Raw genomic sequence first — 55,186 nt, 5'->3', positions numbered from 1 at the left:
GCTCAGCGATATTGGCCAGATCGTTCTCATCCGGCCATTCGTGAACCAGCGTATCGCCCATCAGGACGATCCGGCCCTTGTGCAGCAATGCGGTGACACCAGCAGCGCCATGGGCCGCATCCGCGTCAAAGACGTGATTGATCCGATCCAACACATGCGCTGATTTCCGGGTTGCGCCCGTAACGAGACCATCGCCATGCCCATGAGCCAGCATCAAAGATGAGAACACGTGCCGGTCGCGCGCGGCCAGACGGTGGATATCCTTCCGGTCAAATCCCTTACGCTGCAGACGTTTATAGAGGAACTCCTTATAGGCATCGAGGTGCATGGTGTTGGCGGCGTTCACCACCTCCAGCTCGCGAACAGCATCACCGAGACCTGCAGCCTCAAGCTTGATTTTGACGTCATCGGGACGACCAACAACAAGCGCCTTTCCGAAACCCGAGCGCTGATACATGACCGCTGCACGCAGAACGCGCGGATCATCGCCCTCGGCAAAGATCATGCGGCTTTGCGCTGCGCGGGCACGCGCGTTCAGGCCGCGCAGGATGCTGGCAGTCGGGTCCATGCGGGATTTCAGGCTCAGCTCATAGGCGTCCATGTCGATGATCGGACGACGGGCTGCGCCAGTATCCATACCGGCCTTGGCAACAGCTGGTGGGATACGGTGGATCAGGCGCGGGTCAAATGGCGTCGGAATGATGTAGTCGCGGCCAAAGGTCAGCGATTTTCCATAGGCCATGGCAACTTCATCCGGCACATCTTCGCGCGCCAAACGCGCCAACGCGTGGGCGCAAGCGATCTTCATCTCATCATTGATGGCACGGGCGTGAATGTCCAGCGCACCACGGAATAGGTAAGGGAAACCCAGAACGTTATTCACCTGGTTCGGATAGTCGCTGCGCCCGGTGGCGACGATCGCATCGACCCGCACCTCATGCGCCTCTTCCGGCGTGATCTCGGGATCCGGGTTCGCCATCGCAAAAATCACCGGATTATCCGCCATTGACGCGACCATATCCTGCGTCACAGCGCCCTTAACCGACACGCCAAGGAAGACGTCCGCACCTTTCATGGCCTCTTCCAGAGTGCGTAGATCCGTGGTGATGGCATGCGCCGATTTCCACTGGTTCATACCCTCGGTGCGGCCCTGATAGATTACACCTTTGGTGTCACAGACGATGCAGTTCTCATGCCGTGCGCCCATCGACTTGAGCAGCTCGATACAGGCGATACCTGCCGCACCCGCGCCATTCAGGACTATCTTTACATCTTCGATCTTTTTGCCTGAAATGTGCAGCGCATTCAGCAGACCCGCCGCACAGATCACCGCCGTGCCGTGCTGATCATCGTGGAAGACAGGGATATCCATCTCTTCCTTCAGGCGCTGTTCAATGATGAAACACTCGGGCGCTTTGATATCTTCAAGATTAATGCCACCAAAGGTCGGCCCCATCAGGCGCACGGCACGACAAAACTCATCCGGGTCTTCGGTATCCAGTTCGATATCGATCGAGTTCACATCGGCGAACCGTTTGAACAGGACTGACTTGCCCTCCATCACCGGTTTCGAGCCCAGCGCACCCAGATTGCCAAGACCTAAAACCGCTGTGCCGTTTGAAATCACAGCAACCAGATTGCCCTTGTTGGTATAGTCGTAGGCTGTTTCCGGGGATTCCGCGATTGCTTCACATGGAACAGCCACGCCGGGGCTGTAGGCCAACGACAGATCACGCTGAGTGGTCATCGGGACGGTGGCTTGAACCTCCCACTTGCCGGGGGTTGGTTCAAGGTGAAAGGCCAGCGCCTCCTCTTTAGTGATCTTCGCTTTGGGCATGAGATAGGTCGTTTCCTTACATCTGTTGGGCTTTCGCCTCATAGCGCAGCAAGAGGCGCGCCTCAACGAGAATACTTTTCACCTTTCGTCGCGGGTGGGGGATTTGTAAGGTCGCGACCGGAATACGCCAGAAGGGGTCAGCCTTGTCCACAGTCACGCCGATGATGGCGCAATATCTCGAGATCAAAGAGGCCCACGCCGACGCCCTGCTGTTTTACCGCATGGGTGACTTTTACGAGATGTTTTTTGAGGACGCCGTTAATGCCGCCGAGGCGCTGGACATCGCCCTGACCAAACGTGGAAAGCACAATGGAACTGACATTCCGATGTGTGGCGTCCCGGTGCACGCGGCCGAAGGCTATTTGCTGACACTGATCCGCAAAGGGTTTCGTGTCGCCGTCTGCGAGCAAATGGAAAGCCCGGCTGAGGCGAAGAAAAGAGGCTCTAAATCGGTGGTAAAGCGCGATGTCGTGCGTCTGGTGACGCCCGGCACACTGACAGAAGACGCGCTGTTGGAAGCCCGCCGCCACAACTTCCTTGCCGCATATGCCGAGGTCCGGGATGAGGCTGCACTGGCCTGGGCCGATATCTCGACCGGGGCGTTTCACGTGATGCCATTGACGTCCGTGCGTCTTAGCCCCGAGCTGGCACGGCTGGCGCCGTCCGAACTGATCGTCGCCGACGGAGCACAGGAAAAGCTGAATGAGCCTGTTCGCGATCTTGGTATCTCTCTGACGCCCATCGGGCGTGCCAGTTTCGACAGCACTGCGGCGGAAAAACGCATCTGCGGCTTGTTCCATGTGGGCGCTCTGGACGCGTTCGGCAGCTTTGGACGCGCCGAAATCTCGGCCATGGGTGCGTTGATCGACTATCTGGAGATCACTCAAAAGGGCAAACTACCGCTGCTGCAGACCCCGCTCAAGGAATCCGAAGACCGCGTTGTTCAGATCGACGCTGCAACTCGACGCAATCTGGAACTGACTCGCTCCCTGTCCGGCGGCCGCGTTGGCTCACTGCTGTCCGTGGTGGATCGCACAGTGACACCTGGTGGCGCTCGACTGTTGGAGCAACGCCTTTCCAGCCCCTCCCGCAATCTGGACGTCGTCCATGGACGGTTGGATGCGGTGAGTTTTGCGGTCGAAGACAGTTTGATTGCATCGGACTTGCGCGAGGCGTTGCGCAAAACCCCTGATCTGGACCGCGCCCTGTCCCGCCTGTCTCTGGATCGCGGCGGGCCCCGTGATCTGGCCGCCATTCGAAACGGCCTGACACAGGCATCAGCGATTGCCGGGCTTTGTGCGGATCAGGACTTACCCGTCCTTCTGGCGACCGCGTTGCAAAATCTGGTTGGTTTTGATGACCTACTGAACCTGCTCGATGACGCCCTTGTAGCAGAACCCCCGCTGCTGGCCCGGGACGGAGGGTTCATCGCACCGGGGTATGACACAGAGCTGGACGAAGCCCGCACCCTGCGCGACGAAGGCCGCTCGGTCATCGCAGGGTTTCAGCAGAAATATGCGGAACATACCGGTATCACGTCTCTGAAGATCAAGCACAACAACGTGCTGGGTTATTTCATTGAAACTACGGCCACCCATGCCGAGAAAATGCTGAACCCACCGTTCAGCGAAACCTACATCCACCGCCAGACCACAGCCAATCAGGTGCGGTTCACTACTGTCGAGCTTTCGGAAATCGAAACCCGCATTCTGAACGCCGGAAATCTGGCGCTGGAGATCGAAAAGCGGCTCTATCAAAGGCTTTCTGATGAAATTCTGGGAAAAGCCGCCCGCCTGAACCAAGCCGCACGCGGGCTGGCCGAACTGGATCTGACCACTGCTCTGGCCGATCTGTCGCGTGGAGAAAACTGGTGCCGCCCACGAGTCGACGCCTCGCGCGCATTCGATGTTCAGGGTGGCAGACATCCGGTCGTCGAACACGCCCTGCGCCAGCAAAGCGGCGACGCCTTCATCGCCAATGACTGCGATCTCAGCGCCAACGATGGCGCGGCGATCTGGCTGCTGACCGGTCCCAACATGGCCGGTAAATCGACGTTCCTACGTCAGAATGCGCTGATCGCCCTGCTGGCCCAGATGGGCAGCTACGTCCCGGCCGAGCGGGCGCATATCGGCCTTGTCAGCCAGTTGTTCAGCCGCGTCGGAGCGTCGGATGATCTGGCGCGCGGGCGCTCGACCTTTATGGTCGAAATGGTTGAGACCGCTGCCATCCTCAATCAGGCGGATGATCGTGCCCTCGTCATTCTGGATGAGATCGGCCGTGGCACCGCCACCTATGACGGATTGTCCATCGCCTGGGCCACGCTGGAACATCTTCACGCCTCAAACAAATGCCGGGCTCTGTTTGCCACGCATTATCACGAACTGACCGCGTTGGCCGGAAAACTGGAAGGTGTCGAAAACGCCACTGTCGCAGTGAAAGAATGGGAAGGTGAGGTCATTTTTCTGCACGAGGTCCACAAGGGCGCGGCAGACAGATCCTATGGTGTACAGGTTGCCCAATTGGCCGGACTGCCGGCATCTGTGGTCGAACGCGCCCGTATCGTCCTGGATCAGCTGGAAAAAACCGAACGCGAAGGCGGTAAGCAAAAAGCCCTGATCGACGACCTGCCTTTGTTTTCGGCTGCGCCCCCTCCGCCACCACCTGCGCCCAAGGCATCACCTGTCACCGACATGCTCGATGAAATCCTTCCGGACGAGTTGACCCCACGTGAGGCATTGGATCTGATCTACAAACTGAAAGAGGCGGCCAGAACCTGACCGCCTCAATATTCGTTTGAACTGAAATCGTTCAGCTTGCCGGGGTCGAAGATACCCCAACCTGCGCCGGGCGCAGCAGGCGGTCGTGCAGCATGAAGCCTTCGGCCGAAACCTGAATGATGTCACCAGCACGGGTGCCGGGCACTGGAGCTTCAAACATCGCCTCATGCACATTCGGATCGAACCGGTCACCAACTTCGGGCGTGATCACTTCGATCCCGTGCTTTTGGAATACGTCCTTCAACGCGCGCATGGTCAGCTCGACGCCTTCCAGAAGCGGGCCTGCCACTTCTTTCTGCTCGTCGGTTGCCGCCTCGAGCGCACGTTTCATGTTGTCGTAAACCGGCAGCATGTCGCGGGCCAGTTTCGATCCGCCGTACTGTTCAGCATCCCGACGGGCCTTGTCGCCACGCTTGCGCGCGTTTTCGGCATCCGCCAGTGCACGCATGAACTTGTCCTTGAAATCGTCCCGCTCAGCACGCAGCGCATCAATTTCCAGCGCCTCTTCGCTGATCTCGGCAAATTCCTCGGCCAGCTCTTCCGCCTCGGCGGTTGCGATATCGTCCAGAAAATCTTCGTTCTTGGGCTCTGCCATCTCTTACCCTCTAGCTCCGGTCGGAAATCAGTTTGCCGACCAGTTGCGCCGTATAATCCACGATCGGCACGATCCGTCCATAATTCAGACGCGTGGGCCCGATGACCCCGACCGCACCGATTATCTTTCGATCAGCGTTCATATATGGAGACACCACCAAAGAGGAACCCGAAAGTGAGAAAAGTTTGTTCTCAGACCCGATAAAAATGCGCACACCCTCGCCTTCTTCGGTCAATTCGAGGAATTCAGCGATGTCCTGCTTGCGCTCGAGGTCATCAAACAGCGTTCGGATTCGGTCCAACTCTTCGGCTTCGCCGGGTTCTCCCAGCAGATTCGCCCGTCCGCGCACGATCAAACGGGCTGAGTCGGTGCCGTCCCCATCCCAAGCGGCCATGCCACTTTCCACCATTTCGCGCGCAAGCACGTCGATTTCTTGCCGGCGCGCTGTGATCTGGGACTGCATCTGACGCCGCACTTCACTGAGCGTGCGTCCTTCGATCAGCGCGTTCAGGAAGTTCGCCGCTTCGCGCATCGAACTGGGCGTCTGTCCCGGAGGAGGCGTGAACAGGCGATTTTCAACATGCCCATCGGCAAAGACCAAAACCACCAAAGCGCGGTCGTGGGCCAATGAAACGAATTCGATATGCTTGATCTCGGATTCATGTTTGGGCGTCAGAACCAGCGATGCGCCGTGTGTCACGTGTGACAAAGCCGAACCGACACGATCCAGCATTCCGCCCACATCGCCAGCATTAGAGCCTAATGTTTCGTCCAGCTTCTGCCGATCATCTGCGCCCAGATCACCCACTTCCAGCAAGCCATCCACGAACATCCGCAACCCTTGTTGTGTCGGAATCCGCCCTGCACTGACATGAGGGCTGTCAAGCAAACCAAGAAACTCCAGATCCTGCATCACGTTGCGCACGGTCGCGGCGCTGACCTTCTCCGACAAGGTGCGGGTCAGCGTACGGCTGCCAACCGGTTCTCCACTGTCCAGATAGCTCTCGACGATCAGCCGGAACACCTCGCGTGACCGGTCATTCATCTCGTCCAGAATTTTGCGCGCTTCGCTCATGCGTCTTCCCCTGCTGGACCGGCATTAAATCGCAGGCAAATGAAAGGTCAATCGGGGTTGCATCCTAAGGCACGGGGACGTTATCCCCAACCCAGCAAACAAAGGATTTTCCATGCGACCCTCTGGACGAGATTTAAGCGAAATGCGCCCGGTTTCAATCGAAACAGGGTTCACCAAACACGCCGAAGGTTCCTGCCTGATCAAAATGGGCGACACCCACGTACTGTGCACCGCCACGATCGAGGATCGCGTGCCACCGTTCATCAAAGGCTCAGGCCTGGGCTGGGTCACTGCCGAATACGGCATGCTGCCCCGTGCAACCAACACCCGCATGCGGCGCGAGGCGGCCTCGGGCAAGCAAGGTGGTCGCACCGTGGAAATCCAGCGCTTGATCGGCCGTTCCCTCCGCGCCGGTGTGGATCGTGTAGCCTTGGGTGAGCGTCAGATCACTGTGGACTGCGATGTGATCCAGGCCGATGGCGGCACCCGTTGCGCTTCGATCACCGGCGGTTGGGTTGCGCTGCGTCTGGCCGTGAACAAGCTGATGAAAGCTGGCGACGTGATCTCTGACCCGCTGGTCGATCCGGTTGCAGCGGTGTCCTGCGGTATCTATGCAGGCCAACCGGTGCTGGATCTGGACTACCCAGAAGACAGCGAAGCCGGCGTCGATGGCAATTTCATCATGACCGGTTCGGGCAAACTGATCGAAGTTCAGATGAGCGCCGAAGGTTCCGTCTTCAGCCGCGCACAGATGGATCAGCTGATGGATCTGGCTGAAAAAGGCGTTGCCGAGCTGGCCGCTGCCCAAAAGGCAGCCACCGCATGACCCGCAAGTTCGACGGGGACAGGCTGCTGGTTGCCACGCATAACAAAGGCAAACTTGAGGAGATGACTCATCTCCTCGAACCTTTTGGTGTGTCGGTTGTTGGCGCAGGTGAGATGAACCTGCCGGAACCCGAGGAAACCGAAGATACATTCGTTGGCAATGCCCGGATCAAAGCGCATGCCGCTGCCAAGGCCACCGGCCTGCCTGCCCTGTCGGATGATTCCGGGATTACCATCGACGCGCTGGACGGCGCGCCGGGTGTTTACACTGCCGACTGGGCAGAAACCGGCAATGGCCGTGATTTCCTGATGGCGATGACCCGCGCGCATAACGAATTGGAGGCCAAAGACGCCCCGCACCCGCGCACCGCTCAATTCCGCAGCACGCTGGTTCTGGCCTGGCCCGATGGTCATGATGAAGTGTTCGAAGGCGTCGCGCCAGGCCACCTTGTCTGGCCGATCCGCGGTTCCGAAGGGTTCGGCTATGACCCAATGTTTGTCCCTGACGGATACGACATTACCTTTGCCGAGATGGATCGCTGGGAAAAGAACAAGATCAGCCATCGCGGTCGCGCGGTGGAGATGTTCGTGAAGGGCTGCTTTGGCGGATGATTGGCGCAACGGGGGCTTTGGCCTGTATGTGCATTGGCCTTTTTGCGAGGCCAAGTGCCCCTATTGTGACTTCAACAGTCATGTATCAAAGAAAATTGATCAAAAACAATGGCTTGATGCATATCTGAGTGAGCTGAAACGCTCGGCATATGAAACGCCAGACCGGGTCTTGAATACGATCTTCTTTGGCGGCGGCACTCCGTCTCTGATGAACCCTGAAACTGTCGCAGCAGTGATTGATGAAGCGCGGGCCTTGTGGCGCCCTGCCAACGACATGGAAATCACGCTTGAGGCCAATCCCGGATCAGTCGAAGCTGGTCGCTTTGCCGCCTACCGTGATGCCGGGGTAAATCGCATATCCATGGGTGTTCAGGCTTTGAACGACGAAGACCTGAGGCGGCTGGGCCGCATTCACACAGTGGCTGAAGCGCGCGCAGCATTTGACATCGCGCGGAATTGCTTTGATCGCGTCAGCTTTGACATGATCTATGCGCGCCAACATCAAACTGTAGAGGCGTGGCGCGCAGAATTGAACGAAGCACTATCGATGGCGGTCGACCACCTGTCCCTTTATCAGTTGACGATCGAAGACGGCACCGCGTTCGGTGACCGCTATGCAATCGGAAAACTACGCGGTCTGCCCGAGGATGACAGCGCGGCCGACATGTACCTTGCGACTCAGGAAATCTGCGAAAACCACGGCATGCCTGCCTACGAAGTCTCGAACCATGCTCGGCCCGGAGCGGAATCTCAGCACAATCTGATCTACTGGCGCTATGGTGATTATGTTGGAATTGGCCCCGGAGCCCATGGCCGCATCACATCACAAGGGCGCAAGCTCGCAACTGAAACGCAGCTGTCCCCGAATACATGGATAAATGCCGTCTCAGTAGGTTCCGGTGAATCCCATAGAGAAGAGCTCAGTCGCTCGGATCAGGCCAATGAATACCTCATGATGGGTTTGAGAATTGCAGAAGGTCTAGATGTTGATCGATTCAAACTACTGTCTGGTACCTCTCTCGATCAGGACAAGTTAGATAATCTTTGCGAGATTGGCATGTTGCGCCAGGAAGATAACCGTATAAAGGCGACAAAAGATGGTCGCGCAGTTCTGAATGCCGTTATACGGGAACTATTGGGGTAAAGCATGCAGTTTCTTTGGGCAGGATTGGGATTGCTTTGCGTTGCGCTGGCGGCAATCGGTGTAGTGCTGCCCTTGTTACCAACGGTTCCCTTTCTCCTTCTGGCAGCTTTCTTTTTTGCGCGCTCATCGTCCCGCCTGCACAACTGGCTTTTGAGCCACAGAACATTTGGTCCCATGATCATAGATTGGCAGCAATCCGGGGCAATTCGACCAGCCGCAAAAAAAGCGGCCACCATATCGGTCGCCGCTGTCTTTGGGTTGTCTCTGATTTTCTCAGTTCCGTCACATGTTCTGATCATTCAAGCTGTCGTACTGAGCGGCGTGATGATCTTTATCTGGACCCGGCCTAACGGCTGAGTTTCGCGCAAAGATCGTCCAGCTGATCAAGGTTTTCGTAGGTGAGAACCACCTGCCCTGTCTCGGTACCCGCCTTGTGATTAATCGCAACCTTCATGGCCAGGATCGCAGAAAGGTCCTTTTCCAATGCCCGTGTATCCGCATCCTTGCCCGCATTCAGGTTCCGCGACTTTGGCGTAGGACGATCTGCATCACCTTGCTGTTGCTTCTTCACCAAAGCCTCGGTTGCACGCACTGACAAACCGTCACGGACAACAATTTTTGCCAGTTCCGACGGATCTTCGGCCGTAATTAACGCCCGAGCATGACCGGCAGACAGTTTCCCTTCGATTACAAAGGTTTGCACATCAATCGGCAATGATAGCAAACGCAGCAAATTGGCAATATGGCTTCGGCTTTTTCCCAAGGCCTCGGCCAGCTTTTCCTGCGTATGGCCAAATCGATCCATCAGCTGCTTATAGCCTGCCGCTTCTTCAACAGCGTTGAGATCCGCACGCTGGATGTTCTCGATAATCGCGACTTCCAGTACTTCGGTATCGTCAAACTCGCGTATAATTACCGGGATATCGTGCAACTGCGCCATCTGCGCAGCGCGCCAGCGACGTTCGCCGGCAACAATCTCGTATTCGCTGTCGTTCACGGCGCGCACGATCAGTGGCTGAATGATCCCCTTTTCCTTAACCGATGCCGCTAGCTCATCCAGTTGTTCAGGGGCAAAAGTGCGACGCGGCTGATTTGGGTTGGCGCGAAGTTTTTCGATCGGAACTTTCATGTCCGGGCGGCGCGGTTCAGCAGAAACGCGGCCTTCAACATCCTGTGTGACATCCGCCATCAATGCGGACAGCCCCCGCCCCAAACCTCTGGGTTTTCCTTTCTTGGCGCTCAACTCGCCCTCCTGACAGCCGCTCAGGCGGCCACTTTGTTATTTTTATGCATGATCTCGCGCGCCAGATGCCGGTAAGCCATAGCGCCCAAGGACCCGGAATCGTATTGCAAAACCGGAAGCGCATATGATGGCGCCTCGCTGACCCGCACATTTCTGGGTATTTTGGTTTTAAATACCATCTCACCCAGATTGTCACGTGCGTCCTTTTCAACCTGACGGGACAAGTTGTTGCGGTTGTCATACATGGTCAACACAACACCTTCGATTCTGAGATCCGGATTTGCGGTCTGCCGAACCTCACGAATTGTCAGCATCAGTTGTGACAACCCCTCCAGAGCAAAGAACTCACTTTGCAGTGGCACAAGGACGGAATGCGCCGCAACCATTGCGTTTACAGTGAGAAGATTCAGCGAAGGCGGACAATCGATCAGAACAAAGTCGAACGAGAACTCATCTATTGCAGTCTGTCTGAGCGCATCGTGCAAAAGATAGCTGCGCTTTTCATTGGAAATAAGCTCAATATCAGCTGAGCTGAGATCGACGGTTGCAGGAACCACATAAAGACCACCGATCTCGGTTTCCTGAACAACCGCTTTCAACGGGGCGTCGTCCAGAATCAGATCATAGGTCGTCCAATCCCGGTCTTCGACACCTAAACCTGTCGAGGCATTTCCCTGTGGATCCAGGTCAACCACCAGAACCTTGCACCCTGCCTCGGCCAATCCCGCTGCCAGGTTTATCGCCGTCGTTGTCTTTCCCACCCCACCCTTTTGATTGGCAACCGCGATAATCCGGGGCCCTGAAGGGCGAGACAGATCAACCACGTGAGACTCCTTTGATCTTCAGGATAACGGCCTGGGGTTCAGTTAAACTTGTAATAGGCTCCGCTTCGAAATTCCATTCCTCGCGTGCGTCTGACAGCTCTTTTTTCCAGATTGCGCCCTTTGGGAACAAGGCTGTGCCATTTTCACCTAAATGCCTGTCACAAAAGGACATTAACTGGCGTAGATCCGCCAACGCACGTGCAGACAGTATGTCGGCATTCAATGGCTCAACAACTTCGATTCGTTTGGAGATCACTTTGCAATTAGCTCCGCATTCTCGAGACACAGTTCTCAGAAAAGCGGATTTTCTTTGATCGCTTTCAACAAATGTGAACCGTGTTTCAGGTGAAGTCTCAATTGCCATGATTGCGCAGACCATTCCCGGGAAACCCCCACCACTTCCCAGATCAACCCAGTGGCCAACTTTGTCTGCAAGACGAAAGACCTGAACAGAATCCAGAATATGCCGATCCCAGATGTCTTCCAGGCTTTTGCGCGATACCAAGTTGATCTTTGGGTTCCAACGAGCGACCAGATCAACGTAAATCGACAGACGATCGAATGTTTCACGTGAAACATCTAAGCGCTTAAGAACCGCATTGGTTTCAGGGATCATGCCTTGAGCGCTTTCTGTTCACGCCGCAATTTAGCAAGAACCAACGTCAAAGCTGCGGGTGTTACACCTTCAACCCGCCCTGCCTGCGCTATGTTTGCGGGCTTCGCATTGGACAGCTTCTGCTTCATTTCAGTGGAAAGACCGTCCAGAGCAAAGAAGTCAAAATCACGTGGAATTACATACGATTCATCCCGCTTCATTGCTTCCACATCGCGCTTCTGCCGTGCAATGTAGTTTGCGTATAAGGCATCCCGCTCTACTTGCAGACGAATTTCATCTTCGGTTTCACCCAATCCCTCAACGAGAGGAAGCAGATCATCGAAGGTTACGTTCGGAAACGCCAAGATCGCCATCCCATCGCGTCGGTTCCCGTCCTGATTAACCTCAATTCCGGCTGTGCGAATTTCTTTAGGCGTATAGGTTTGATCTGTGAGCTTTCCCTTAGCTTTATCAAGCTTATCCATCTTATCGTTGAATGAGGTCTGCCGTTCACTTCCAATGCAACCAATCTGATTCCCGATTGGCGTCAAACGTTGATCTGCATTGTCAGCGCGCAACGACAATCGAAACTCGGCGCGCGAGGTGAACATACGGTAAGGTTCCGCCACTCCACGGGTGGTCAGATCGTCCACCATCACTCCAATATAGCTATCGGCACGCGTGAAATGAACAGGATCTTTCCCTTGAACCTCCAACGCGGCGTTAAGACCAGCAACAAGCCCTTGGGCTGCTGCTTCCTCATATCCTGTGGTTCCATTGATCTGACCCGCAAGATATAGCCCAGGAATCTCCGGAAGAGACAACGAAGCAGTTAACACACGGGGATCGATGTAGTCATATTCGATGGCATAACCCGGCTGAAGAATCTCGGCCTTCTCCAATCCCTTTATCGATTGGACATATTCCACCTGCACATCTTGGGGGAGCGATGTTGAGATCCCATTGGGATATATGGTGTGATCATTGACCCCTTCTGGCTCAAGGAAGATCTGATGCGAATCCTTATCCGCAAATCGCACGATCTTGTCTTCGATCGAAGGACAATATCTCGGCCCCACCCCATCAATATGACCACCGTACATCGCCGAACGCGAGAGGTTCTTTTCGATTATTTCATGTGTCTTGGCGTTCGTATGTGTGATGCCACAAGCAATCTGTGGAGCAACAACGGTTTTGGAAAGGAACGAAAACAAGGTAGGTTCTTCGTCACCATCCTGCCTTTCCAAATCTGACCAATCGATTGTCCGACCATCCAGACGTGGAGGCGTGCCTGTCTTTAAGCGCGCCATGGGCAGTGAATAAGTATCAAGCCGCTCTGCCAGCTTTACAGATGGTCGATCGCCCATTCTACCACCGGGGCGAGATACATCTCCGATATGAATAACACCGCGCAGAAAGGTACCCGAGGTGAGAATTACTGTTTTTCCCGGGATTTCCGAACCATCTGCAAGCTTCACACCTGAAACACGGTTCCCATTCATCAGGAAATCAACAACTTCACCGGTAATCACCGAAAGATTTTCTCGATTGCGCGTTTCTCTTTGCATCGCCGCACGATACAGGGCTCGGTCTGCCTGTGCCCGTGGCCCCTGAACAGCAGGGCCCTTTCGACGATTCAATAGACGAAACTGTATACCCGCCTGATCCGCAATACGCCCCATGACGCCATCCAGCGCATCAATCTCGCGCACCAGATGCCCCTTACCTAATCCGCCAATCGCCGGATTGCAGGACATCACACCGATATCTGTTTCCGACAAAGTTACCAAAGCAGTAACAGTTCCCATACGGGCCGAAGCATGCGCGGCCTCTGCACCGGCGTGACCTGCACCAATAACAATGACGTCGAATTGTGAATGTTTCACGTGAAACACTCCTTACTTACCAAGGCAGAAGCTGGAGAATATCTCATCCAGAAGATTCTCGACATCTATTCTGCCAACCAAAGATTCAAGTGCCCGAATGGCTGTGCGCAACTCTTCGGCAGCAATATCATACAGGTCAGGTCCTGATTCCAGAACCGTCATAACCTGGTTAAGCGCGTCCAGCGCTTTTGTCATTGCAACGCGGTGGCGTTCCCGGGTTGCAATACCAGAGCTTGTGGTTCGGTCAGACAAAACACGCGAAATCTGGGAAATCAGTTGATCAATCCCTTGCCCTGTCTTTCCCGAGATCCCGTTTTCACCACTGCCCCTGAGATCTGATTTAGGTAATACCTGCACATCTCCTGGCTGCATCTCGACCCCAAGCTCAGTTGGATCATCTGTCAGAAACACACGCAGGTCCGCTGTTTCAGCGCGTTTCCGGGCCAGCGCTATCCCTAATCCTTCGACATGATCTTCGGTTTCCCGCAATCCGGCAGTATCCAGAAGGGTAACTGGGAGCCCGGCTAAATCCATTCGCACTTCAATCACATCTCGGGTGGTCCCGGCGTATTCAGACGTAATAGCTGCTTCCCGTCCTGCAAGAGCGTTCAGAAGCGTGGATTTTCCAGCGTTCGGCAGCCCAACAATCGCGACTTCGAAGCCCGTACGAATACGCTCCGCAATCTTTACCCCGCGTGCTTCACGCTCCAGATCGCCCATTACCCCTGTAATCAATTCGCGAACTTCGGGTGATACATCCGTTGGCACTTCTTCATCGGCAAAATCAATCACTGCTTCCAACAGTGAGGCAGCCCGGATCAGATCCCGCCGCCAGCGTTCGGCCAGATCCCCAAGCTCACCTGCCAGAATGGTCTGAGCCTGCTTTCTCTGCGCTTCGGTTTCGGCATCGATCAGATCGGCAAGGCCTTCGACCTGAGCCAGATCCATCTTGCCGTTTTCCAATGCCCGGCGGGTGAATTCACCGGGCTCTGCCATTCGCAAGTCTTTCATATCGGACAGGCAGCGCAACACTGCATTGACCGAAGCGGTGCTTCCGTGAATTTGCAGTTCGGTGACATCCTCGCCGGTAAAGCTTGCCGGTGCTGCAAAAGTCAAAACCAGCCCATCGTCCAACCGTGATCCATCACTTGCGTGCAACTCACGCAACCGCATTCCCCTGGGTGGTAAATCGGAACCAGTCAGCGCGCCCGCGGCTGCATGAGCCTGCGGGCCAGAGAGGCGGATGACCGCCACCCCTGCTTTGCCTTGTGCGCTGGCCAAGGCGAATATCGTATCCATTCGAAGGCCTCGCGTCGTTTAAGACCTGTGTTAGGTGTTCATCGAATCGAAGAACTCACCGTTCGTCTTCGTCTGTTTCAACTTGGACAGCAGGAACTCGATCGCGTCGGTGGTGCCCATCGGGTTGAGGATGCGGCGCAGAACGAAGGTCTTGGCCAGATCACCCTTGTCGACCAGCAGGTCCTCTTTCCGGGTACCGGACTTGAGAATGTCGATCGCCGGGAACACGCGCTTGTCTGCAATCTTGCGATCCAGAACGATTTCCGAGTTACCGGTGCCCTTGAATTCTTCGAAGATCACTTCGTCCATCCGGCTGCCGGTGTCGATCAGGGCGGTGGCGATGATGGTCAGCGAACCACCCTCTTCGATGTTCCGCGCCGCACCAAAGAAACGCTTGGGTCGCTGCAGGGCATTTGCGTCCACACCACCGGTCAGAACTTTACCTGAGGATGGCACCACAGTGTTGAACGCCCTACCAAGTCTTGTGATCGAATCGAGGAGAATAACAACATCTCGTTTATGTTCGACCAGACGCTTGGCTTTTTCGATCACCATTTCCGACACGGCCACGTGACGCGTTGCAGGCTCATCGAAGGTCGAGGACACAACCTCACCCTTCACCGAGCGTTGCATATCGGTTACCTCTTCCGGGCGTTCGTCGATCAGCAGGACGATCAGATAGCACTCAGGATGGTTCTGTTCGATCGAGTGCGCGATGTTCTGCAGGATCACCGTCTTACCAGTCCGCGGAGGCGCCACGATCAGCGAACGCTGACCTTTACCGATGGGCGCCACTAGGTCGATCACACGGGCCGACTTGTCCTTAATGGTGGGATCTTCGATTTCCATCTTCAGACGCTCATCCGGATACAGAGGCGTCAGGTTGTCGAACAGGATCTTGTGCTTGGCCTTCTCAGGATCTTCAAAGTTGATCTTGGTGACCTTGGTCAGCGCAAAGTAGCGTTCGTTATCGTCAGGGGCCTTGATCTCACCTTCCACTGTATCACCAGTCCGCAGCGAATGCTGGCGGATCATTTCAGGTGAGACATAGATGTCGTCCGGACCCGGCAGATAGTTCGCCTCAGGCGAGCGCAGAAAGCCGAAGCCGTCCTGTAGGACTTCCAGCACACCGTCGCCACCAACGGTCCAGCCCTCATCCGCGCGTTCGCGCAGGATCTGGAACATCATCTCGCCTTTACGCATAGTCGAGGCGTTTTCGATCTCCAGCTCTTCGGCCATCGCCAGAAGGTCTTTGGGGCTTTTGGCCTTCAGATCGGCCAGATTCAGGGATTCAGTTGTCATGATGATACGAACCTTGTCCGCATAGGTCGCGGCACAGAGTGGAAATTCAAAACGGAAGATACGCCGCCCGGACGGGCGTGTTGTTCTCTACATAAGCGTGACGGCAGTCGGAGTCAAACAGGCCCTCAGAACTTCAGAACGACCGCCAGAACGATGATAACCATCAAAACGGTCGGTACCTCGTTCATCATGCGGTACTGGCGCCCAGTGAGCTTATTTTGCCCCTCTAAGAAGTCTTTGCGTCGCGCCATCAGCCAGTGATGGAACCAGGTCATTCCAATCACGGCTGCACCTTTGACCCAGGGCCACGACCAGTCCCATCCGACAATCCCCGGCGTGAAGACCATGATCAAACCACAGACCCACGCTACGATCATTGCAGGGCGCATGATGACACGAAGCAGCTTATCCTCCATTTCAAAGAAGATTTCCTGCGCTCCGTCGACCGATTGTGCCTTTTCTACGTGATAGACGAACAGTCTGGGTAAATAGAACAAGCCGGCCATCCATGAGATCACGGCCATGATGTGTAAAGACTTCACCCACGGGTACAGCGTGAAAAGAAGATCAGTCATTCTGGCTCCGGACGTTGCTCGGAACTCTCCCTAATAAAAAAATAAGAAAAGAAAAAGGAAGATGGTTTTGTAGGGTGAGTAAAATCCGTGGATTACTTTTTTACCCATGTGTTTTCCCCAGGTGGATAGAATAGCCTTTCAGAAGGCATGTTTTGTTGATACTAAAAATTACACATTAAAAACAATAAGTTAAGATTGTTAAGATATTTAGATTCTGGGGATATCTCTTTGGGTAACTGTGGAAACCTCTCTTATCCAAGTTTACAAAGTTATCCTTGTCCCGATTGGACAGCGTTCGAGCGACTCATGGAAGTTTTGCGCGAAAATCCCGGGGTTGCGTGTCAACAGGAAAACCATACAAACCGTTCGAGAACACTCAACGTTTTTCCCACGGGGTTTTCCACATGTCTGTCCCCTTAGTTCTGGCCTCTGGTTCAGCAATCCGAGCGCAACTGCTGGAAAATGCCGGCGTCCCGTTTTCCGTCCAGGTGGCGCGCGTCGATGAAGAGACTGCCAAGCGCGCCCTATTGGCTGAAGAGGCTTCACCACGGGATATTGCTGATGCGCTAGCAGAACTGAAAGCGCGCAAAGTCGGTGACAAAACACCGGGCGCAATGGTTTTGGGTTGCGATCAGGTACTGGATTTTGATGGTCAGTTGCTTTCCAAACCCAGCTCACCCGAGGATGCATTGGCGCAGCTCAAGGCGATGCGGGGTAAGCGACATATGCTGCTTTCCGCTGCTGTCATATACATGGATGGTGAACCGATCTGGCGCCATGTCGGTCAGGTTCGCTTGCGTATGCGCGCCAGTTCGGATGCGTATCTAAAGTCATATGTTGCGCGAAACTGGGACAGCATTCGCCACGCTGTGGGCGCATACAAGCTTGAGGAAGAAGGTGTGCGTCTGTTTGCTACCATTGACGGCGACTATTTTAATGTTTTGGGTATGCCCTTATTGGAACTGCTCAATTTCCTGGCGTTGCGAGGGGTTATCGAACAATGACAGAGAACCGCATTCCACTGGCCGGGGTTATCGGACATCCCATAGCGCATTCCAGATCACCCAAGTTGCACGGTCACTGGCTCAGAACTTATGGGCTGCCGGGGCACTATATCCCGATGAATGTTGCGTCATCAGATCTTGAATCAGTTCTGCGTACCTTGCCGAAGGCTGGGTTTGTTGGTGCAAACGTTACGGTCCCACACAAAGAAGCTGCCCTGCGACTGGCGGACCATGTTTCTGACCGGGCTTCGGTGATTGGTGCAGCCAACACGCTGGTTTTCCGTGATGATGGATCGATCCATGCAGATAATACCGATGGCTACGGTTTCATGGAAAACCTGCGAAGCGGGGCGCCTGACTGGAATCCAAAGGATGGGCCAGCCGTGGTTCTGGGTGCCGGGGGTGCTGCACGCGCTGTCCTGTGCGCTTTGGCTGATGCCGGAGTGCCGGAGATCCTGCTGACAAACCGGACACGCACCCGTGCAGATCATTTGAAAGAGGAATTTGGCCAGCGGATAACCGTGGTAGACTGGGTACAGGCCGGAAATGTGATCGAAAACGCCGAACTTGTGGTCAATACGACCTCATTGGGAATGCAAGGCCAACCCGAGCTACGGGTGCCCATGGACGGGCTGCAACCGGGGACGGTTGTTACCGATCTGGTCTACGCGCCGCTGAAAACCCGGCTGCTGCAAATGGCGGAAGAGGCCGGGTGCACGACGGTCGATGGTTTGGGCATGTTGCTCTATCAGGCGGTTCCCGGCTTTGAACGCTGGTTCGGAACACGGCCCGAAGTTGATGCGGCAACCCGTGCGGCGGCCTTGGCATGAGTTTTGCTCTTGGCCTGACGGGCTCGATCGGGATGGGCAAAAGCACCACGGCGCAGATGTTTGTGGATGAAGGATGTGCTCTGTGGGATGCAGACGCCGCTGTTCATCGCCTTTATGCAGCAGGTGGTGCGGCCGTTGTCCCAATGTCGAAGGCATATCCAGACGCAATCGAAGACGAAGCGGTCAGTCGCAATGCTTTGAAAAAGATCATTTCAAACGATCCTGAAGCGCTGAAAATGATCGAGAGTATTGTTCACCCGTTGGTTGCCTCGGATCGCGCAGCGTTCCGGCAATCTACAACGGCTGATATTGTAGTATTCGACATCCCTTTGTTGTTTGAAACAGGCGGTGACGCCACCATGGATGCCGTAGCCTGTGTATCTGTTTCCGCCGACGAACAGAAACGTCGGGTTATGGAACGTGGAACCATGTCTGAGGCTCAGTTCGAACAAATTCGTTCCAAACAGATGCCGAATGACGAAAAATGCGCGCGATCGGATTTCGTGATCGTGACAGATACGCTGGACCACGCCCGTGCACAGGTGCAGGATATAGTCAGGCAAATACGGGCGGGAATGTCAGATGCGTGAGATTGTACTCGATACCGAAACCACGGGATTTGACCCAGAAGGCGGCGACCGGATTGTCGAGATCGGTGCGGTAGAGCTGTGGAACCACGTCGCCACGGGTGAGACCTATCACGTCTATATCAACCCGGAACGCTCAATGCCCGAAGAGGCATTTGGTGTGCATGGGATCGGACCCGACCTGCTAGAAAGCCCCCGCCCTCCAGAAAAGGGTGAGGTCACGCTGAAGGACAAACCGGTCTTTGCAAAGATTGGTCAGGGATTCCGCGACTTCATCAAAGATTCGAAGCTGGTCATCCACAACGCCTCGTTCGATATGAAGTTCCTGAACGCGGAACTCAAATGGATGGGACTTCCGCCTATTCCGATGGATCAGGCGCTGGATACACTGGCGATTGCGCGCAAGCGATTTCCGGGCTCGCCTGCGTCACTGGATGCGTTGTGCCGCCGGTTCAACATCGACAACACCAACCGCGTTCTGCACGGGGCCTTGCTCGACTCGGAAATTCTGGCTGAGGTGTATCTGGAGCTTATTGGTGGACGACAGCCGGATTTTGGCCTGTCCACCAGCGCGGCTTCTGCTGCCGGCGGCGACGACGACTGGCGCCCGACACCGCGTCCAACGGCACTGCCGTCGAAGATCACCGCAGAAGAGCGCGCGGCGCATGATGCTTTTGTCGAGAAATTGGGCGAGAACGCCCTGTGGACCCGCGCCTGAGGTTTTCAGGCGCGGCTCAATTGATCAAGCTTCGGTCTTTTGTGCCTGCTCGGCCTGACGGCGCATCAGTTCATTGCGGTAGAGACCCACAAAGTCGATGTTGTCCAGGTTCACTGGCGGGTAACCACCATCGCGCGTTACGTCGCTGACGATCCGGCGCAGGAACGGGAACAGCATCCGCGGGCATTCGATCATCAGGAACGGGTGCATCTGATCTTCTGGCACGCCTTCGATGTGGAACAGACCGCAATAGTCGATTTCGAACACGAACAGGACATCTTCCATGCCCTTGGCTTTGGAGTTCAGGTTCAGTTTGATCGAGACTTCAAATTGGTGATCTGCCGCACGTTTCTTGGCATCCAGGTTCACCTGAACCGAAATTTCAGGCTGAACGTCACCTGAGACACCCTTTTGTGCCATTACGTTTTCAAACGACATGTCGCGGACAAACTGCCCCAGAACACGCATTTGAACCTGAGGGGCGGCTTGGGCCGCGGTGTTTTCTGTGGCGTTTTCTTCGGCCATGGATCTACTCCAAAAATAAAATTCGCCACTGCTTATCAACTTGGGCGTGGCACCTCAATGCTACTGCGGCCCTTCGACCCATTTTGATGGCTTTGCGGGGTCACGCCGGGGCCGAACTTCGGTGAATTCACCGTCAATCACGTCATCCTGAGCAAAAGGATTGTTGTCTGTGCGGAACTGTGTTCCGGACCCCATCTGAAAAGAGGCAACAGTTACTTTGGACCGCAGATATCGGAACACAGCCAGCCGAACGGCAGGAATTAGCAGTGCGAACCCAATGGCATCCGTGAAAAATCCCGGTGTCAGCAGCAATGCGCCTGACAAGAGGATCATCGCGCCATGGGCCAGCGGCTCGGTTGGATCATCCAGTTCGGCAAAAGATTTCTGCAACTGACCCAATGCCATGCGACCTTGTGTCCTTACCAAAACGGTCCCCAAAACAGCGGTCAGAACCACGATGGCAAGCGTTGGCCACAATCCAATCAGACCGCCGACCTGAATGAACAGGGCAATCTCGATGATAGGCACCAACAAAAATGCCAAGAACAGATACATTTGCGTTATCCTTTACCATATGTCGGGCTGTGGACTTGCCACCCAGTGTCACCTACATAGTGGCATGAGGCCGTGTACACAAAGTCCCGGCGCTGAAAAGAGAATGAAATGAGCGACAACCCTATGATCCAGTTGCTGGTCTTGGCCGGAATTGCCGTTTTCCTGATCCTGCGCCTGAAAAGCGTATTGGGCACGCGTGAGGGTTTTGAGAAACCACCGCTGCAACAACAGCCCGATGCAAGCAAATCGCGCCCCGATTTCGAAGTGATCGAGGGTGGCCCGGATCATGACATTACCGACCATGTGCCCGAAGACAGCGAACAGGCGCAAACCCTGGCCGCGATGAAGCGGGTTGAACCCGGATTTTCGGTCAACGAGTTTGTTCAGGGCGCGCGCGGTGCCTACGAGATGATCGTGATGGGGTTCGAAAAGGGAAATCTGGATGAAATCCAGCCGTTCCTTTCTGAAGAGGTATTTGACACCTTCGTTTCTGTTGTTGCTGACCGCGAAGACAAGGGGCTGACTATCGAAGCTGAGTTTATCGGTGTTCGTGAAACGACTCTGACCGATGCTCGCTTTGACAAGGATACCAACGAAGCCGAGATCACCATGTACTTCGTAGGTGAACTGACCTCGGTCGTACGTGATCGAGGTGGCGATATCATCGAGGGCAACCCCAACACCGTTAAACGCCAAAAGGACAGCTGGACCTTTGCCCGTGTCATGGGCAAGGACGATCCGAACTGGCTGCTTGTTGCCACGGACGCATGATTGCCGCGCTCCGGTCGCTATTTCTGGTGGGCGTAATGACCACCGCAAGCGCTGCCGGAGCCGAGGCAACGCGCGCGATTCTGTCATTTGATGATCTGGATGGCTGGGCTGCGGACGATCATGGCGCAGCCCTTTCAGTTTTTCTGAACACGTGTGGTGATCTGCGCGACCCAGACTGGCAAGCGCTGTGTGCGGTAGCCAAGACCTATGAACAGGATGCGGCGCGCGCGTTCTTTGAGCTGTTTTTCCGACCTGTACTGGTCGAAGATGGCAAGGATGCGTTATTCACGGGTTATTTTGAACCCGAGTTGGATGGTTCGCGAACCCGGTCGGATAAATATCGATATCCGATTTATAAGATGCCGCCCGAAGCGCGAGAAGCCGGACAATGGCTCAGCCGTCGTGAGTTGCTGACCACCGATGTGATGAAAAATCGCGGTCTGGAAATCGCCTGGGTCGATGACCCGGTTGAGCTGTTCTTTCTGCAGATCCAGGGGTCCGGTCGTGTTCGATTGCCGGATGGATCAGCGCTGCGGGTTGGTTATGGTGGCGCGAATGGCCACCCCTATCGCTCGATCGGTGTTGAACTGATGCGTCGCGGGGCGCTGGGCGCGCATGAGGTCAGCGCACAGAGGATACGATCCTGGGTGCGCAAGAACCCCGAGGCAGGCACCGAACTGCTGTTTCACAATCCCTCTTACGTGTTCTTTCGTGAAGTTTCGCGTGTTGCTCCAGAACGCGGCCCTTTGGGGGCCATGAACCGCTCGGTTACAACAATGCGCAGCATTGCAGCTGATCCGGCTTATACCCCGCTGGGCTCGCCCGTATGGGTCGAAAAGGACGGCAAGGATCCGATCAGGCGATTGATGATCGCACAGGATACGGGCTCTGCCATCAAAGGGGCGCAACGCGCCGATATATTCTTTGGTACGGGCGACGATGCCGGACAGGCAGCGGGCAGACTTAAGGATCCGGGTCGGATGGTTGTGTTGTTGCCAATTCAGCGCGCCTACGCCTTGTTGCCGGATGAGTTCTGATGACACGGCGCAAACTGACGGCAGAAGAAATCGAGCTTTGGCGCAAAGTTGCGAAGCAGGCTGAGAGGCTGCATCCGGAAATTCCGCAATCGGTGCACCCGGCCACCCTGCCGAAACCAAAACCAACGAAGACCCCGAAAGCACGGATTGATGCGTTTGAATTGGGACAGAAAGTACCGGCCAAATCATCACGGAACACACTAAAACCTTCGGTAACAGAACAATTGCGTGGTGCGCCGGTCCAGATGGACAACAAGGCTTTCGGACGCATGAAGCGTGGAAAGCTGAAACCAGAGGGCCGCATTGACCTGCACGGCATGCGCGTTGATACGGCCCATCCGGCTTTGGTTCGCTTTGTTCTGTCGGCGCAGGCTTCAGGCAAGCGGCTGGTTCTGGTCATCACTGGCAAAGGCAAAGATCGTGATGAACCGGGGCCAATTCCGACGCCACGCGGGGTATTGCGCAATCAGGTGCCGCATTGGTTGTCGATACCACCTTTGGCACAGGCCGTAATGCAGGTAACACCCGCCCATATCAGCCATGGCGGTGATGGCGCTTATTACGTGTATCTGCGACGGGTTCGCTAAAGGCTGCGGGCAGCCCGGCTGATCCCGGCCCATGCCGTCAGACAAACCAGAACGAAAAAGACAGCGATCCACAGAAATTGTGTGCTGAGCGGTATGCCCAGATCAATCAGAACTCCGGTCAGGCCCGGGCCAATGGCTGAACCCAGAACCATCACTGCGGTTGCCATTGCCTTGATGGAACCGATGTGACGGGTGCCATAGAACTCGGCCCAGAACGCGCTGGGCAAAGTGTTGTTCGCACCGACCGTTAAGGCAAGAAAAGACATTCCTATAAGCGCCCCGCTGATCGAGTTGGTCACCCCGATGATGGCAAATCCGACTGCCATAGGTAGTTGGTAGAACGGCATCATCCGGGCCGTTCCCCACTTGTCCAATGCCCAGCCCGAGGCGAACATCGCAAGAAGTGAAACCCCGGTAAAAACCGGGAACAATGCTACCAGTTCAATATGCTGCCAGCCCTTCACCTCAGCCAGATGGACCTGATGAAAGAAAAAGGCGGTGATAAACGCGGATGGTCCCAATATCGCAGGTGTCATCAGCCAGAACAGTGGATGAAACAGGGTTTCCTTGCGGGTCCAGTGATGGCCCTGCATCCCGGTTGAAGAATAGGCATCCGACAGGCTTTGCGGGGTCCTCTCTTGCCGCAACAACCGGATCAGAACCGGAATGCCCAATGCGGTGATCCCGGACGACACAATCCAGAGCCAGTGCCAGTCTACAAATGCCATGGCGGCAACGAAGCTCAGCGGTAGCAATGCCTCACCCAGCGCAATACCAATTGTCGCAATCGACAACGCCTTGCCTCGTGTGACCGTAAACCAGCGGGCCATGGCGACCATGGCGATGTGGATGCTCATACCCTGGCCGAACAGGCGTAGTAGAAAGATTACTGCGGGCAGCAACATGAGCCACGAGTTCAACGCCATCGATATCGCCGCCAGCGCAAGACCAGCCAATACCACCGGGCCAAGAACCCGGACCCGAAAAACATCGGTCAGACTGCCGGCCCAGATCATCACGATGGCGGATATGGTTGTACCCAGAGAATAGAGACCTCCCCAGGCACCATGGCTCAGGCCGAATTCAGCGCGGATTTCCCCGGCAAAAATGGAAATGAAGAAGGTCTGACCGAAGCTGGACAGAAAGGTCAGCAGAACACCGGCACTCAACCAGGTAGCGTTGTCGTACAGATACTGGCGCAGCCTGAACTGCGTCACGGAGAGCTGACCTGCGCCTGCCCTGTTTCTGTCAGAACAATTTCGGTCGCACCGTCTGGATTGCGTTGGCTGGGTGGAACCAGAATGTCGATGCCCGGTCGATCTTCGCGGCCAAAGGTATTGTTTACGCGTCGCAGCGAATTGAGGATCGACAAGAGTGCCGGAGAGGTGGCCGCAACGAAATGTGAGGACTCTGCGTCTTTGTTAAACGCAGTTGTATCGATTACGTTGATCGGGAATTCTTCAAGCGTTTTAACCGAGCTTATATTACCCAATCTCTCGCTCTCGTCTGTTCCGCGGAGGCGGCCTGAAATGTTCAGGATCTTGTCCTTTTGTGACACCATAACCAGGAAAGGGTCGGGCGGATTCTTGATGCGTCTCATCTGCGAACGGAACAGGTCAACATCCAGATCCGGCGAAATCAAGACGACCCCTTCGATGTTTCTGTTGGCCCAGCCCGGTTCTTGCAGTTCAGCTTGTCGCATCATTTCCATTGCCAGAGCGCCGCCCATGGAATGTGCGACCAGAATGACGCGCTTGACGCCCATGGCTTTCAATTCACGGATCGTCTGCTCTAACCCGTCGCGGGCGAATAACATGCTGTCCAGATCATAGGCATACCCATACCCGGTTGCGCGGCTGGGCCAGGAGTAGACCAAGGTGGAGCCCGGAAGACCAATGTCGTGTGTTAGCTGAGCCGCGCGGAAAATCGTCTCGGTTTGGGTCGAATTATAGCCGTGCACAAATATAGTGACGTCGTCCTCGCCACGTAGATGTTCGCGCAGTCCCTTTGGCCCGCCCAGCTCGGTCACATCTGTCAGAACGAATTCTTTTTTTGGATTTGGGTTTGCGTAGGAAAATTTCAGCGTTCCGGGTGTGTGCGTTGGCGGGATCGATACTGTTGTTTCCAGAAACTTCAGCGAATCCCCGCGCCGGAAACCGTAGGTACCATCTGCTTCACGCGCTCGGGTGGTGCTTGCGAATATCTTTTCAGGCGTCCCAACGTTTACTGCCGAAGGCACGATCTCGGTTACCGTTCGGTCGACGCAGGCGCTTAGCGACAGAGATACAATCAGAACTAAAAAATATCGCAGCACGGGCCAACCCTCAGGATGAATTGCGCCTACGCTATCGCATTCTCGCCCTGCGTCCAGCGGCGCAGGGCGGAATTAACGGCAAAAACCGGCTGGCAGTGTTACAAAACGTAACGGCTCAGGTCGGTTGATTTGGTCAGCTCACCCAGATTGTCGTTCACAAACTGCGCGTCGACTGTGATTTGCGTTCCGGCTTGGTCGGGTGCGGTAAAGGACAACTCTTCGAACACGCGTTCCATCACTGTGTATAAACGACGCGCCCCTATGTTCTCGACGCTTTGGTTTACGTCTGCCGCGATACGTGCCAGTGCGGCAATGCCATCCTCACTGAAGCTGACGGTCACCTCTTCAGTACCCATCAGGGCGGTGTATTGCAGGGTCAGTGCGTTGTCGGTTTCGGTCAGAATACGAACGAAATCCTCTTCGGTCAGAGCGCGCAACTCAACGCGGATCGGCAGACGGCCCTGAAGTTCGGGCAACAGATCCGAAGGCTTGGCGATGTGGAACGCGCCGCTTGCGATGAACAGGATGTGGTCAGTCTTGACCGGACCGTGCTTGGTCGAGACGGTTGTCCCTTCGATCAGAGGCAGCAGGTCGCGCTGAACGCCTTCGCGGCTGACATCACCGCCACGTGCATCCGTGCGGGCGCAGACCTTGTCGATTTCGTCCAGAAATACGATGCCGTTCTGTTCAACGGATTCCAGTGCGATACGAGTGACGGTTTCATCGTCCAGAAGCTTGTCGGCTTCTTCACCGATCAATATGTCGTAGCTCTCGGCAACGGTCAGGCGCTTCTTGACGGTGCGACCACCAAAGGCCTTTCCGAAGATATCACCCAGATTCATCATGCCCATCTGGCTGCCGGGCTGGCCGGGAATGTCGAACATCGGCATCGGGTTTGATGTGTCAGACAGTTCCAGCTCGATTACGGTGTCGTCCAGCTCGCCTGCCTTCAGCTTTTTGCGAAACATCTCACGTGTGGATTCACGCGCATCCGTCCCTGCGATGGCTTCGATCACACGATCTTCGGCTGCCTGATACGCCTTGGCTTTGACATCCTCGCGCATGTATTCGCGGGTCTGCAGGATGGCGGCATCTGCCAGATCACGAACGATCTGTTCGACGTCGCGGCCGACATAGCCCACTTCGGTAAACTTGGTCGCCTCGACCTTTATGAATGGCGCCCGCGCCAGTTTTGCCAGACGGCGGCTGATCTCGGTCTTGCCAACACCGGTGGGGCCGATCATCAGGATGTTCTTGGGATAAACCTCGTCCCGAATGTCATCAGGCAATTGCTTGCGCCGCCACCGGTTCCGCAGTGCCACTGCCACCGCACGCTTTGCGTCCTTCTGTCCGATGATAAAGCGGTCCAGTTCCGAGACAATCTCGCGCGGGGTCAGGTCGGTCATGTGTTTTCTATCCGTTTGTTTCGCACGGGAACCTAATCATAAGGCGCGAAAACACAAGCCGATCACAGAAAGATCACAGCAATACACGGTAAGCACACGCAAATTCTAGGTGATGTGAATCGCCAGACAGTGAATACCTGCGCATAGTTTGCGACGACGGGCAAACCCGCCTGCACTTACTAATGGAGACACACATCATGATGACTCGTCGTTCGCTCTTTCTGAACGCGGCTGCCACTGGTGCAGCTCTGACTCTGGCCAGCGCCGGTGTTGCAGTTGCTGGCGGTGCTAAGAAAAAGGGCACATTCGAGGGCCGTTCGAAACACGTGACCACGGGTTCGGTCAAGGTGGTCAAGGATGGCGATCGTTACATTGTGGAGCTGGGTGACGACTTTTCTCTGGACAATGGTCCTGACCCGCGCGTGGCCTTCGGTAAGAGCGGCACCTATGATCCCAACTCAAAGCTGGGCGCGCTGCTGAACCTGACAGGCAAGCAGCAATATGCTGTCCCGCCCACCATGGATATCTCGGGCTATGACGAAGTCTACATCTGGTGCGAAGTAGCAGGCGTTCCGCTGGGCGTTGCGGCGCTTAAGTAATCATTTACGAAACATCAATTCAGCGGCCGGAGCAATTCGGCCGCTGATCTGCGGTTAGGTGACGCGCTGCCAATCTGCTACAGTGATCCCGGGTATTGGAACCAGGGACATGTTGCATGAGTAAAATTGCCAAGATCACATTGCTGTTCGTTGTATTTGTGGATCTGATTGGGCAAGGGCTGGTCTTTCCCATCATCAACTCTCTGATTATGGAGACGAAATCCGGGTTCCTGCCTGACAACACCCCGGATGGCCGCCGGCATTTCTACTACGGGTTGGTGATCGGATGCTTCTTTCTGTCCTGGTTTCTGGGGGTCGTATATGTATCCAAGGTCTCGGACTCGATCGGGCGTAAGAATGCCTTGCTGGTTTGTCTTGGTGGTGCGCTTGCCGGGTATGCGATCACCATTGCCGCCCTTTATCTAAACAGCTTGCTTTTGCTAATTCTGGGCCGGTCGATTACCGGCTTTACCGCAGGCAACCAGCCGATCGCGCAGGCAGCGATGATTGATGGCAGCACGGATGCTGCTGATCGCGATCGCAACATGGGGTACATCGTAACCGGTGTCAGCTTTGGCCTTGTAGGGGGACCGATCATCGGCGCGGTTCTCTCCGATGCGGCACTGCTGGGCAGCGCGGCGACATTGAAGACACCGTTTTATGGTGCCTTTGTTCTGGTGCTGATCGCGATATTCCTTGTGTCAGTCTTCTTTAAGGACACAAGAACCGAGCGCGAGCCTTTTGTTTTCAGGCCTCGTGATATCACCGACAGCCTGATCGCGGTGCGCGGACATCCGATGGTTCTGAAGATCCTGCCGGTCTATTCATTCTTCATGATCGCAAATGTCACGTTTTACGTCTTCGTGGATAACTTCCTGACCAGTGCGTTTGGCTATGGCGTGATCGGTGGCAGTGTTGCGATGGTCGTCATCGGCGTCGCGCTGGCGTTTTCGAGCACGTTCCTTGTGAAACCTGCACAAGAGCGATTCAGTAAACACAGCATCATCCATACTTCTCTGATCGTCATGATCGTCTGTGGCGCTGCTTTTGCCTTCAGTCCGAGCGGTGTTTTCAGCTACGTCCCGGTCTTCTTCTTCTACTTCCTGTTCGGAGTCGCCTACCCGACTATGCTGGGGCTGTTTTCATCCAGCGTCAGCGAAACGGATCAGGGCTGGGTCATGGGCGTCACAACCGCCGTGTTCTGCCTTGCCGGGGGGGTCATGTCGCTGATCGGAGGCGGATTGATGAGCATCGACATCCGTGTGCCGTACTACATCGTTATCATAGCGGCGATACTGGGCCTCATTGGCATGCATCGCCGCTGGAAAGGTAAAGAGATTTCAACGCTCCTGGCCTGAACTTCAGGCCGAGATCGTTTCGACCGTCAGCTTACCATTGGTATAAACGCAGATGTCGGCAGCGATCGCCATGGATTGACGTGCGACGTCCTCGGCCGATTTGTCGCTGTCCATCATCGCGCGGGCCGCGGCCAGTGCAAAGTTACCGCCGGATCCGATGGCCGCTACATTGTGTTCGGGCTCAAGCACATCCCCTGCCCCGGTGATCACAAACAGGTCTTTGCCGTCGGTTACGATCAGCATTGCCTCAAGCTTTTGCAGGTATTTGTCAGTACGCCAGTCCTTTGCCAGCTCGACAGATGCGCGGGCCAGTTGACCGGGTGTTGCCTCAAGCTTGGCTTCCAGCCTTTCCAGCAAGGTAAAGGCATCCGCAGTTGACCCAGCGAAACCAGCCACGATCTCGAACCCGCCAGGCGACAGGCGACGCACCTTTCGCGCGGTTCCCTTAATCACGGTCTGACCCAGGCTAACCTGCCCGTCACCCGCGATGACGATCTGCCCGTCTTTTTTGACGCCAATGATCGTGGTCCCGTGCCATCCGGGGAAATCGCTGTCTGCCATGAAAGCCTCCGTTATCACCGGCGACATATATGGGCCGGGGACGGGATCGGCGCAACCCGTTCCGAAACTGCCCAAAAGATATGCAAAAAATGCATTCCGGGGTTACCAGACTATCAATTGTGAGTCCGCCCTGCTGGTACTACATGGGGCTCACAACCGACAACGGGTCGGCTGTTTCAGATCAAAGGACTGGGCAAATGGCAACTACCGCAAATATCCACGCGCCGCTCGGAGCAGCTACCATTCTGCATGTAGTGGACGCGTTCATCAATGTCTTCAACAACGTTGTCGCGTGGAACGAATCCCGCAAGACGCGCAATATCCTGAACCACCTGACAGACGCTCAGCTGGAAGATATCGGCCTGACACGCGCCGAAATCGCAAAAATCTGATCTTTCGATAAGGATCAGCAGAGGAAGAGGCCGTCCGATACTGGGCGGCTTTTTTCATTTCAGCTCTGTACGTATTGGCCTGTAAGATCGGGAAGAAATGCCTCGATCGCAGCTGTGGCAACGACGTGACGCGTTCCGGCCTCTGTGTCCTCAACATCCAGCCCACCTTTGACGGCGCGAACCTCGGCCCGGCCACGTGGCAGATCGGACGCAACCAGATCACAATCCACATCCTCGGGATGTTGCACACCGATTGTTACGCAAACCCGCATTTCCGAATGATCAATGCCCAGTTTGGAAAACAATGTGATCGAGGAATGGTGCAGCGCGTCCTGCACTGCCCGGCGAGCCGCTTTGGTATAATCCTGACCATAAAGGTCGTTGCCGGTACCCATTTCCAGAATGATACGCTTTTCGGTCATTGGGCCGGCTCCATGTCGAAAGATACAACAACTGCTGCGTTTGCGATGACTGTGTTCCCTTCGGTATGAGGCTTGTCGACATCCAGCCCACCCTGCGTGACTTTGATGTTGGGCTGGCCATATGGGAACACGGCCTTCAGCGCCTCGACGTCGACCTTCTCTGGCTGCTGAACGCCAATTTCCGCATCAATGATCATCGCTTCTTTTGGAAAACCAAATAACTCCGCCATGTTGACCGAGTTGTGCCAAAGCGCATCCTTGATTGCTCGAAGTGCAGCTTCGGTATAGTCCTCGCGCCTTAGCGAAGTACCCATACCGAATTCCACCAATACTCTTGTTTTGGCCATGTCATTCCTTCGTCTCTGTCCGCGCAATATTCGCCCTGGATCAACGCTCAGGCAAAATCCAGTTGGCAGGCTTTGATCGGACCAAAAAAAGGCGCCCGATTGGACGCCTTTGATGATCAGATATCGTTACCGATCAGATCGACTCGTCGATCCAGCTTTGCAGAGCGGCTTTGGGTGCGGCGCCTGCGCGGTTTGAAATGACCTGACCGTCTTTGAAGATGAACAGCGCCGGAATACCACGAACGCCCATTGCAGCGGCAGAGTTCGGGTTGCTGTCAACGTCAACTTTGGCGATTTTCACCTTGCCGCCATACTCGGCTGCCAGCTCTTCCAGTGCGGGACCGATCTGTTTGCAGGGGCCGCACCATTCGGCCCAGAAATCTACTACTACGGGGACGTCCGAGTTTTTGACTTCGGCGTCAAATGTGTCGTCAGTTACGGCTACGGTCGACATATTCTGTCTCCTGAATGGGATGCGCTTGGGAATCGAAAGTAGGTGTCGTGTTGGGGGAGGTCAAGATATCCGGTAGCGGGCCAGTGCATCTGTCACAAGATCGTGTGGCAACCACATCAGGCTGGCCGTCCGGGTCCACAGAATGGCCGTTTGGATTTTCCGGTCGGGATAGATCTGTGCCATCGCCTGCGCATATGCACCCATTTGACGCAATAGACCTTCGGGACAGGATTCCGCACTCGTCGGAACGGTCGCATTTGATTTGAAATCAATCACATGAACCTCCGCTTCGGTGACGATCAGCCGGTCGATCACCCCGTGCATCCGGCGATCGCCAAGGGTCGCTGTCACGGGCACTTCAGCAAGCGAGTCAGCGGCAAAGACGGATTGCAGATCGGTTGCGGTCAGAACCCGGGTAGCTTCGGCCAAAAGCTCTCCCCTATCCGCCTCATGCATATCGGGCAGAAGCCGCGCGCAAAGCTGGGGCCACGCGGGTTGATCGGTGGCCGGAAGGTGTTCAAGCAGCATGTGCAGCTGCGTTCCACGCAGCTTGGCAGCCTCTTCATCCTGCCCGGTGTCACCCGGCAATGCTTTTGCCCCGCCCAGATCAGACGGGCTGACGGTTTCTGCAGGTGTTTCGGGTTCCTGCGCAGGCTTGTTGAAGTAAACCGGCAATTCGACAACAGGTGACGCGTGCTCGGCGTGTTGCTCAAGGGGCGGCGCGTCCCAGTTACCATGGGAAAGCCTGCGGATATCGGACCCCGGCAGCTGTGTGGCCCCTGCCCGCTCCATCGCGGCCTCGACCATTTGATACCAACTGGTGCCATCCTTTCCGACATCTCCGGCGGCGGCAACAATCAACCACTTTTCCGCCCGTGTCAGAGCCACATACAGCAAGCGAAGCCGTTCATTTTCTTCTCGAGAACGGGCCTCTTCTCGTGCGCGGGAAATGAGTGCGGGGGAAACATCTGCAGGAACTTTCCACAAAGGCGTGCCATCGGCGACCATGATTTCGGCATCGCGCGGCGGCTGCCTCTTGCCGGTATCCGGTAAGATTACAATCGGAGCCTCGAGACCCTTTGAACCATGAACCGTCATCACCCGGATCATGTTTCCAACGCCGCTCATCTGACGTTTGATCTCAAGATCATCGGTCTGCATCCAGACCAGAAAACCGGTCAGGCTGGGAATGTCCGTGCGTTCATAAGCCAAAGCCTGCGACAGTAGCGCGTTGATGCCGTCTTCGGCCTCTGCCCCCAATCGGCCCAGCAGTTTGCGACGTCCATCATGGCGGGTCAGTATGCGTTCGATCAGATCATAGGGGCGCAGGAAATCGATCTGCCCTCTCAGATCGTTCAGCACCGCAAGCGTTTCGGGGAATTCTTCGCCGCGGTTGCGTAGAGCCGCCCACAGAAAGGTTTCTTTGCGGCGATGCGCCAGATCGAAAAGCTGCTGCTCGGTCCAGCCGAACAGCGGGGATTTGAGAACTGTCGCAAGCGAGAGGCTGTCTTCCGGTGTTGCCAGGAAGTTAAGCAAGGCGGCAAGGTCCTTAACCGCCAACTCTGCCCCGACCTTCAGCCGGTCCGCTCCGGCAATCGGTAGTCCTGCTGCTTTGCAGGCTCGAATGATCTCGGCAAACAGATCTGATCGTCGCTGAACAAGGATCAGGAAATCACCTGGCTGAACCCGGCGGCGAACAAAGGTGCCCGGCTTCTCTCCGTCCTCGGGGATTGTTTCACCGCGCTCGATCATTGATTTGATCGAGCTGGCTACCTGTTCGGCCAGAATGACCGTGTGATGCCTGGCACCGGGTCGGTCGACAGGATCGGTCCAGTCACCCTCTTCTTCTTCGTCGACCTTTTCAACCACGGGCCACAGGTCCACCCGGCCCGGCAAGTCTGCTTTGAAGGCGCGGTGCAACGAGTCCTTGTGAAACCCTGCCTCAGATTGATTTTCGAACAGAATGTCGACCAGACCAAGGATCGCGCTGGAGGAGCGGAATGAATACTCCAATGTAGAATCCCACAGTTTAGAGCCTGATTCTTCCAGTTTCCGACCAAACTCGGCCTGCATCCTGTCAAACGCCTGTGGGTCAGCACCTTGAAAGGAATAGATCGACTGTTTCTTGTCTCCGACCACAAAAATAGTGCGTTCGATGCCGGATCGCGCGCCCTCACCGCTGGTGAATTCCTGTGCCAGTTTTTCGACCACATCCCACTGATCGGGGCTGGTATCCTGAGCTTCGTCCACAAGGATATGATCGATGCCGCCATCCAGACGATAGAGCACCCATTCAGCCACTGCCGGATCGTTCAGAACCTGTCGCGCCCGCAAGATCAGATCGTCGAAATCCAACCACCCTCGCAGCTGCTTGCGTCGTTCATACTCCGGCAAGAACGCGGTTGCGAAGCGGTGCAGCACAGCGGTTTTCCGGGCCGCGACAAGCGCGAGGCGATGTTCGCGCGCGGCCTCGATCCGTAGCATCAAGGCCTCTAGCTGGGGCATCCGGTCCGCCAACACGCCTTCGCGCACTGCCTTGGTTGGGAAACTGTTAAGTTTGGCTGTGAAAGGTTCTTTGGCGGACTTTCCGGTCAGAAAGACACCCTCAAGTATCGGAAGGTAGCTCAGCCGTGGCTCGTCAAAACCAGTCAGTTTGGCAGCAGCCTTAGCGTTATTGCCGCCGCTTTCGATCAGTGCGGGTAGTATGGAACGGATCAGTTCGACCTCGCCTCCAAGGTAAACCTGCCGCAGCAAGGTCTCTTCGTCGAAACCTTCAGGCAAGCCAAACCGTTGCTGCAGGCCGGACCAGTCCAACAGCTGAGCAAACTGACTACGTCTTTGCGTGATCGCCGCTGTCAGCTTGTCAAAACCGGTATCGGTGACATATCGCGCAATATCTTCGACCAGACCGGCCTGCGGGCCGTCGGCGAAATCCTCAACGATTTCTTCGCGCAACAGGGATGCAGCGCGATCTTCCATCTCGGCGAATTGAGGGCTGACGCCAGCCTCCAGAGGAAACCGCCGAAGCAGTGATGCGCAGAATGAGTGAATGGTTTGAATTTTCAGACCGCCCGGGGTCTCGATCGCGCGTGCAAACAAGGTTCGCGCCTGCCCCAATCGTTCGGGCGTGATAACTCCGTTTACGCCCAAATCAGTCAGCTGTTTCAGAAGGCGTTCGTCGCCCAGCATTGCCCATTCGCCAAGGCGCTTGAACAGGCGGTTCTGCATCTCGCTGGCAGCGGCCTTGGTGTAGGTCAGACACAGGATGTGCTGTGGTTGAACCCCGTCCAGCAAAAGGCGGGCGACGCGGTCTGTCAGAACGCGCGTTTTTCCCGATCCGGCATTGGCAGCCAACCAGGTCGAGGCATCAGGTCGCGCCGCTTGCACCTGCCGCTCGGTTGCGTCGTTGCGCGGGCTCATTTCACGTCCTCGGGATGTGTTTCCGCCGTACGATCCCACTCACCAAACCGGGCAAGATGATCATAGTCGCCAACATCAGTATCCTTGTGCAGCATCCGCCGGGATGAGAAACCCTGATCAGGCTCTAAATAAGAGGAAATCAGCACTTTCAACTCTGCAAGAACCTTTTCAGGCGGTTCTTTTGTCAGTGGTGCGCGAACCTCTTTGTAGGTTCCGCCCATGCCGATAAACACCGCCTCAGCGACGGGTAAGGGATCAAACCCTTCAATACCGCCCTGCTCTGCCATGGCGGCTTCGATCAGCAGCTGTTTGTCGAATTTCGCCTGCTGACTTTCAGTTGGTGGCGTGCCGGTTTTGTAGTCGACGATCCGCAACGCGCCGCGGCCATTGCGATCGATCCGGTCAGCACGCCCCGCGATGGTGAAATCAAGCGGTGACAAGACCAGCTTCATTGTGGCCTCAAAGGCGACGGGACCACCATCCCCATGACGTCCGATTTCGGCCTGCAGAAAGTCATCGGCAATTCGTTCCAGACGCGCCAGCCACAACTTGCGTGCCGTGGGCCAGGCCACGTGTTTATCCAGTAGAACCTCGGCGCGTTTCATGAAGTTCTCACGTGACAACAACGCACTATCCAGAACGCTGTCCTGAATGAAATGTTCAAGTATCTCGTGGATCACGATACCACGCAGCAACGCATCGGGTGCCTGCACCAGAGGATCCAGAGGCTTCAGTCGCAGTACATGCTTGGCATAAATCGCGTAAGGATCGCGGATCAGGCGCTTGATCTCGGTCACCGTCAGCCGTTTTGGGCGCGCCGCAACCGGCGGACGGGGTGATGGGCGTTGCGCAGCTACAATCTCGGGCGCATCTTCAAGGGTTTCTGACCAGTCCAGCCATTGCTGGCCCCGCGCTTTCATGCCGGCCAAGGCTTCTGGGCCGCCCTGCCCCGATAACCCTTGCAGAAGGTTGGTCATGCGGTTCAGCCAACGGGACGGAACAGTTTCGGCGTCATCAGAGCGGGTCGCCCGTGTCAGCCAAACTTCGGGCGCACCAACAGCTTGCTGGAAATCATGCGCAGATAGCCCAATGCGCCGTTCCGGCAGCAAAAGACCCGCCTTGTCCCGCATTTGCCGGTTAAGCCACGGATCCGGAGATGGCGCTTCGGGCCAGCTGCCTTCGTTCAAACCGCCTAGGATCAGAAGATCGGCGCCCTGAACGCGCGCCTCAAGCGTGCCCCAGATCATGATGCGCGGGTGCGGTGCATCCCGGTCGCGCACTTCTTCACCAGCAAGTAATGCGCCCAGAAGATCGGCAAAATCATGAGCGGTCATCGCGCCGCCATGTTTGGCTTCGTCTTCCAATGAGGTCAGAACTGCCAGCGCCTTTTGCCCTGCATTCTTATCCCATAGAGTGCCGGTTTCATCCGAACTTCCTGCCGAAATCGCTTCGGCCAGTTTGCGCAGATGTTTGACCCAGTCCACCAGCGGGCGTTCGCCCGAAAACTGCTGATCACAGAAGTGAGTGGAAACCCAGTTTACCCAGTCCTCAGGGATTTCCTTGCGAATGGCGGCGTTGGCCAGGCTGTCACTGTCAGGGAATGGTGGTCCGTGGCGGCGCAAATCCAGTTCCAGATCGCGCGTGTTTAACAGATGCGCTCCGCGCCCCGCGCCGTCATGGCACAAGGGGTGCTTAAGCAGTGTAAGCAATGCCTCGCCATCCAGACGGCGCGCAAACAGTCCGACAACATGGCGTAGGAACCGGCCGGGAGGTGACAGTTGCAGTGGCAAGCCAGCACTGTCATCCGGCAGGATGTTCCAACGGTCGAGTGCTGCACTGACCTGACGGGTCAGCATACGGTCAGGCGTGATCAGGGCAGCGGTTTGGCCAGTCTCAGCCGCTTGTCGCAGGCGCAGCGCAATGGCCAAGGCTTCAGCCCGTGGCGACTGGGCTTCGACCAAAGTCAGATCTGCGGTTGCTTTGTCCAGATTGGCCAGCTGGGGACCTTCGGTCATCCAGGCATCGGTTATTGGCGCTGGTCGTAACGCAAGAGATATCAACTGGTTACGAGAAGATGAGGGGGCCTGTTCATCCGTCCAGTGTTGAATTTGATCCGGCTCTAGATCCAACTCGCGCATCAGCTTACGGAATCTGTATTGCGGATGATCTTCTGATGTCAGCGCATCATCCAGCCGGCGCCAGACGTGATCCGGCTGGTCAAAATCATACCCAGGCAGAACCAGCGCGCCCTGAGGCAATCGCGCGACGGCCTGCATCAGCATCAAAGTCGTCCCGCGCGAACCGGTCGAGCCTGCCAGAATGACCGGGTGCTGAGGCGGCGCTACCTGCCAGCGTGCGATCAGATTCTCCACCACCCGACGTTGTCGCGCGTTTACGTCGAGCGCGTCCTCATCTGAATCGATGAAGTGATCCGCGATACCGATAAAGGCCTGAGCCCGCGCCCAGTGACCTGACATATCGCTTACATCCAGTTGGCGGATAGCGTCCGGAGATACGCCTTCGCCCTGCATCTCGTCAATCAGGGCGGCCAGACTGTCGGACAGGTCAAACAATGAAGACCGCGCAGCCAGATCAGGCTGTTGTTCAAGAAGTCTGGCAATAAGCTGGGTCAATTCCAACCTGCGGCGCAAAGGTAGAATTGCAGGCGGTATTTTAGCCAGATCGACGTTTTCACCCAGATCGGTGACCAGCGAGAGTTTCGGTAACAGACAAGCCGGTCCCTGATCGAACAGATCACGCACCTGTCGTGCCATGCGTCTTGTGTTCACGACCAGCTGCGCGCGCGCCAGTGCTTCCGGAGGAAAATGCGCGGACCGCAATTGCAGACCACGAACCAATGCCTTGGGAAAGTCTGCGCCGGGTGGCACTGCAAAGACACGGGGCAGGGTGCTGGCCTCAAACATCCGCCAGAAGACCTTCGGCCATTGCGATACCTTCGGGCCGGCCAACATCGCACCACCGCCCGGGATACTGAACGGCAAACAACCGCTTTTGGTTATGCATCTGGTCCCAGAGCAGGTTTAGCGAAAACGCCTTTTTCTGAAACGCGTGCAGCCCGTCGGTTTTCAGGATTTGAGCACCGCCATAGATCAGACCGGGCCCCCGGGTGATCCGGCCATCCTCATCGATCGTGAAATCACCCTGACCAGAATGTCCAATAGTCTGACTGACAGGGATGCACATGAGCAACGCATCCATCCGATCAGGATCCCAAGTTTCCTGCAACAGTTTTAGAGGGTTCGGACCGGCCCAGATGGCATCGGTGTTCAGGGTAAAAACAGGTTTGGTGCCCAATAGAGGAAGCGCGGCACGCAATCCGCCACCGGTTTCCAGAATGTCCGGTTCTTCACGTGACAGTACAACGTCTTTTGGCGCCAGATGTGCCTCAAGTTGATCAGCGCGATAATGGGTGTTTGCGACCACCTTGATCGGGCGTAGATCGTCCACAAGATCAAGCGCGTGGTCGATCAGGGGTTTGCCTGCAACCTCGATCAGGGGCTTCGGCTTGTCGCGGGTCAACGCACCCATGCGGGTGCCAAACCCGGCAGCAAACATCATTATGGATTGGGGGCTTTGGGTCATTGCGGCCTCAGCCTGTCCAGATTTTCCGGTGTGGGTTCTGGTAGTGCGCTACGCACCAGATCTGCGATCGCAATCAGCGCCGGATGTTCAAGATCGCGCATCAGATGTGCCCATACAGCAGGAATCAGGTCGATGTATTGCGGTTTCCCGTAGTCCGTTGCCAGACGTGCAAAGCCACCGAGAATGCGTAGGTTTCGCTGCGCTCCAAGAACACTGTATGCGGTGCGGAAATCGTGCCCATCTACACCGCTTGCGGCGATGTAGCGGTCGATCATGCGCATTTCTATCCCAGCCGGAACAGTGCGGCGCACATCCTGAAGCAATGACATCAGATCATAGGCCGGATGACACAGCATTGCGCTTTGAAAATCCAGCAGGCCGACGCGCTGGACGCCGTCCCGATCCGGCAACCAGATCAGGTTCTCGGCATGGTAGTCGCGCAGAACCACGACGCGTGTTCCGGAGGTTTCCTGATGCAGGATGTCGGCAAAGCGGTGCTCAAACCGGCTGCGCGCGTCACCATCATGCGTCCCAAGGATGCCTTGTGCGTATTTGGTGAAGGCAAGCGATGAATACTCTGTCATCAGGGATGGGTCATAACTGTCCAAAGACAGTACCGGAGCCTCGTGCAGGTGTACCAGAACATCTGTAGCTGCCTCATACAGTGTACGTTCCAGTTTTGGCTCTGTTTGCAGAACCCGCGCAAACAGATCATCCCCCAAATCTTCGAGCAACAGAAAGCCGTAATGCGCATCTTCAGCGTAGATTTCAGGTGCGTTGAGGCCAATGGAGCGCAGATATTCTGCAACTCGTACAAAGGCTTTGACGTCCTCGCCCTTTTCAGGTGGCGCATCCATCAACACAGCGGTGCGGCCCGTCTCAGGGTCGGTCAGCCGCTCATACCGACGGTTCGACGCATCACCGGCCAACGGTGCGTGGGTAGAGCCCACCCAAGGCGTTTGCGCGATCAGGGCTTCGGCCAGAACTGCCCGGTTTGTCATGTAAGGCTCTCCAGCTTTGAAGCCCATTTTGGGTCAGACCATGTGATTGTCATGGCGCGCAATTCTTCCTCGTCATCATCTGTTTTGAAGCTCAGCATCAGGGCAGAGGCTGGCGTCAGCGATCCCAGCTTGTCAGGCCATTCGATCAGGCAGATTGCGGTGTCGAAGGCCTCGGTCAGGCCAAGCTCTTCAATTTCTTCAACGTCGGACAGCCGGTAGAGATCTGAATGCCAGATTTCACCTTTATCCGTGTCATAGACCTGTACCAGAGTGAAGGTCGGCGAGGGGACATCTTCGGGTTCCTGCATCACCGACTGGATCAGGCTGCGGGCGAAATGTGTTTTGCCGCTGCCAATTGTGCCGTCCAGCAACAGAATGTCACCGGGCAGCAGCCCGACACCCAAACGTGTGGCCAGTTCAGCGGTTTCTTCGGGTGAATGAAGATCAATTGAGAGCGGCGAATTCATGGCGCCACAATGGACCCGCGACTTGGCCGCTGCAACCCGGTTCAGGCCGAGATTTGCCGCAATTCGGAAGCCTTGGTCACTTTGGGATCAACGGCAAAGCGCACGATGGTTGCACCGTTTTGCATCGGGCTGATGGTACAGGCAATCATAGTGCCATTGCGCATACGCATATCAGCAGACCATTCAGCCCGATTTTCACGCATTTCGACGAAATCGCGAATTTCGCCAAGGACCGGAGTCGCAGCGCACTGTTCCTGCCACTGTCGGGTGACCTCGAGCACGCTCGCGGGCTCAAAACCCGCCTCATGATCATCGCCCCACATTAGCTGATAGGCGTAATTGGTGCAGGCGAGCGTTCCGTCATCGGCAAAAACTGCAATGGCGTCCGCCAGCTTGTCCAGAATGGACTGCATCAGGTCCATTTCTGAACGAAACCGGCGTGTCAGGGTTATTTCGGCCGTAATATCCTCAAATAGAAATGCCACGGCACCATCGGGATGCGGACGTCCGCTGACCGAGTAAACAGAACCGGAAGGCAACGACCAGGTTTCCTGATAGTTTCCATCTTCGGCAGCCTCGAGCAGATCGTTCATCTGGCTGCGCCAGCTGCGGTAGTTCTTGGGTTCCGGCATCATATGTTGATCTCGCAGACGGTCAAAAAAACTCGACAGGCTGGGGCGGCAACTCAGGAAATCCGGGGGCAGGGTGGTCAGATCGATCAGTGCCGGATTGAACAGTGCAAGCTGCCGATTGCGATCGAAAATCGCCAGACCGATGGATAGTTGCGCAAAGGTCTTGGTCATCGTCTGGACGAATTTACGCTGAGTCGTTTCAGCTTCGACAATCGCATTGATGTCGACTGCATAGCCCAGTTGACCTTCTTCGCGATCCGTTCGCGTCAGATCAAACCAAAGCTTGTTGTTGCTACCCTCAACGTCAATCGCTGCACGGGTTTTTTTGCCAAAATGAGCTTCATCCTTTTGTGCGGGAAACAGTGGATCTGTCAGGTCCGCGTCCTGACCACGAGCCTTTCGCACCAGAGAAACATAAGCTGCATTGCACCACCTGACCTTGTCAGAGTGATCCAAAAGCCAGACAGGATAGGGCGCTTTGTCCATCGCCAGACGTACAGGGTCATTGGGATCGCGGCGTGCCTGATTGGGGCTACCTGTCAGATCTCGCAACTGGACCCGGATGATACCATCAATCCACTCACACAGAACTTCTCGTTCGACTGTGCAGTCGATGGCCGTGACAACAAGATTGCCCTGATCACGAACGACTTCTGGCGTCTCGGGAAAGGCTGGAAAATCGCGCTGCAGCAATCGCCTCAGATCATTCCAGACGTTGACGGTTTCATACCCCGACAATGCGATGTCCGAGTGACTGATCAGCCGGTTTCCGTCGAAAAGGAACACCGCATCGTACAGGGATTGTGGAGATGAAAGGCCAAAATTATCCCCGTGCCGTGGTCGGCGCGGTAATAGCCACTGAACCGCAAGGCTGGACGAGACCAGGCTAATCGCAGCCAGAATGATCCAATCCGCCATATATCGTCCCGCCCTGAAAAACTGGACGTGACTATGATTTACAATGGTTAACGGTGTCTTAATTCAGATCTTGATCTGCTGGTTTACACCGGACGGGACCGGGGTATCACCAGTTTGGGCGTCGATCAGGTTTCGCGGCCAGAATACTTTGACGATTGCCCCTCTGCGATCGGGTTGATCCGTCAAGGTTTGATAGGGGTCGGAACCATTTGCGAATTTGAGCTCGGCACCACTCCGCTCCAACAGAGTTTTTGCGATAAACAGCCCCAGACCCATACCCTCGTATTCAGGCCGTGTGCGTTGATCGTTCTCGGCGCGTCGACGTCGCATGAACGGATCACCGATCCGTCCAATCATTTGCGAAGGGTATCCGCGTCCGTCATCCATGATGCTGACGGTGATCCAGCTATCGGTCCATTCCGCATCGACCCAGACATTGGCGCGGGCGAAATCCACACCGTTCTGGATCAGGTTGCGCAGGCCGTGAATGATCTCGGGTTTGCGCAGGATCGAAGGTTGCTGCACATCGCCACCCTGACCCGGGCCCTCTTCGAAATGCACATGTTTGCCACGATGGATATGTGGCTCGGCGGCTTCGTGGATCACCGCCGATAGCGGAGCCTGACGCAGATGCAGGTCATCTTTACCCGCGCGCCCCATATCCCTCAGGATATCCCTGCAGCGATTAGCCTGTTCCCGAATAAGCGCTGCATCTTCCTTAAGATCGGGGCGGTCATCCAATTCTTCGATCAGTTCGGAACTGGTCAGTTTGATCGTCGCAAGCGGCGTTCCCAGCTCGTGGGCAGCGGCGGCAACAACGCCACCCAGATCGGTCAGCTTCTGTTCACGTGCCAGGGCCATATGAGTCGCAGCCAATGCCTCGGACATGGACTGAACTTCGGAGCTGACACGATGCGAATAAGCGCCCAGGAACACGATAGCGATGACGATAGCGGCCCAGTTTCCGAACAGAAGGATATCAGGAATATCCAGAACAAGACCCAAATCCGTGTGCAACGGCAGATGAAACTGCGCCAGCAATGTGGTCAGTACAACGGCAACGCCACCAACAATCATGGTAGAGCGCGTGCTCATGACGTTTGCGGAAATTGTGACCGGACCGACAAGAAGCAGGGCAAAGGGGTTGTTCAAACCACCGGTGAGATACAACAGGAATGCTAATTGCAGCAGGTCGAACAAAACCATCAGAAAGTTCTCGAACTCTGACAGACGCTTGTTCTGTGGAAACAGCAAAATGGCGGTCAGATTCCCCAGAACCGAAACCCCAATGGCCATATAACACAGGCCCAGTTCCAACTGAACGTGATAGGTCTGCTGGGCGACCGTGATCGCCGTAATCTGACCGATGATCGCCACCCAGCGCAGCAGAATAAGGGTCCGCAGCCTGATCCAGCTGCTTCTCTCCTGTCCGCGCCAAAGGCTGATATTGGAATTCTTCATCGGTCAATTATGTCCTATTGCGTCGGCTGATCATCTTGATAGGTGTCCCGGTCGAAACGATCAACAACACCCTGTGTCAGGATTTTAATCATGGTCCGCATATACGCCATACTCGCAACTGTTGTTCTGGCCGTCGGTCTGGGTGCCATGTGGCTGCTCACGCGTGGAGCGGGTTCTGATGACAAGTTCGCGCAGTGCCGGTCAAGTCAGATCGCAGGCGGTACCGCAGCGATTGGCGGACCTTTCGAGTTGATCAACGCCAAGGGCGAAACCGTTACCGACAAGGATGTGATCACCGAGCCGACCCTTGTCTACTTTGGCTACACCTTCTGCCCCGATGTCTGCCCGTTTGACATGTCGCGAAACGCGGATGCCATCGATATCCTCGCCGAGCGCGGGCAATCCGTCACGCCACTGTTCATCTCGATCGACCCGGAACGCGACACGCCCGAGGTCGTCGGGGATTATGCCTTCAACCTTGGCGGCAAGACCATCGCCCTGACCGGGTCGCCTGAGCAAGTCAAAGCTGCCAGCCGGGCCTACAAGACCTACTATAAGGCGCAGGACAAGAGCGACGAGTATTATCTGGTCGATCACTCGACCTTTACCTATCTGGTCACGCCCGAGGACGGCTTCATCGAGTTCTTCAATCGTGACGATACCGCTGAACAGATGGCGGACAAGGTCGGTTGCTTCCTGGATAAGATGTAACAGAAACAGGTAATTTGACCTTTGTTGCGGCGCTGCTAATACTTCTTAGCAAGCCAACGGCAAGACAGAATGGAAAGACCCACATATGGCAGACACTTCTCAGCTGGAAATCGGCCCCGACAAATCCCTGCTTCTGGTGGACGATGACGAGCCGTTTCTGAGACGTCTGGCAAAGGCCATGGAAAAGCGCGGGTTCGAGATTGAGACCGCCGGTTCTGTCGCTGCAGGCCGCGCAATCGCAACCGCGCGCCCGCCTGCCTATGCGGTGGTTGATCTTCGGCTTGAAGATGGCAACGGACTGGATGTCGTCGAGGTGCTGCGGGAAAAGCGCCCTGACAGTCGTGTGGTGGTTCTGACCGGCTACGGTGCGATTGCCACCGCTGTTGCAGCGGTAAAGATCGGGGCGACCGATTACCTGTCGAAACCCGCCGACGCCACCGACATCACCAACGCGTTGCTGGCCAAGGGTGACGAACTGCCCCCACCGCCGGAAAACCCCATGAGCGCGGACCGCGTGCGCTGGGAACATATCCAGCGGGTTTATGAGCTGTGTGATCGGAATGTCTCCGAGACGGCGCGCCGCCTGAACATGCACCGCCGAACGTTGCAGCGGATTTTGGCGAAGCGCAGTCCGCGTTGATTGTCTCGATTGGAGTATAGTATTTGGAATGAAGCGCTCGTTCACTTTTCTGTTCATTTTCTTGTGCTTAACGACTAATAAAGCTCTAGCAAACTGTGTGGATTTAACGAAAGGCAACTCCTTTTCATTGACTAGGAATATCCCGCTTTTCGAGATCACAAATATCGTTGCCGAGGACGGTACTGTCGTAGAACAGCGCAGGATGCAGCGTGATGGCTCAATTGAAAGAGTGGAGACGACTTATTGGAACGGCGTAATTGCTGTTGATAGGAGATCAAACTCAAGTCGTGTGCAAATCAAAATCAGTGAAGAAGCCAAGCTAGCGGATTTGAATAAGACGCGAAAAACATACAAATTTCCAATCTCGATCTTTGTGAATGGAAGAGAAATTGATCAGGGTTGGTATGTTGTAAAGCCAATGAAGAAAGTCCGAGTTTCCATCGACGGCTGCAAGTATCGTGCAATGGTTGTTCGAACCAGCATTGAACGGAACAGTGGGAATCCGATTAATGAGGAAGCGCTACTTAGCCTTGATGCAGGCATGCTTCTAGGAAATGTGGCGATGACGCCAGACTGGAAACCTCGCAGTTCTGTGCTTTTTGACAAAATCACAGCGGATTAAGTCGTGGTTGGATAGTTGAGAATTAGAGTAGCGACAGCAACAGTTCATGCCGCTCGGTATACGCCTGCCGCACTTCAACCGCTGGCCTCAGCCTGATCTCCAACCCCTCCATCACCACCTTGTCCGGTCGACCAAAAAACTTTGTCGCCTCAGCCTCCGAAAAACCAGCGATCTGGGTGGCTTCCATCCAGGCGCTGATCTTGTCGGCCTTCTTGATCTGCCGCTTGACGGTTTTTGGCACCGCAGCGGGCAGGCCGAACCGGATATGGATCGCTGCAGCCAGACGATCATCCAGCGCACCGTAATCGGGGCCGACGGCAGATTTGACGGGTGAAATCATGTCCCCGATCACATATTCCGGCGCATCATGTAACAGGGCCGCCAGCCGCCATTTTATCGGTGCTTTGGGGGCTATGCGGCCAAAAAGCTCTTCCACCAGAAGGGAATGCTCGGCCACGGAATAGGCGAAATCACCCGCAGTTTGCCCGTTCCAACGTGCGACAAAGGCCAGACCGTGGGCGATATCTTCTATCTCGATATCCACCGGCGTCGGGTCCAGCAGATCCAGCCTGCGGCCCGACAGCATTCTCTGCCATGCTCTGGGTTGTGTTGCCATTATGCCATGCCTTGTGAAGTGGGACACATTGAATTCGGATTTTTGTGCTAAGATGTATCTGTCAGGATCACCGGCTGCCAACGTTTTCTTGAGCATTCGTGCTTTGAAATGGTGTGTAGCGATCCCGACATTAAGGACTGAGGGGGGTGCATACTCCTCCCAGTGTGCCCCTCTCGAAACGAAACGGAACTCGTATCGAAAGGAGCTTGTCATGTTCAAGCGTTTGTTCGCAATATCCCTGACCTTTGGAATGGCTGCCACTGCACCGCCCGCTTTTGCCCAAAGCTGTGCGCAACGTGATGATGTCATTGCCAAATTGCAGAATAGCTACTCTGAAGAATTGACCTTTGGAGGCCTGCAAAAGTCGCGCGGAGCGCAATCGGTCATGGAGGTCTGGTCCTCGAAGGAAACGGGAACCTATACCGTTCTGCTGACCCAAGCCAACGGCATTAGCTGTATTGTTGCCGCCGGCACGGATTTTTTTGAAGCGATACCTAAAGTGAAAATAGACGGCACGCCGAGCTGATTTTGAAGGCGTCAGACCTGTTTCCGCCTATCTCCGTTGCCACTTGCATAAAGTGATGCTAGTGGCACCCCGGATCGAAATTTACCGGAATGGAGCATCTGATGGCCGGGGACTATATCGTTAAGGACATTTCGTTGGCCGGATTCGGCCGCAAAGAACTGGATATTGCCGAAACAGAAATGCCGGGACTGATGTCGCTGCGCGCCGAGTACGGGGAAAGCAAGCCCCTCAAGGGTGCGCGCATTGTCGGCTCGCTGCACATGACTATCCAGACAGCTGTTCTGATCGAAACGCTGGTTGCGCTGGGCGCTGACGTGCGCTGGGCGTCGTGCAACATCTTCTCGACCCAGGATCACGCCGCCGCCGCGATTGCCGAAGCAGGTATCCCTGTCTTCGCTATCAAGGGCCAAACACTGGAAGAGCACTGGGATTATCTGGACAAATCGTTCCTGTTCGATGAAGGCCCGAACATGATCCTGGACGATGGCGGCGACGCAACGCTGTACATCCTGCTGGGCGCACGTGCCGAAGCGGGCGAAGATATCATCCCTGTTCCGGGTTCGGAAGAGGAAGAGGTGATCAAGAAGCAGATCGCCAAGCGTATGGCGGCAAGCCCTGGCTGGTTCACCAAGATGCGTGATCAGATCAAAGGCGTGTCCGAGGAAACAACCACTGGCGTGAACCGTCTGTATCAGCTGGTGAAAGAAGGTCACCTGCCGTTCCCGGCGATCAACGTGAACGACAGCGTCACCAAGTCGAAATTCGACAACAAATACGGCTGTAAGGAATCGCTGGTCGACGGTATCCGCCGCGCGACCGACACCATGCTGGCCGGTAAGGTTGCCGTGGTCTGCGGTTATGGCGACGTAGGTAAAGGCTCGGCTGCTTCGCTGGCAGGCGCAGGCGCCCGTGTGAAAGTGACCGAAGTTGACCCGATCTGCGCCCTGCAGGCTGCGATGGACGGCTTTGAAGTCACTCTGCTGGAAGACGAGGTTGCCACCGCTGACGTGTTCATCACCACCACCGGCAACAAGGACGTGATCCGCATCGAGCATATGCGCGAGATGAAGGACATGGCCATCGTCGGTAACATTGGTCACTTCGACAACGAAATTCAGGTGGCCAGCCTGAAGAACCACAAGTGGACCAACATCAAGGAACAGGTGGACATGATCGAGATGCCCTCGGGCAACCGCATCATCCTGCTGTCCGAAGGCCGTCTGCTCAACCTTGGCAACGCGACCGGTCACCCATCCTTCGTGATGTCGGCTTCGTTCACCAACCAGGTTCTGGCTCAGATCGAGCTGTTCACCAAGGGTGACGAGTACAAAAATGACGTCTACATCCTGCCTAAGCATCTGGATGAAAAGGTTGCGCGTCTGCACCTGGATCGCATCGGCGTCAAACTGACCAAGATGGACAACGAGCAAGCGGCCTATATCGGCGTGAAGCCGGAAGGTCCGTACAAGCCGGAACACTACCGCTACTAAGTGCGAAAGACGCATGAGCAAGCAATCCGGACGCCGCCGATTTCTGTTATCGGCGGCGTCCTTTGTTTTCAGGGTCGCCGTTGTGGTCATCTTGTTCGGAGGCGGCGGCTGGTTTCTGCTGGCACATCCTGAAACACCCGTACCGTCGCATTGGAATCCGTTGCGTGAATTGAAAGTGACCGCACCAGTCACGCCGATCACCCGGTTTCAGCTTAATCGCGCCTTGGCCGATGAGTCGCAGTGCCGCGCAACGCTGGCTGAGGCAGGTGTTTCCTTTGCGGCGATGGATGATCTGATAGAAAGCGAAAATTGCGGCATTCCGGGTCGGGGTCTGCTGTCTAGGCTGACTTCAGCAGGTGTGAACGCCGTTGAAACGAGTTGCACGACGGCTCTGCGATTGACGATGTGGGAATATCATGTGGTCCAGCCTGCCGCGCAAGAACATCTGGAAACGGGGGTCAATCAGCTGCGGCACGTCGGCAGCTATAACTGCCGCCAGATGCGCACCGCGCAAGGCGAAACCAGCGCCTGGAGCAGCCATGCAAAGGCCGATGCCATAGACATCGTTGGTGTGCGACTTGACGACGGGCGCAGCCTGACATTGCTGTCAGACTGGCAGACAGTAGGGCCTGAGGGTGTGTTTTTGCATCAGATCTGGCGCGGCGCATGTGACTGGTTTCGGGTGGTTCTGGGCCCGGATTTCAATCACTTGCACGCCGACCACTTTCACCTGCAGGGTCCAGGCTGGGGCTATTGCCGCTAAGTATGCTTGGCAGGCCGTCAGCGTAGAGATGGAAAGAAATCTCCCCGGCCCTGTGGAGTAAAATCCAGGATATTCCACAAAGGCCATGCTGCATCCACATGCCGCGGATGCCAGTCGCTGGGTTCAAAGAACAGTTCGGAACTCCAGAAATGGCTGATACCGTCCTGATTGCGCTGAAAGACGTTCAGGATCGGCAGTTGGCTTCCGTCCTCGGCTTCGGCCAGATAGTCGCGCTGATAGTCCGTGCCCAGCGCGGAATAAAGCGGCAGATCGTTCCACCCCATAGTCGCCTTCAGCTCAGCCAGCTTTTCACAGGTGTTTTGAGCCATGACAGCAAACGCAATTTTCTGGGAAATGTGCGGGACCTGTCCATTCAACCCGTCCAGAAAGGCCGAACACATCGGGCAGGGTGCCTGCGCGTTCGGTCCATACATAAGCGAGTAGATGGCCAAGGTGTCATGTGATCCGAACAAGGTTGACAAAGGTGCTGGTGCTCCACGATCTGACCGGAAGGCATAATCCTGCGGAACCGCCCCGCCATTGGGTAGCCCACGTCGCAGGCTGGCTACTTCTTCCACTTTGGCGCGCAGTTCGGCTTCGGCGGATAGCAACCTGTTGCGTGCGGTTCTGTACTCGGGGCTTTCATTGGGCAGCGAAACGGGCATGGTAATCTCCTTATCCTATAATTTAACATATAAGTTAAATAAAGGGGGAGGCGAAATCAAGCCTGCTGTAGGGTCGGGAACCGCTTAGGGGGAATGCCGCTGATTTTTCCCTTTGTGCAAATTCTTGTGGCCGTTACCGTATTGGCGGTGCTGGAATGGCCATAAATAAACCTGAACCAGGAGACGACTATGGGAAAACGCGACGAACTGATCGCCAAATATGCCGAAGACCTGAAAAACAAGTGCGGTATGGAACCTGATATGGACCTGTTGACCAAGGTCACCATCGGGTGCGGTCCTGCAATCTATGACGCGGATGCCGAAACCGTCGCAGCCAGCCAGGATAGCGAGTTGGAAACGGTCAAGAACAACTTCTTGATCAAAAAACTGGGCCTGTCCGATGGTCCCGAGCTGATGGAAGCGATCAACAAAGCCATGGAAACCTATGGCATGTCCGAGCGGAACAAATACCGTGCCGTCGTCTACTACATGCTGACCAAGCATTTCGGCAAAGAGGCTGTCTACAGCTAACGTTGCCTTTGACCTTTTCTAACGCCCGTTGGGAAACCAGCGGGCGTTTTGCATTTGAGTCATAATTTAAGAACTCGGTGTTTGATCCGACTGACGGATACCGGGTAATGTCACCTTACGACCAGGACGGTCAGAACCAGAATATTCCATACGCGTGTGGTGAGTAGGGAGCACGCGGGGTAGGGAGGGTTCTGTATCGTTCAGGCCCTCCCGAAGTTTCAAAAAGCTCATTTGATATCAAGACTGTCGCCCGATAGGCTGGGTTCATCTTCTTCACTGTTCGCGAGGCATTGATGCCATCCATGAACTGCTCTTCCGAAGAAAATCCCGGCGTGCGGATCAAAGAGATCGGCAGTTTCTTTGCGGGTGGCCGCCGGGTGACCCTGACGGACCAGCCGGTACAGCAAGTACAAGTGGCCCGAAATGCCCCCGCTCGAACGGTTGACATGAACGGCGACTACATTACCGGGCAATGTTATGTTCAGTATCTGCGGCAAGTTGCACCCGCTTTTGATGCCCCCCTGATGTTTTGGCACGGGGGCGGCATGACAGGCGCAATGTGGGAAACGACGCCCGATGGACGGCCTGGTTGGCATAGCTATTTCCTGAACGCCGGGTTCGATACCTTAGTCTGTGATGCTGTCGAGCGTGGTCGGGCGAGCTGGTCACCCTATCCCCAGATCTACAAGGAAGCGCCTGTCTTTCGCACTCTGAACGACGTCTGGAACATGTTTCGGTTTGGACCTGCCGATACCTATACGCCTGAAGTTTCTGAACAGCAACCATTCGACGGGGTCAGGTTTCCGATGAGTGATTTGGATACGTTTGGGGCGCAGTTCGTGCCGCGCTGGGTCACTCATGCGGACATCACGCTCAACGCCTATTATCAGGCCTTGCAGCAGGTTGGTCCGGTTTGGTTGATCGCGCATAGCCAGGGTGGAAATCTCGCGCTCGAGGCCGCCGCAACCCATCCGGAGCTCTTCAGAGGCGTTGTGATTATTGAACCGGCTTCTGTGCCACCTGCAACAGGTCGGGCAGCGCGGGTGCCGCATCTGTTCATCTGGGGTGACAATGTCGAGAGGTTTGCGATCTGGAAGGCCTATCGCAGTGCAACCAATGGGTATGTCGATCAACTGCAATCTGAGGGGTGTGCGGCTAAAATTCTCGACCTACCAGCCTTGGGAATTACCGGAAATACCCACGCGATGATGATGGATGACAACTCTGACCAGATTGCATCTATGGTTCTTGAGTGGATCAGCGAAACCGGTCGAATTTTGGGTTCTGACCGATAAGTGTTAACATAATACGGCTTTCAACCATGACGAGGGGCCGTGTTATGTTGAAAAAGCCAACTGTACTGTTTCCTGTTGCCGTCTTCCTGTTCGCTTCCTGCGCCAATCTGGTTTGGGTCGAACCCAAGGTATATGTGCCTGGGTCCACCGAGATCGAGGTGGATGGATTTGGGATCAATGGTCCTGTCGACATCCTGCCGCGCGGAACAACTGCGATAACAATCTCCCACGAAATCACCAATGCGGGCAGCAGCCCCGTCCCTGCGGGCTATCTGATCACTGAGACCGTTGTTCAATGGGTGTTTCAGCGCAACGTCACCAGCGTTGGCTGGCGTCCGGGTGATCCAGCGACACATACGATCATCCAGCTTGCCCAAAGTGGACCGGCCCTGAATCCGGGGGAATCTGCAGTTATTTCTTTCGGGCCATTTCCTGTTGGAAGTTGCGGATTGTTCGGGGAAACGCTGGAATTGGATTCCAGCAACATCGTCGTCGAATCCTCAAACCAGGACAATGTAGACGAGCACCTGTTCTTTATACCCAGCAATCAGATCATCTATATCACGGCCAATACGATCAATGGGACCTTGTTTCACGAGGCAGGCCGCACATTGACGCATCAATTCACGATCAACTCAGGCGGTGCCGGCAATCAATGGCTGTATACAGGTTTTTCTTGGATCGCGACTGAAGGATCCACTGCAGATGCAGTGCCGCCACCAACCGGGCGTGTGCCTCAGGGGCCTGCTCCGCAAACAATCGACATGTTCGTCACACCCAGGGACCACGAACATTCACCGCTTGGGTTTGGTCCATCAGTCAAAGGCAAGGTCACTGCCATTTCCACTGATGGCTGCGTGATCAAGCAAAAGGCGGTTGAGGTGCTGGTCGAGCACGAATGAAGGGTTAGAAATCAGTCAGCGCGAGTCTGACCAAGATCACAGATCACCGCCCATTCTGCTTCGCTGACGGGCTGCACTGACAGGCGCGAATTCTTAACCAGAACCATCTCTCCCAAACGCTCGTCCGCCTTGATCTGATCCAGTGTCACAGCAGTGGTGAAAGGCCGAATCGCCTTGATATCAACGCATTCCCAGCGTTCGTCATCAGTTGTGCTGTCGGGATGGGCCTCGGCACAGACCTCGACGATTCCGACGATCGCCTTGTCTTTCTGCGAATGATAAAAGAACCCACGGTCACCAATTTTCATATCCCGCATGAAATTGCGCGCCTGATAGTTGCGCACACCATCCCATTCTTCGCCAGTTTCACCTTTGGCAACCTGCTGGTCCCAGCTCCAGGTCGAGGGTTCGGATTTGAATAACCAATACGCCATCAGCCTATAACTCTTTTCCAGGGGATCAATTCGACGGAAGAGAACAGACCAGCCAACGCATACGGATCACTTGCCGCCCATTCCTGAGCTGTCGCCATATCCTCGACATCGAGAATAATCAGCGAACCGATCATGTTTTCGCCATCCAGCAACGGCCCGGCCTGCGAGACGACACCGGTTTCTTCGATATAGGCCAGATGTGCGGCGCGGTTGTCCAGACGGGTCTGCAGGGCGCCGTCTTTGTCACGGGCGATCAGGGCGATCAGCATGTTATTCCTCCTTAAGTGGGCGATTGAGCAGTGATTGAATCGCCTCGGTCACACTGTATGTGCCGTGGCTGAGTTCCGCCACCGTTGTGCTGATGGGCATATCCAGCTCTTCCGATCTTGCGATATCTGCCATGGCGCGGGCGGTGGCAACGCCTTCGACTGTGGTACTGGCGTCAAAGTTTTCGTGACGCCCCAGCGAGAGGCCAAATCGATAGTTCCGTGACAGTTCTGACGAGCAGGTCAGGACCAGATCACCAAGGCCTGACAAACCCATCAGAGTGTCGGCACGTGCGCCACGTCTGGCAGCAAAGCGCTGCATTTCGGCAAAACCACGGGTCATCAAAGCTGCACGAGCGCTGTCGCCCAGACCGGCTCCGATACAGGCACCGCAGCCGATGGCCATGACATTCTTAAGCGCTCCACCCAGTTCGGCCCCGATCGTATCGGTCGTTCGATAAAGGCGCAGATTGGCGGTGGTCAGCTCCTCTTGCAGAGATTGTCCCAGTTCTGCATCGCCACAGGCGAGGGTAAGAGCTGTTGGCAATCCTCGCGCAATGTCATCGGCAAAGCTGGGCCCGGTGAGCAACGCCGGGCGCGCATCGGGAATCGTCTGTATGATGACCGAGATTGGTCCCATACCTGACGACAATTCGATACCTTTGCAGCAGGCGACCAGCGTCTTACCGGTCAGAGAATCTGCGTGCTCGGTTAATGCCGCACGTAGCTTTTGCATAGGCACCGCCAGCAACAGCGTATCTGCCTCAACTGTTTTTGTGATGTCGGCGGTTACAGAGATTTGAGGTGATAACGCGACACCCGGCAAGCGTCCGGAGTTTTCCCGCGTTTCTTGCATGCGCTGTGCGTGATCGGCATCGCGGGCCCAAAGGGTGACTGGCCTTTTGCCTGCAAGCGATATTGCTAATGCGGTACCGAAAGCGCCGGAACCCAGAACCGAAACGCTCATGCCTTTGCGCCTTTCTTGCCGCTGCCAAGCATGGCGGGGCTGGTTTTATCCAATGGCCATCGGGGACGCGCGGTCAGATCCAAACCGTCTTGCGCCCCGGTTCTGAAACGTTCCATGCCCGCATAGGCGATCATGGCGGCATTGTCGGTGCAAAGGTTCAGCGGCGGTGCAGTGAATCGAGCGCCCAAATCTGCACAAATAGTCTCTAACGCGGATCGAATAGCTGTATTGGCTGCAACCCCTCCGGCGACTGCTATGACCGGGTCGGATGGGTTTTCTTCAAGGTAGAGGGCAATTGCCCGGCGGGTTTTTTCCGCCAGCGTGTCCACTACGGCCTGCTGAAATCCGGCACACAGATCGGCGCGATCCTGTCGAGTCAGGCCGCCCTTTTCGGCGACAATCTGATCCCGCATTCGCATCAGTGCAGTTTTCAGCCCCGAGAAGGACAGGTCGCATCCGGGCCGATCCAGCAAGGGGCGGGGAAACCGGAACCGCTTTGGGTCACCGGATCGCGCTTCGGCCTCGACCGATGGCCCACCGGGTTGCGGCAATCCCAGAAGGCGCGCAGTTTTATCGAAGGCTTCGCCAGGGGCGTCATCAATTGTGCCGCCCAGACGGGTGAATTTTTCTGGGCCATGGGCAATCAGATATTGGCAATGACCACCAGAAACCAGCAGCATGAGGTAGGGAAACGCGATTCCATCAGTCAGGCGCGGCGTCAGTGCATGCCCGGCAAGATGGTTAACCCCGATCAGCGGTAGCCCGGTTGCAGCACTCAATCCCTTAGCGCACATGACCCCAGACATGACCCCGCCGATCAATCCCGGTCCGGCAGTCACAGCAATGGCGTCCAGGTCCTTCAGATCCATATCTGCGGCTTCCAAAGCCTGAACTACACAGACGTCCAGCTTTTCGGCGTGCGCGCGTGCGGCAATCTCGGGCACGACACCGCCGAAGGCGCTGTGCAACTCGGTCTGGCCGTGTACGACCGACGACAGAATTTCGGCTTGCGACCCCTCTGTCTGGCGCACAACTGCGGCGGCTGTGTCATCACAGCTGCTTTCCAATCCAAGGACGGTAAGTGTTTGCACCATGGGCCTGATCCGTTGCATCATGATTGCCAAGCGGGGTATCACCCTGCGCGGATGCAAACAATCCTCAAGGCCGAAGGCGCCGACCGTTGTATTTGTTGATGACCCGCCCTCGCGCCGCCTCAGAGAGGTTCGTTGCGCAGCTGCCGACCCGCACAAGATCGCGGGTCACGGTCATCCATTCCCCATTATTGGATATTCGCCCTCTGCCGGTTCAGGTGGTGACCACTGGTGTCGGGGGCCTGATTTTTACCTCGGCCAACGCTGTGAATGCAGCAGCTTCCATGGGCGTTGATCAAAGTTTGCCTGCTTTTTGCGTCGGTCCAGCGACCACGGGTACAGCCAAAGGGGCTGGCTGGCAGGCCCAGATGGTTGGCGGAACGGCTGAGGAACTTGTCGCCGCCCTATTGCAGCTCCACCCCGAAAGCCCCTTACTGCATCTGCGGGGCGAGCACAGCCGCGGCAACATAGCTGAACGCCTGACCGAACTGGGTCTGACCACGCTGGAACAGCCGGTTTATCAGCAGCGCCTGCTGCCATTGACGGAAGAAGCAAGCGAGGCAGCCAGCGGTTCCTCACCCATAATCGTGCCGATCTTTTCGCCGCGTACCGCGCGACAATTTGCCGACGTCTGGACCGGATCAGCCCCTTTGTGGATTGCCGCAATTAGCGAAGCGACGGCAGAACCCCTTAAATCCTTGGGCTATGAGCGATTGAGAATTGCAAAAGAGCCGACACCCAAGAAAATGCGGAAAGCCGTTAAAAAGCTTGTGAAACATGCGATGCGGGTTGAGGGTGAGCCGGGCGCAGATTAACTTGGAAACGTCAGTAGTTCAGGTGATTTTGGAATCGATAAGGGGAATACGACGGTGGCTGGTAAGAAGAAATCCGATCAGGAACCGATAGAGGACCCCAAATCGGAAGAGGTGGTAGAGGATACCGCTGCCGAATCCGGAGCAGAAACTCAGGAAGAATCCATTGACCCCACGGCCTCGGAAGAAGAGGTAATTTTCGAAGCCGAAGCCGAAGCCGAAGCCGAAGCCGAAGCCGAAGCCGAAGCCGAAGCCGAAGCCGAAGCCGAAGCCGAAGCCGAAGCCGAAGCCGAAGCC

The 55,186-nt window shown here is 55.7% G+C and carries 57 protein-coding genes and 1 pseudogene (1 of these 58 cut by a window edge); 26 read left to right on the top strand and 32 right to left on the bottom strand.

What is annotated here, in order from left to right; all coding sequences use genetic code 11:
- On the bottom strand, positions 1-1,837 hold the 5' portion of the coding sequence (locus ACR0IO_RS20320; protein ID WP_155144167.1) for an NADP-dependent malic enzyme. Its footprint begins 419 nt before the window's first position; the window shows 1,837 of its 2,256 coding nt (coding positions 1-1,837); it begins with the start codon at positions 1,835-1,837; the stop codon falls past the left edge of the window.
- Positions 1,838-1,998: 161 nt separating this feature from the next.
- Here ACR0IO_RS20320 and mutS point away from each other — a divergent pair, with 161 nt between their 5' ends.
- On the top strand, positions 1,999-4,614 hold the full coding sequence (gene mutS / locus ACR0IO_RS20315; RefSeq protein ID WP_480744291.1) for a DNA mismatch repair protein MutS: 2,616 nt from the start codon (positions 1,999-2,001) through the stop codon (positions 4,612-4,614).
- 31 nt (positions 4,615-4,645) lie between these two features.
- Here the strand turns inward: mutS and ACR0IO_RS20310 are convergent, their stop codons facing one another.
- On the bottom strand, positions 4,646-5,209 hold the full coding sequence (locus ACR0IO_RS20310) for a nucleotide exchange factor GrpE (protein WP_155144165.1): 564 nt from the start codon (positions 5,207-5,209) through the stop codon (positions 4,646-4,648).
- 10 nt (positions 5,210-5,219) lie between these two features.
- Positions 5,220-6,284 carry a heat-inducible transcriptional repressor HrcA gene (hrcA, locus tag ACR0IO_RS20305; protein ID WP_155144163.1) on the bottom strand — a complete coding sequence of 355 codons (1,065 nt, stop codon included), beginning with the start codon at positions 6,282-6,284 and terminating at the stop codon, positions 5,220-5,222.
- Between the two features lie 112 nt (positions 6,285-6,396).
- Here hrcA and rph point away from each other — a divergent pair, with 112 nt between their 5' ends.
- From rph to ACR0IO_RS20285, 4 genes are read left to right on the top strand one after another with little or no spacing between them, the layout of a single operon-like run.
- A complete protein-coding gene (gene rph, locus ACR0IO_RS20300; protein WP_480744148.1) occupies positions 6,397-7,110 on the top strand; it encodes a ribonuclease PH in 714 nt (237 codons plus the stop codon).
- Entirely contained in the window at positions 7,107-7,721 is a 615-nt protein-coding gene (rdgB, locus tag ACR0IO_RS20295; protein ID WP_480744146.1) for an RdgB/HAM1 family non-canonical purine NTP pyrophosphatase, read from the top strand. Before rph ends, rdgB begins: the two co-directional genes overlap by 4 nt.
- On the top strand, positions 7,711-8,865 hold the full coding sequence (hemW, locus tag ACR0IO_RS20290) for a radical SAM family heme chaperone HemW (protein ID WP_480744143.1): 1,155 nt from the start codon (positions 7,711-7,713) through the stop codon (positions 8,863-8,865). The genes rdgB and hemW overlap by 11 nt, the downstream gene beginning before the upstream one ends.
- 3 nt (positions 8,866-8,868) lie before the next feature.
- A complete protein-coding gene (locus ACR0IO_RS20285) occupies positions 8,869-9,222 on the top strand; it encodes a YbaN family protein (protein WP_155144155.1) in 354 nt (117 codons plus the stop codon).
- Here ACR0IO_RS20285 and ACR0IO_RS20280 read toward each other — a convergent pair.
- The 7 genes from ACR0IO_RS20280 to ACR0IO_RS20250 all read right to left on the bottom strand — a co-directional run bounded on the left by ACR0IO_RS20280 (position 9,212) and on the right by ACR0IO_RS20250 (position 16,589).
- A complete protein-coding gene (locus ACR0IO_RS20280; RefSeq protein ID WP_480744138.1) occupies positions 9,212-10,108 on the bottom strand; it encodes a ParB/RepB/Spo0J family partition protein in 897 nt (298 codons plus the stop codon). The two genes, ACR0IO_RS20285 and ACR0IO_RS20280, sit on opposite strands and share 11 nt — an antisense overlap.
- Before the next feature lie 20 nt (positions 10,109-10,128).
- Positions 10,129-10,932, bottom strand: a complete 804-nt coding sequence (locus ACR0IO_RS20275) for a ParA family protein (RefSeq protein ID WP_480744136.1) — start codon at positions 10,930-10,932, stop codon at positions 10,129-10,131.
- Entirely contained in the window at positions 10,925-11,548 is a 624-nt protein-coding gene (gene rsmG, locus ACR0IO_RS20270) for a 16S rRNA (guanine(527)-N(7))-methyltransferase RsmG (protein ID WP_480744133.1), read from the bottom strand. Before rsmG ends, ACR0IO_RS20275 begins: the two co-directional genes overlap by 8 nt.
- A complete protein-coding gene (gene mnmG, locus ACR0IO_RS20265; RefSeq protein ID WP_480744131.1) occupies positions 11,545-13,413 on the bottom strand; it encodes a tRNA uridine-5-carboxymethylaminomethyl(34) synthesis enzyme MnmG in 1,869 nt (622 codons plus the stop codon). Before mnmG ends, rsmG begins: the two co-directional genes overlap by 4 nt.
- Before the next feature lie 12 nt (positions 13,414-13,425).
- Positions 13,426-14,712: a tRNA uridine-5-carboxymethylaminomethyl(34) synthesis GTPase MnmE gene (mnmE, locus tag ACR0IO_RS20260; protein ID WP_480744129.1), complete on the bottom strand. Its 1,287-nt coding sequence runs from the start codon at positions 14,710-14,712 to the stop codon at positions 13,426-13,428.
- 30 nt (positions 14,713-14,742) lie between these two features.
- Complete coding sequence (gene rho, locus ACR0IO_RS20255; RefSeq protein ID WP_155144147.1) at positions 14,743-16,014, bottom strand: transcription termination factor Rho; 1,272 nt, start codon at positions 16,012-16,014, stop codon at positions 14,743-14,745.
- 125 nt (positions 16,015-16,139) lie between these two features.
- Positions 16,140-16,589: a CopD family protein gene (locus ACR0IO_RS20250; RefSeq protein WP_480744126.1), complete on the bottom strand. Its 450-nt coding sequence runs from the start codon at positions 16,587-16,589 to the stop codon at positions 16,140-16,142.
- A 404-nt stretch (positions 16,590-16,993) separates the two neighbouring features.
- On the opposite strand from ACR0IO_RS20250, the gene ACR0IO_RS20245 reads away from it, so the two are divergent.
- The 4 genes from ACR0IO_RS20245 to dnaQ are packed head-to-tail and all read left to right on the top strand — an operon-like array spanning position 16,994 to position 19,728.
- Positions 16,994-17,593 (top strand): Maf family protein, encoded by a 600-nt coding sequence (locus ACR0IO_RS20245; RefSeq protein WP_480744124.1) that lies wholly within the window; start codon positions 16,994-16,996, stop codon positions 17,591-17,593.
- Positions 17,590-18,423, top strand: coding sequence for a shikimate dehydrogenase (locus ACR0IO_RS20240; RefSeq protein ID WP_480744122.1), 834 nt, complete (start codon positions 17,590-17,592; stop codon positions 18,421-18,423). The genes ACR0IO_RS20245 and ACR0IO_RS20240 overlap by 4 nt, the downstream gene beginning before the upstream one ends.
- Entirely contained in the window at positions 18,420-19,013 is a 594-nt protein-coding gene (coaE, locus tag ACR0IO_RS20235) for a dephospho-CoA kinase (RefSeq protein ID WP_480744119.1), read from the top strand. The genes ACR0IO_RS20240 and coaE overlap by 4 nt, the downstream gene beginning before the upstream one ends.
- Positions 19,006-19,728 (top strand): DNA polymerase III subunit epsilon, encoded by a 723-nt coding sequence (gene dnaQ, locus ACR0IO_RS20230; RefSeq protein ID WP_480744117.1) that lies wholly within the window; start codon positions 19,006-19,008, stop codon positions 19,726-19,728. The genes coaE and dnaQ overlap by 8 nt, the downstream gene beginning before the upstream one ends.
- Before the next feature lie 24 nt (positions 19,729-19,752).
- On the opposite strand, the gene secB is transcribed toward dnaQ, so the two are convergent.
- Positions 19,753-20,253, bottom strand: a complete 501-nt coding sequence (gene secB / locus ACR0IO_RS20225; RefSeq protein ID WP_155139787.1) for a protein-export chaperone SecB — start codon at positions 20,251-20,253, stop codon at positions 19,753-19,755.
- A 60-nt stretch (positions 20,254-20,313) separates the two neighbouring features.
- On the bottom strand, positions 20,314-20,808 hold the full coding sequence (locus ACR0IO_RS20220; RefSeq protein ID WP_155139785.1) for an FxsA family protein: 495 nt from the start codon (positions 20,806-20,808) through the stop codon (positions 20,314-20,316).
- Between the two features lie 108 nt (positions 20,809-20,916).
- Between ACR0IO_RS20220 and ACR0IO_RS20215 the strand changes: the two genes are divergently transcribed.
- The 3 genes from ACR0IO_RS20215 to ACR0IO_RS20205 are packed head-to-tail and all read left to right on the top strand — an operon-like array spanning position 20,917 to position 23,203.
- The gene (locus ACR0IO_RS20215; RefSeq protein WP_155139783.1) at positions 20,917-21,579 is read left to right on the top strand and encodes a Tim44/TimA family putative adaptor protein; all 663 of its coding nucleotides are present in this window, start codon (positions 20,917-20,919) and stop codon (positions 21,577-21,579) included.
- Positions 21,576-22,616 (top strand): murein transglycosylase A, encoded by a 1,041-nt coding sequence (gene mltA / locus ACR0IO_RS20210; RefSeq protein WP_480744114.1) that lies wholly within the window; start codon positions 21,576-21,578, stop codon positions 22,614-22,616. The genes ACR0IO_RS20215 and mltA overlap by 4 nt, the downstream gene beginning before the upstream one ends.
- Positions 22,616-23,203 (top strand): Smr/MutS family protein, encoded by a 588-nt coding sequence (locus ACR0IO_RS20205; RefSeq protein ID WP_480744111.1) that lies wholly within the window; start codon positions 22,616-22,618, stop codon positions 23,201-23,203. Before mltA ends, ACR0IO_RS20205 begins: the two co-directional genes overlap by 1 nt.
- Here the strand turns inward: ACR0IO_RS20205 and ACR0IO_RS20200 are convergent.
- The 3 genes from ACR0IO_RS20200 to hslU form a co-directional block, all read right to left on the bottom strand.
- On the bottom strand, positions 23,200-24,420 hold the full coding sequence (locus ACR0IO_RS20200; protein ID WP_480744108.1) for an MFS transporter: 1,221 nt from the start codon (positions 24,418-24,420) through the stop codon (positions 23,200-23,202). The genes ACR0IO_RS20205 and ACR0IO_RS20200 overlap by 4 nt on opposite strands.
- Positions 24,417-25,517, bottom strand: a complete 1,101-nt coding sequence (locus ACR0IO_RS20195; RefSeq protein ID WP_209015807.1) for an alpha/beta hydrolase — start codon at positions 25,515-25,517, stop codon at positions 24,417-24,419. Before ACR0IO_RS20195 ends, ACR0IO_RS20200 begins: the two co-directional genes overlap by 4 nt.
- Positions 25,518-25,615: 98 nt before the next feature.
- Complete coding sequence (gene hslU / locus ACR0IO_RS20190; RefSeq protein ID WP_155139775.1) at positions 25,616-26,923, bottom strand: ATP-dependent protease ATPase subunit HslU; 1,308 nt, start codon at positions 26,921-26,923, stop codon at positions 25,616-25,618.
- A gap of 197 nt (positions 26,924-27,120) precedes the next feature.
- On the opposite strand from hslU, the gene ACR0IO_RS20185 reads away from it, so the two are divergent.
- Positions 27,121-27,522: a DM13 domain-containing protein gene (locus tag ACR0IO_RS20185; protein ID WP_480744104.1), complete on the top strand. Its 402-nt coding sequence runs from the start codon at positions 27,121-27,123 to the stop codon at positions 27,520-27,522.
- A gap of 116 nt (positions 27,523-27,638) precedes the next feature.
- Positions 27,639-28,880: an MFS transporter gene (locus ACR0IO_RS20180; RefSeq protein WP_480744102.1), complete on the top strand. Its 1,242-nt coding sequence runs from the start codon at positions 27,639-27,641 to the stop codon at positions 28,878-28,880.
- A 3-nt stretch (positions 28,881-28,883) separates the two neighbouring features.
- Here the strand turns inward: ACR0IO_RS20180 and hslV are convergent, their stop codons facing one another.
- Positions 28,884-29,441: an ATP-dependent protease subunit HslV gene (gene hslV / locus ACR0IO_RS20175; RefSeq protein ID WP_155139769.1), complete on the bottom strand. Its 558-nt coding sequence runs from the start codon at positions 29,439-29,441 to the stop codon at positions 28,884-28,886.
- Between the two features lie 197 nt (positions 29,442-29,638).
- Between hslV and ACR0IO_RS20170 the strand changes: the two genes are divergently transcribed.
- Complete coding sequence (locus ACR0IO_RS20170; RefSeq protein WP_170335804.1) at positions 29,639-29,833, top strand: DUF1127 domain-containing protein; 195 nt, start codon at positions 29,639-29,641, stop codon at positions 29,831-29,833.
- A gap of 59 nt (positions 29,834-29,892) precedes the next feature.
- On the opposite strand, the gene ACR0IO_RS20165 is transcribed toward ACR0IO_RS20170, so the two are convergent.
- The 10 genes from ACR0IO_RS20165 to regB form a co-directional block, all read right to left on the bottom strand.
- Positions 29,893-30,255 carry a Lin0512 family protein gene (locus ACR0IO_RS20165; RefSeq protein WP_480744099.1) on the bottom strand — a complete coding sequence of 121 codons (363 nt, stop codon included), beginning with the start codon at positions 30,253-30,255 and terminating at the stop codon, positions 29,893-29,895.
- Positions 30,252-30,602, bottom strand: a complete 351-nt coding sequence (locus tag ACR0IO_RS20160; protein ID WP_480744097.1) for a Lin0512 family protein — start codon at positions 30,600-30,602, stop codon at positions 30,252-30,254. The genes ACR0IO_RS20165 and ACR0IO_RS20160 overlap by 4 nt, the downstream gene beginning before the upstream one ends.
- 133 nt (positions 30,603-30,735) lie before the next feature.
- Positions 30,736-31,056 carry a thioredoxin gene (gene trxA / locus ACR0IO_RS20155; protein ID WP_155139760.1) on the bottom strand — a complete coding sequence of 107 codons (321 nt, stop codon included), beginning with the start codon at positions 31,054-31,056 and terminating at the stop codon, positions 30,736-30,738.
- Between the two features lie 60 nt (positions 31,057-31,116).
- A complete protein-coding gene (gene addA / locus ACR0IO_RS20150) occupies positions 31,117-34,476 on the bottom strand; it encodes a double-strand break repair helicase AddA (protein ID WP_480744095.1) in 3,360 nt (1,119 codons plus the stop codon).
- Positions 34,473-37,400, bottom strand: coding sequence for a double-strand break repair protein AddB (gene addB / locus ACR0IO_RS20145; protein ID WP_480744092.1), 2,928 nt, complete (start codon positions 37,398-37,400; stop codon positions 34,473-34,475). The genes addA and addB overlap by 4 nt, the downstream gene beginning before the upstream one ends.
- Entirely contained in the window at positions 37,393-38,079 is a 687-nt protein-coding gene (locus ACR0IO_RS20140; RefSeq protein WP_480744090.1) for a nucleotidyltransferase family protein, read from the bottom strand. Before ACR0IO_RS20140 ends, addB begins: the two co-directional genes overlap by 8 nt.
- Positions 38,076-39,080, bottom strand: a complete 1,005-nt coding sequence (locus tag ACR0IO_RS20135) for an aminoglycoside phosphotransferase family protein (protein WP_480744088.1) — start codon at positions 39,078-39,080, stop codon at positions 38,076-38,078. Before ACR0IO_RS20135 ends, ACR0IO_RS20140 begins: the two co-directional genes overlap by 4 nt.
- The gene (gene tsaE / locus ACR0IO_RS20130) at positions 39,077-39,547 is read right to left on the bottom strand and encodes a tRNA (adenosine(37)-N6)-threonylcarbamoyltransferase complex ATPase subunit type 1 TsaE (RefSeq protein WP_480744086.1); all 471 of its coding nucleotides are present in this window, start codon (positions 39,545-39,547) and stop codon (positions 39,077-39,079) included. The genes ACR0IO_RS20135 and tsaE overlap by 4 nt, the downstream gene beginning before the upstream one ends.
- Before the next feature lie 41 nt (positions 39,548-39,588).
- Entirely contained in the window at positions 39,589-41,097 is a 1,509-nt protein-coding gene (locus ACR0IO_RS20125; RefSeq protein WP_480744084.1) for a PAS-domain containing protein, read from the bottom strand.
- A gap of 63 nt (positions 41,098-41,160) precedes the next feature.
- Positions 41,161-42,558 (bottom strand): sensor histidine kinase RegB, encoded by a 1,398-nt coding sequence (gene regB, locus ACR0IO_RS20120; protein WP_480744082.1) that lies wholly within the window; start codon positions 42,556-42,558, stop codon positions 41,161-41,163.
- A 90-nt stretch (positions 42,559-42,648) separates the two neighbouring features.
- Here regB and ACR0IO_RS20115 point away from each other — a divergent pair, with 90 nt between their 5' ends.
- The 3 genes from ACR0IO_RS20115 (at position 42,649) to ACR0IO_RS20105 (ending at position 44,531) form a co-directional block, all read left to right on the top strand.
- Complete coding sequence (locus ACR0IO_RS20115) at positions 42,649-43,269, top strand: SCO family protein (RefSeq protein WP_155139746.1); 621 nt, start codon at positions 42,649-42,651, stop codon at positions 43,267-43,269.
- Between the two features lie 85 nt (positions 43,270-43,354).
- Positions 43,355-43,909, top strand: a complete 555-nt coding sequence (locus ACR0IO_RS20110; protein WP_155139744.1) for an ActR/PrrA/RegA family redox response regulator transcription factor — start codon at positions 43,355-43,357, stop codon at positions 43,907-43,909.
- A gap of 28 nt (positions 43,910-43,937) precedes the next feature.
- Complete coding sequence (locus ACR0IO_RS20105; protein ID WP_480744079.1) at positions 43,938-44,531, top strand: hypothetical protein; 594 nt, start codon at positions 43,938-43,940, stop codon at positions 44,529-44,531.
- Between the two features lie 22 nt (positions 44,532-44,553).
- Here ACR0IO_RS20105 and ACR0IO_RS20100 read toward each other — a convergent pair whose 3' ends face one another.
- Entirely contained in the window at positions 44,554-45,147 is a 594-nt protein-coding gene (locus ACR0IO_RS20100) for an HD domain-containing protein (protein WP_480744077.1), read from the bottom strand.
- Positions 45,148-45,358: 211 nt separating this feature from the next.
- Between ACR0IO_RS20100 and ACR0IO_RS20095 the strand changes: the two genes are divergently transcribed.
- From ACR0IO_RS20095 to ACR0IO_RS20085, 3 genes are all read left to right on the top strand, one after another.
- Entirely contained in the window at positions 45,359-45,673 is a 315-nt protein-coding gene (locus ACR0IO_RS20095; protein WP_155139740.1) for a hypothetical protein, read from the top strand.
- A gap of 101 nt (positions 45,674-45,774) precedes the next feature.
- A complete protein-coding gene (gene ahcY, locus ACR0IO_RS20090; protein WP_155139739.1) occupies positions 45,775-47,163 on the top strand; it encodes an adenosylhomocysteinase in 1,389 nt (462 codons plus the stop codon).
- A gap of 13 nt (positions 47,164-47,176) precedes the next feature.
- Positions 47,177-47,926: an extensin-like domain-containing protein gene (locus ACR0IO_RS20085; RefSeq protein WP_480744074.1), complete on the top strand. Its 750-nt coding sequence runs from the start codon at positions 47,177-47,179 to the stop codon at positions 47,924-47,926.
- A gap of 17 nt (positions 47,927-47,943) precedes the next feature.
- Here the strand turns inward: ACR0IO_RS20085 and ACR0IO_RS20080 are convergent, their stop codons facing one another.
- Positions 47,944-48,591: a DUF899 family protein gene (locus ACR0IO_RS20080; RefSeq protein ID WP_480744072.1), complete on the bottom strand. Its 648-nt coding sequence runs from the start codon at positions 48,589-48,591 to the stop codon at positions 47,944-47,946.
- Between the two features lie 189 nt (positions 48,592-48,780).
- Between ACR0IO_RS20080 and ACR0IO_RS20075 the strand changes: the two genes are divergently transcribed.
- From ACR0IO_RS20075 to ACR0IO_RS20065, 3 genes are all read left to right on the top strand, one after another.
- The gene (locus ACR0IO_RS20075; RefSeq protein ID WP_155139733.1) at positions 48,781-49,122 is read left to right on the top strand and encodes a DUF2853 family protein; all 342 of its coding nucleotides are present in this window, start codon (positions 48,781-48,783) and stop codon (positions 49,120-49,122) included.
- Positions 49,123-49,415: 293 nt separating this feature from the next.
- The gene (locus ACR0IO_RS20070; protein ID WP_480744068.1) at positions 49,416-50,417 is read left to right on the top strand and encodes an alpha/beta hydrolase; all 1,002 of its coding nucleotides are present in this window, start codon (positions 49,416-49,418) and stop codon (positions 50,415-50,417) included.
- Between the two features lie 44 nt (positions 50,418-50,461).
- The gene (locus ACR0IO_RS20065) at positions 50,462-51,319 is read left to right on the top strand and encodes a hypothetical protein (protein WP_480744066.1); all 858 of its coding nucleotides are present in this window, start codon (positions 50,462-50,464) and stop codon (positions 51,317-51,319) included.
- Positions 51,320-51,330: 11 nt separating this feature from the next.
- Here the strand turns inward: ACR0IO_RS20065 and ACR0IO_RS20060 are convergent, their stop codons facing one another.
- From ACR0IO_RS20060 to tsaD, 4 genes are read right to left on the bottom strand one after another with little or no spacing between them, the layout of a single operon-like run.
- A complete protein-coding gene (locus ACR0IO_RS20060; protein WP_480744064.1) occupies positions 51,331-51,753 on the bottom strand; it encodes an EVE domain-containing protein in 423 nt (140 codons plus the stop codon).
- On the bottom strand, positions 51,753-52,022 hold the full coding sequence (locus ACR0IO_RS20055) for a YciI family protein (RefSeq protein WP_155139727.1): 270 nt from the start codon (positions 52,020-52,022) through the stop codon (positions 51,753-51,755). Before ACR0IO_RS20055 ends, ACR0IO_RS20060 begins: the two co-directional genes overlap by 1 nt.
- Before the next feature lies 1 nt (position 52,023).
- Positions 52,024-52,986 carry an NAD(P)H-dependent glycerol-3-phosphate dehydrogenase gene (locus ACR0IO_RS20050; protein WP_480744062.1) on the bottom strand — a complete coding sequence of 321 codons (963 nt, stop codon included), beginning with the start codon at positions 52,984-52,986 and terminating at the stop codon, positions 52,024-52,026.
- Positions 52,983-54,080, bottom strand: a complete 1,098-nt coding sequence (tsaD, locus tag ACR0IO_RS20045) for a tRNA (adenosine(37)-N6)-threonylcarbamoyltransferase complex transferase subunit TsaD (RefSeq protein ID WP_480744060.1) — start codon at positions 54,078-54,080, stop codon at positions 52,983-52,985. The genes ACR0IO_RS20050 and tsaD overlap by 4 nt, the downstream gene beginning before the upstream one ends.
- Before the next feature lie 98 nt (positions 54,081-54,178).
- Between tsaD and ACR0IO_RS20040 the strand changes: the two genes are divergently transcribed.
- Positions 54,179-54,892 carry a uroporphyrinogen-III synthase gene (locus ACR0IO_RS20040; protein ID WP_480744058.1) on the top strand — a complete coding sequence of 238 codons (714 nt, stop codon included), beginning with the start codon at positions 54,179-54,181 and terminating at the stop codon, positions 54,890-54,892.
- Between the two features lie 54 nt (positions 54,893-54,946).
- Positions 54,947-55,186, top strand: a pseudogene (locus ACR0IO_RS20035) (hypothetical protein); the annotation flags it as partial.

The organism is Ruegeria sp. CE12, assembly GCF_056537525.1.
Note: the sequence above shows the minus strand (reverse complement) of the source record. Positions and strands in the feature narration are given on the sequence as shown.

What these genes read in the sequence shown, in the direction of transcription:
- mutS (WP_480744291.1), top strand. Translation starts at nt 1,999, where the DNA reads ATGATGGCGCAATATCTCGAGATCAAAGAGGCCCACGCCGACGCCCTG.
- ACR0IO_RS20310 (WP_155144165.1), bottom strand. Translation starts at nt 5,209, where the DNA reads ATGGCAGAGCCCAAGAACGAAGATTTTCTGGACGATATCGCAACCGCC.
- hrcA (WP_155144163.1), bottom strand. Translation starts at nt 6,284, where the DNA reads ATGAGCGAAGCGCGCAAAATTCTGGACGAGATGAATGACCGGTCACGC.
- rph (WP_480744148.1), top strand. Translation starts at nt 6,397, where the DNA reads ATGCGACCCTCTGGACGAGATTTAAGCGAAATGCGCCCGGTTTCAATC.
- rdgB (WP_480744146.1), top strand. Translation starts at nt 7,107, where the DNA reads ATGACCCGCAAGTTCGACGGGGACAGGCTGCTGGTTGCCACGCATAAC.
- ACR0IO_RS20285 (WP_155144155.1), top strand. Translation starts at nt 8,869, where the DNA reads ATGCAGTTTCTTTGGGCAGGATTGGGATTGCTTTGCGTTGCGCTGGCG.
- rsmG (WP_480744133.1), bottom strand. Translation starts at nt 11,548, where the DNA reads ATGATCCCTGAAACCAATGCGGTTCTTAAGCGCTTAGATGTTTCACGT.
- mnmE (WP_480744129.1), bottom strand. Translation starts at nt 14,712, where the DNA reads ATGGATACGATATTCGCCTTGGCCAGCGCACAAGGCAAAGCAGGGGTG.
- rho (WP_155144147.1), bottom strand. Translation starts at nt 16,014, where the DNA reads ATGACAACTGAATCCCTGAATCTGGCCGATCTGAAGGCCAAAAGCCCC.
- ACR0IO_RS20250 (WP_480744126.1), bottom strand. Translation starts at nt 16,589, where the DNA reads ATGACTGATCTTCTTTTCACGCTGTACCCGTGGGTGAAGTCTTTACAC.
- ACR0IO_RS20245 (WP_480744124.1), top strand. Translation starts at nt 16,994, where the DNA reads ATGTCTGTCCCCTTAGTTCTGGCCTCTGGTTCAGCAATCCGAGCGCAA.
- ACR0IO_RS20240 (WP_480744122.1), top strand. Translation starts at nt 17,590, where the DNA reads ATGACAGAGAACCGCATTCCACTGGCCGGGGTTATCGGACATCCCATA.
- coaE (WP_480744119.1), top strand. Translation starts at nt 18,420, where the DNA reads ATGAGTTTTGCTCTTGGCCTGACGGGCTCGATCGGGATGGGCAAAAGC.
- dnaQ (WP_480744117.1), top strand. Translation starts at nt 19,006, where the DNA reads ATGCGTGAGATTGTACTCGATACCGAAACCACGGGATTTGACCCAGAA.
- secB (WP_155139787.1), bottom strand. Translation starts at nt 20,253, where the DNA reads ATGGCCGAAGAAAACGCCACAGAAAACACCGCGGCCCAAGCCGCCCCT.
- ACR0IO_RS20220 (WP_155139785.1), bottom strand. Translation starts at nt 20,808, where the DNA reads ATGTATCTGTTCTTGGCATTTTTGTTGGTGCCTATCATCGAGATTGCC.
- ACR0IO_RS20215 (WP_155139783.1), top strand. Translation starts at nt 20,917, where the DNA reads ATGAGCGACAACCCTATGATCCAGTTGCTGGTCTTGGCCGGAATTGCC.
- mltA (WP_480744114.1), top strand. Translation starts at nt 21,576, where the DNA reads ATGATTGCCGCGCTCCGGTCGCTATTTCTGGTGGGCGTAATGACCACC.
- ACR0IO_RS20205 (WP_480744111.1), top strand. Translation starts at nt 22,616, where the DNA reads ATGACACGGCGCAAACTGACGGCAGAAGAAATCGAGCTTTGGCGCAAA.
- hslU (WP_155139775.1), bottom strand. Translation starts at nt 26,923, where the DNA reads ATGACCGACCTGACCCCGCGCGAGATTGTCTCGGAACTGGACCGCTTT.
- ACR0IO_RS20185 (WP_480744104.1), top strand. Translation starts at nt 27,121, where the DNA reads ATGATGACTCGTCGTTCGCTCTTTCTGAACGCGGCTGCCACTGGTGCA.
- ACR0IO_RS20180 (WP_480744102.1), top strand. Translation starts at nt 27,639, where the DNA reads ATGAGTAAAATTGCCAAGATCACATTGCTGTTCGTTGTATTTGTGGAT.
- hslV (WP_155139769.1), bottom strand. Translation starts at nt 29,441, where the DNA reads ATGGCAGACAGCGATTTCCCCGGATGGCACGGGACCACGATCATTGGC.
- ACR0IO_RS20170 (WP_170335804.1), top strand. Translation starts at nt 29,639, where the DNA reads ATGGCAACTACCGCAAATATCCACGCGCCGCTCGGAGCAGCTACCATT.
- ACR0IO_RS20165 (WP_480744099.1), bottom strand. Translation starts at nt 30,255, where the DNA reads ATGACCGAAAAGCGTATCATTCTGGAAATGGGTACCGGCAACGACCTT.
- ACR0IO_RS20160 (WP_480744097.1), bottom strand. Translation starts at nt 30,602, where the DNA reads ATGGCCAAAACAAGAGTATTGGTGGAATTCGGTATGGGTACTTCGCTA.
- trxA (WP_155139760.1), bottom strand. Translation starts at nt 31,056, where the DNA reads ATGTCGACCGTAGCCGTAACTGACGACACATTTGACGCCGAAGTCAAA.
- addA (WP_480744095.1), bottom strand. Translation starts at nt 34,476, where the DNA reads ATGAGCCCGCGCAACGACGCAACCGAGCGGCAGGTGCAAGCGGCGCGA.
- addB (WP_480744092.1), bottom strand. Translation starts at nt 37,400, where the DNA reads ATGTTTGAGGCCAGCACCCTGCCCCGTGTCTTTGCAGTGCCACCCGGC.
- ACR0IO_RS20140 (WP_480744090.1), bottom strand. Translation starts at nt 38,079, where the DNA reads ATGACCCAAAGCCCCCAATCCATAATGATGTTTGCTGCCGGGTTTGGC.
- ACR0IO_RS20135 (WP_480744088.1), bottom strand. Translation starts at nt 39,080, where the DNA reads ATGACAAACCGGGCAGTTCTGGCCGAAGCCCTGATCGCGCAAACGCCT.
- tsaE (WP_480744086.1), bottom strand. Translation starts at nt 39,547, where the DNA reads ATGAATTCGCCGCTCTCAATTGATCTTCATTCACCCGAAGAAACCGCT.
- ACR0IO_RS20125 (WP_480744084.1), bottom strand. Translation starts at nt 41,097, where the DNA reads ATGGCGGATTGGATCATTCTGGCTGCGATTAGCCTGGTCTCGTCCAGC.
- regB (WP_480744082.1), bottom strand. Translation starts at nt 42,558, where the DNA reads ATGAAGAATTCCAATATCAGCCTTTGGCGCGGACAGGAGAGAAGCAGC.
- ACR0IO_RS20115 (WP_155139746.1), top strand. Translation starts at nt 42,649, where the DNA reads ATGGTCCGCATATACGCCATACTCGCAACTGTTGTTCTGGCCGTCGGT.
- ACR0IO_RS20110 (WP_155139744.1), top strand. Translation starts at nt 43,355, where the DNA reads ATGGCAGACACTTCTCAGCTGGAAATCGGCCCCGACAAATCCCTGCTT.
- ACR0IO_RS20105 (WP_480744079.1), top strand. Translation starts at nt 43,938, where the DNA reads ATGAAGCGCTCGTTCACTTTTCTGTTCATTTTCTTGTGCTTAACGACT.
- ACR0IO_RS20100 (WP_480744077.1), bottom strand. Translation starts at nt 45,147, where the DNA reads ATGGCAACACAACCCAGAGCATGGCAGAGAATGCTGTCGGGCCGCAGG.
- ACR0IO_RS20095 (WP_155139740.1), top strand. Translation starts at nt 45,359, where the DNA reads ATGTTCAAGCGTTTGTTCGCAATATCCCTGACCTTTGGAATGGCTGCC.
- ahcY (WP_155139739.1), top strand. Translation starts at nt 45,775, where the DNA reads ATGGCCGGGGACTATATCGTTAAGGACATTTCGTTGGCCGGATTCGGC.
- ACR0IO_RS20085 (WP_480744074.1), top strand. Translation starts at nt 47,177, where the DNA reads ATGAGCAAGCAATCCGGACGCCGCCGATTTCTGTTATCGGCGGCGTCC.
- ACR0IO_RS20080 (WP_480744072.1), bottom strand. Translation starts at nt 48,591, where the DNA reads ATGCCCGTTTCGCTGCCCAATGAAAGCCCCGAGTACAGAACCGCACGC.
- ACR0IO_RS20075 (WP_155139733.1), top strand. Translation starts at nt 48,781, where the DNA reads ATGGGAAAACGCGACGAACTGATCGCCAAATATGCCGAAGACCTGAAA.
- ACR0IO_RS20070 (WP_480744068.1), top strand. Translation starts at nt 49,416, where the DNA reads ATGCCATCCATGAACTGCTCTTCCGAAGAAAATCCCGGCGTGCGGATC.
- ACR0IO_RS20065 (WP_480744066.1), top strand. Translation starts at nt 50,462, where the DNA reads ATGTTGAAAAAGCCAACTGTACTGTTTCCTGTTGCCGTCTTCCTGTTC.
- ACR0IO_RS20060 (WP_480744064.1), bottom strand. Translation starts at nt 51,753, where the DNA reads ATGGCGTATTGGTTATTCAAATCCGAACCCTCGACCTGGAGCTGGGAC.
- ACR0IO_RS20055 (WP_155139727.1), bottom strand. Translation starts at nt 52,022, where the DNA reads ATGCTGATCGCCCTGATCGCCCGTGACAAAGACGGCGCCCTGCAGACC.
- ACR0IO_RS20050 (WP_480744062.1), bottom strand. Translation starts at nt 52,986, where the DNA reads ATGAGCGTTTCGGTTCTGGGTTCCGGCGCTTTCGGTACCGCATTAGCA.
- tsaD (WP_480744060.1), bottom strand. Translation starts at nt 54,080, where the DNA reads ATGGTGCAAACACTTACCGTCCTTGGATTGGAAAGCAGCTGTGATGAC.
- ACR0IO_RS20040 (WP_480744058.1), top strand. Translation starts at nt 54,179, where the DNA reads ATGACCCGCCCTCGCGCCGCCTCAGAGAGGTTCGTTGCGCAGCTGCCG.